Annotated in this window: 59 protein-coding genes and 1 pseudogene (1 of these 60 only partly in view); 37 read left to right on the top strand and 23 right to left on the bottom strand. The window is 68.3% G+C overall.

The genetic code is table 11. The features are described from left to right. The 3 genes in view from LHP98_RS17440 to LHP98_RS17430 are tightly spaced (at most 18 nt apart) and all read left to right on the top strand, a layout consistent with a single transcriptional unit that may run on beyond the window. Positions 1-320: the 3' portion of an efflux RND transporter periplasmic adaptor subunit gene (locus LHP98_RS17440; protein ID WP_413687724.1), read on the top strand. Its footprint begins 703 nt before the window's first position; only the last 320 of its 1,023 coding nucleotides appear in the window; the start codon falls outside the window, past its left edge; its stop codon occupies positions 318-320. Next, positions 313-3,537: an efflux RND transporter permease subunit gene (locus LHP98_RS17435; RefSeq protein ID WP_227253837.1), complete on the top strand. Its 3,225-nt coding sequence runs from the start codon at positions 313-315 to the stop codon at positions 3,535-3,537. Before LHP98_RS17440 ends, LHP98_RS17435 begins: the two co-directional genes overlap by 8 nt. Before the next feature lie 18 nt (positions 3,538-3,555). Continuing rightward, the gene (locus tag LHP98_RS17430; RefSeq protein WP_227253836.1) at positions 3,556-3,759 is read left to right on the top strand and encodes a DUF2892 domain-containing protein; all 204 of its coding nucleotides are present in this window, start codon (positions 3,556-3,558) and stop codon (positions 3,757-3,759) included. Positions 3,760-3,819: 60 nt separating this feature from the next. Here LHP98_RS17430 and LHP98_RS17425 read toward each other — a convergent pair. Together LHP98_RS17425 and LHP98_RS17420 are read right to left on the bottom strand one after the other, a co-directional pair. Then, a pseudogene (locus LHP98_RS17425) lies at positions 3,820-4,665 on the bottom strand (DMT family transporter). 26 nt (positions 4,666-4,691) lie between these two features. After that, the gene (locus tag LHP98_RS17420; protein WP_227253835.1) at positions 4,692-5,573 is read right to left on the bottom strand and encodes a LysR family transcriptional regulator; all 882 of its coding nucleotides are present in this window, start codon (positions 5,571-5,573) and stop codon (positions 4,692-4,694) included. Between the two features lie 262 nt (positions 5,574-5,835). Here LHP98_RS17420 and ffh point away from each other — a divergent pair, with 262 nt between their 5' ends. From ffh to LHP98_RS17350, 14 genes are all read left to right on the top strand, one after another. After that, on the top strand, positions 5,836-7,347 hold the full coding sequence (ffh, locus tag LHP98_RS17415) for a signal recognition particle protein (RefSeq protein WP_227253834.1): 1,512 nt from the start codon (positions 5,836-5,838) through the stop codon (positions 7,345-7,347). Beyond that, positions 7,344-7,859 (top strand): GNAT family N-acetyltransferase, encoded by a 516-nt coding sequence (locus LHP98_RS17410; protein WP_227253833.1) that lies wholly within the window; start codon positions 7,344-7,346, stop codon positions 7,857-7,859. Before ffh ends, LHP98_RS17410 begins: the two co-directional genes overlap by 4 nt. Next, the gene (locus LHP98_RS17405) at positions 7,856-8,389 is read left to right on the top strand and encodes a GNAT family N-acetyltransferase (protein WP_227253832.1); all 534 of its coding nucleotides are present in this window, start codon (positions 7,856-7,858) and stop codon (positions 8,387-8,389) included. Before LHP98_RS17410 ends, LHP98_RS17405 begins: the two co-directional genes overlap by 4 nt. After that, positions 8,386-8,979, top strand: coding sequence for a GNAT family N-acetyltransferase (locus tag LHP98_RS17400; protein ID WP_227253831.1), 594 nt, complete (start codon positions 8,386-8,388; stop codon positions 8,977-8,979). Before LHP98_RS17405 ends, LHP98_RS17400 begins: the two co-directional genes overlap by 4 nt. Further along, complete coding sequence (locus LHP98_RS17395; protein ID WP_227253830.1) at positions 8,976-9,272, top strand: chorismate mutase; 297 nt, start codon at positions 8,976-8,978, stop codon at positions 9,270-9,272. Before LHP98_RS17400 ends, LHP98_RS17395 begins: the two co-directional genes overlap by 4 nt. Before the next feature lie 46 nt (positions 9,273-9,318). Next, complete coding sequence (rpsP, locus tag LHP98_RS17390) at positions 9,319-9,672, top strand: 30S ribosomal protein S16 (protein WP_227253829.1); 354 nt, start codon at positions 9,319-9,321, stop codon at positions 9,670-9,672. Positions 9,673-9,688: 16 nt separating this feature from the next. Beyond that, the gene (locus LHP98_RS17385; RefSeq protein ID WP_227253828.1) at positions 9,689-9,895 is read left to right on the top strand and encodes a hypothetical protein; all 207 of its coding nucleotides are present in this window, start codon (positions 9,689-9,691) and stop codon (positions 9,893-9,895) included. Further along, positions 9,892-10,401 carry a ribosome maturation factor RimM gene (rimM, locus tag LHP98_RS17380; protein ID WP_227253827.1) on the top strand — a complete coding sequence of 170 codons (510 nt, stop codon included), beginning with the start codon at positions 9,892-9,894 and terminating at the stop codon, positions 10,399-10,401. The genes LHP98_RS17385 and rimM overlap by 4 nt, the downstream gene beginning before the upstream one ends. Positions 10,402-10,635: 234 nt before the next feature. Further along, complete coding sequence (locus LHP98_RS17375; protein WP_227253826.1) at positions 10,636-11,502, top strand: hypothetical protein; 867 nt, start codon at positions 10,636-10,638, stop codon at positions 11,500-11,502. A gap of 164 nt (positions 11,503-11,666) precedes the next feature. Continuing rightward, the gene (gene trmD / locus LHP98_RS17370) at positions 11,667-12,473 is read left to right on the top strand and encodes a tRNA (guanosine(37)-N1)-methyltransferase TrmD (RefSeq protein ID WP_227253825.1); all 807 of its coding nucleotides are present in this window, start codon (positions 11,667-11,669) and stop codon (positions 12,471-12,473) included. Between the two features lie 323 nt (positions 12,474-12,796). Beyond that, positions 12,797-13,171: a 50S ribosomal protein L19 gene (gene rplS / locus LHP98_RS17365; RefSeq protein ID WP_227253824.1), complete on the top strand. Its 375-nt coding sequence runs from the start codon at positions 12,797-12,799 to the stop codon at positions 13,169-13,171. A 12-nt stretch (positions 13,172-13,183) separates the two neighbouring features. After that, entirely contained in the window at positions 13,184-13,405 is a 222-nt protein-coding gene (gene rpmE / locus LHP98_RS17360) for a 50S ribosomal protein L31 (protein WP_227253823.1), read from the top strand. An 88-nt stretch (positions 13,406-13,493) separates the two neighbouring features. After that, positions 13,494-13,865: a hypothetical protein gene (locus LHP98_RS17355; RefSeq protein WP_227253822.1), complete on the top strand. Its 372-nt coding sequence runs from the start codon at positions 13,494-13,496 to the stop codon at positions 13,863-13,865. 140 nt (positions 13,866-14,005) lie between these two features. After that, the gene (locus LHP98_RS17350) at positions 14,006-14,815 is read left to right on the top strand and encodes a division plane positioning ATPase MipZ (RefSeq protein ID WP_227253821.1); all 810 of its coding nucleotides are present in this window, start codon (positions 14,006-14,008) and stop codon (positions 14,813-14,815) included. On the opposite strand, the gene LHP98_RS17345 is transcribed toward LHP98_RS17350, so the two are convergent. After that, complete coding sequence (locus tag LHP98_RS17345) at positions 14,784-15,137, bottom strand: hypothetical protein (protein ID WP_227253820.1); 354 nt, start codon at positions 15,135-15,137, stop codon at positions 14,784-14,786. The genes LHP98_RS17350 and LHP98_RS17345 overlap by 32 nt on opposite strands. Here LHP98_RS17345 and LHP98_RS17340 point away from each other — a divergent pair. After that, positions 15,136-16,650 (top strand): malonate--CoA ligase, encoded by a 1,515-nt coding sequence (locus LHP98_RS17340; protein ID WP_227253819.1) that lies wholly within the window; start codon positions 15,136-15,138, stop codon positions 16,648-16,650. The genes LHP98_RS17345 and LHP98_RS17340 overlap by 2 nt on opposite strands. Here LHP98_RS17340 and LHP98_RS17335 read toward each other — a convergent pair. Beyond that, a complete protein-coding gene (locus tag LHP98_RS17335; protein ID WP_227253818.1) occupies positions 16,620-16,991 on the bottom strand; it encodes an ArsR/SmtB family transcription factor in 372 nt (123 codons plus the stop codon). The genes LHP98_RS17340 and LHP98_RS17335 overlap by 31 nt on opposite strands. A 266-nt stretch (positions 16,992-17,257) precedes the next feature. On the opposite strand from LHP98_RS17335, the gene LHP98_RS17330 reads away from it, so the two are divergent. From LHP98_RS17330 to LHP98_RS17310, 5 genes are all read left to right on the top strand, one after another. After that, the gene (locus LHP98_RS17330; RefSeq protein WP_227253817.1) at positions 17,258-17,596 is read left to right on the top strand and encodes an AtpZ/AtpI family protein; all 339 of its coding nucleotides are present in this window, start codon (positions 17,258-17,260) and stop codon (positions 17,594-17,596) included. Between the two features lie 3 nt (positions 17,597-17,599). Then, on the top strand, positions 17,600-18,370 hold the full coding sequence (locus LHP98_RS17325) for a F0F1 ATP synthase subunit A (RefSeq protein WP_319638960.1): 771 nt from the start codon (positions 17,600-17,602) through the stop codon (positions 18,368-18,370). A 46-nt stretch (positions 18,371-18,416) separates the two neighbouring features. Next, positions 18,417-18,653: a F0F1 ATP synthase subunit C gene (locus tag LHP98_RS17320; RefSeq protein WP_074220027.1), complete on the top strand. Its 237-nt coding sequence runs from the start codon at positions 18,417-18,419 to the stop codon at positions 18,651-18,653. An 83-nt stretch (positions 18,654-18,736) separates the two neighbouring features. Next, positions 18,737-19,303, top strand: coding sequence for a F0F1 ATP synthase subunit B' (locus LHP98_RS17315; protein ID WP_227253816.1), 567 nt, complete (start codon positions 18,737-18,739; stop codon positions 19,301-19,303). A 4-nt stretch (positions 19,304-19,307) separates the two neighbouring features. Beyond that, positions 19,308-19,862: a F0F1 ATP synthase subunit B gene (locus LHP98_RS17310; RefSeq protein WP_227253815.1), complete on the top strand. Its 555-nt coding sequence runs from the start codon at positions 19,308-19,310 to the stop codon at positions 19,860-19,862. Between the two features lie 91 nt (positions 19,863-19,953). On the opposite strand, the gene LHP98_RS17305 is transcribed toward LHP98_RS17310, so the two are convergent. The 3 genes from LHP98_RS17305 to LHP98_RS17295 form a co-directional block, all read right to left on the bottom strand. Further along, a complete protein-coding gene (locus LHP98_RS17305; protein ID WP_227253814.1) occupies positions 19,954-20,721 on the bottom strand; it encodes an FCD domain-containing protein in 768 nt (255 codons plus the stop codon). Between the two features lie 111 nt (positions 20,722-20,832). Further along, complete coding sequence (locus tag LHP98_RS17300; RefSeq protein ID WP_227253813.1) at positions 20,833-21,480, bottom strand: OmpA family protein; 648 nt, start codon at positions 21,478-21,480, stop codon at positions 20,833-20,835. A 131-nt stretch (positions 21,481-21,611) separates the two neighbouring features. Continuing rightward, a complete protein-coding gene (locus LHP98_RS17295) occupies positions 21,612-22,451 on the bottom strand; it encodes a methylated-DNA--[protein]-cysteine S-methyltransferase (protein WP_227253812.1) in 840 nt (279 codons plus the stop codon). A gap of 109 nt (positions 22,452-22,560) precedes the next feature. On the opposite strand from LHP98_RS17295, the gene nth reads away from it, so the two are divergent. Together nth and LHP98_RS17285 are read left to right on the top strand one after the other, a co-directional pair. Continuing rightward, on the top strand, positions 22,561-23,202 hold the full coding sequence (gene nth / locus LHP98_RS17290; RefSeq protein ID WP_227253811.1) for an endonuclease III: 642 nt from the start codon (positions 22,561-22,563) through the stop codon (positions 23,200-23,202). After that, a complete protein-coding gene (locus LHP98_RS17285) occupies positions 23,199-24,182 on the top strand; it encodes an adenosine kinase (RefSeq protein ID WP_227253810.1) in 984 nt (327 codons plus the stop codon). The genes nth and LHP98_RS17285 overlap by 4 nt, the downstream gene beginning before the upstream one ends. A gap of 90 nt (positions 24,183-24,272) precedes the next feature. Here LHP98_RS17285 and LHP98_RS17280 read toward each other — a convergent pair whose 3' ends face one another. Both LHP98_RS17280 and LHP98_RS17275 read right to left on the bottom strand, forming a co-directional pair. Then, positions 24,273-25,250 carry an aldose epimerase family protein gene (locus LHP98_RS17280; protein ID WP_227253809.1) on the bottom strand — a complete coding sequence of 326 codons (978 nt, stop codon included), beginning with the start codon at positions 25,248-25,250 and terminating at the stop codon, positions 24,273-24,275. Positions 25,251-25,295: 45 nt separating this feature from the next. After that, positions 25,296-26,243, bottom strand: coding sequence for a zinc ABC transporter substrate-binding protein (locus tag LHP98_RS17275; protein ID WP_227253808.1), 948 nt, complete (start codon positions 26,241-26,243; stop codon positions 25,296-25,298). A 71-nt stretch (positions 26,244-26,314) separates the two neighbouring features. Between LHP98_RS17275 and LHP98_RS17270 the strand changes: the two genes are divergently transcribed. From LHP98_RS17270 to LHP98_RS17245, 6 genes are all read left to right on the top strand, one after another. Then, positions 26,315-26,830 (top strand): Fur family transcriptional regulator, encoded by a 516-nt coding sequence (locus LHP98_RS17270; protein ID WP_227253807.1) that lies wholly within the window; start codon positions 26,315-26,317, stop codon positions 26,828-26,830. Then, entirely contained in the window at positions 26,827-27,591 is a 765-nt protein-coding gene (locus LHP98_RS17265; RefSeq protein ID WP_227253806.1) for a metal ABC transporter ATP-binding protein, read from the top strand. The genes LHP98_RS17270 and LHP98_RS17265 overlap by 4 nt, the downstream gene beginning before the upstream one ends. Beyond that, complete coding sequence (locus tag LHP98_RS17260; protein WP_227253863.1) at positions 27,584-28,375, top strand: iron chelate uptake ABC transporter family permease subunit; 792 nt, start codon at positions 27,584-27,586, stop codon at positions 28,373-28,375. Before LHP98_RS17265 ends, LHP98_RS17260 begins: the two co-directional genes overlap by 8 nt. Positions 28,376-28,483: 108 nt before the next feature. Next, positions 28,484-29,533 (top strand): hypothetical protein, encoded by a 1,050-nt coding sequence (locus LHP98_RS17255; RefSeq protein ID WP_227253805.1) that lies wholly within the window; start codon positions 28,484-28,486, stop codon positions 29,531-29,533. Positions 29,534-29,648: 115 nt separating this feature from the next. Further along, on the top strand, positions 29,649-30,017 hold the full coding sequence (locus LHP98_RS17250) for a hypothetical protein (RefSeq protein WP_227253804.1): 369 nt from the start codon (positions 29,649-29,651) through the stop codon (positions 30,015-30,017). A 395-nt stretch (positions 30,018-30,412) separates the two neighbouring features. Beyond that, positions 30,413-32,911, top strand: coding sequence for a GcvT family protein (locus tag LHP98_RS17245; protein ID WP_227253862.1), 2,499 nt, complete (start codon positions 30,413-30,415; stop codon positions 32,909-32,911). Positions 32,912-32,969: 58 nt separating this feature from the next. Here the strand turns inward: LHP98_RS17245 and LHP98_RS17240 are convergent, their stop codons facing one another. From LHP98_RS17240 to xdhA, 12 genes are all read right to left on the bottom strand, one after another. Beyond that, positions 32,970-33,779 carry a GH25 family lysozyme gene (locus LHP98_RS17240; RefSeq protein WP_227253861.1) on the bottom strand — a complete coding sequence of 270 codons (810 nt, stop codon included), beginning with the start codon at positions 33,777-33,779 and terminating at the stop codon, positions 32,970-32,972. A 61-nt stretch (positions 33,780-33,840) separates the two neighbouring features. After that, entirely contained in the window at positions 33,841-34,362 is a 522-nt protein-coding gene (locus LHP98_RS19535) for an EF-hand domain-containing protein (RefSeq protein WP_264473842.1), read from the bottom strand. Positions 34,363-34,427: 65 nt separating this feature from the next. After that, positions 34,428-34,769, bottom strand: a complete 342-nt coding sequence (locus LHP98_RS17230; RefSeq protein WP_227253802.1) for a carboxymuconolactone decarboxylase family protein — start codon at positions 34,767-34,769, stop codon at positions 34,428-34,430. A gap of 91 nt (positions 34,770-34,860) precedes the next feature. Then, a complete protein-coding gene (locus tag LHP98_RS17225; RefSeq protein ID WP_227253801.1) occupies positions 34,861-35,937 on the bottom strand; it encodes an NAD(P)/FAD-dependent oxidoreductase in 1,077 nt (358 codons plus the stop codon). Positions 35,938-36,110: 173 nt separating this feature from the next. Continuing rightward, complete coding sequence (locus tag LHP98_RS17220; protein WP_227253800.1) at positions 36,111-37,397, bottom strand: NAD(P)/FAD-dependent oxidoreductase; 1,287 nt, start codon at positions 37,395-37,397, stop codon at positions 36,111-36,113. Between the two features lie 157 nt (positions 37,398-37,554). Next, on the bottom strand, positions 37,555-38,646 hold the full coding sequence (locus LHP98_RS17215; protein ID WP_227253799.1) for a BMP family ABC transporter substrate-binding protein: 1,092 nt from the start codon (positions 38,644-38,646) through the stop codon (positions 37,555-37,557). A gap of 62 nt (positions 38,647-38,708) precedes the next feature. After that, a complete protein-coding gene (locus tag LHP98_RS17210; protein ID WP_227253798.1) occupies positions 38,709-39,641 on the bottom strand; it encodes an ABC transporter permease in 933 nt (310 codons plus the stop codon). A gap of 16 nt (positions 39,642-39,657) precedes the next feature. Continuing rightward, a complete protein-coding gene (locus LHP98_RS17205) occupies positions 39,658-40,746 on the bottom strand; it encodes an ABC transporter permease (RefSeq protein ID WP_227253797.1) in 1,089 nt (362 codons plus the stop codon). Between the two features lie 80 nt (positions 40,747-40,826). Beyond that, on the bottom strand, positions 40,827-42,371 hold the full coding sequence (locus tag LHP98_RS17200; protein WP_227253796.1) for an ABC transporter ATP-binding protein: 1,545 nt from the start codon (positions 42,369-42,371) through the stop codon (positions 40,827-40,829). Then, the gene (gene xdhC / locus LHP98_RS17195; RefSeq protein ID WP_227253795.1) at positions 42,349-43,287 is read right to left on the bottom strand and encodes a xanthine dehydrogenase accessory protein XdhC; all 939 of its coding nucleotides are present in this window, start codon (positions 43,285-43,287) and stop codon (positions 42,349-42,351) included. Before xdhC ends, LHP98_RS17200 begins: the two co-directional genes overlap by 23 nt. Further along, a complete protein-coding gene (gene xdhB, locus LHP98_RS17190; RefSeq protein WP_227253794.1) occupies positions 43,280-45,625 on the bottom strand; it encodes a xanthine dehydrogenase molybdopterin binding subunit in 2,346 nt (781 codons plus the stop codon). Before xdhB ends, xdhC begins: the two co-directional genes overlap by 8 nt. Continuing rightward, positions 45,622-47,028: a xanthine dehydrogenase small subunit gene (gene xdhA, locus LHP98_RS17185; protein ID WP_227253793.1), complete on the bottom strand. Its 1,407-nt coding sequence runs from the start codon at positions 47,026-47,028 to the stop codon at positions 45,622-45,624. The genes xdhB and xdhA overlap by 4 nt, the downstream gene beginning before the upstream one ends. Before the next feature lie 359 nt (positions 47,029-47,387). Here xdhA and LHP98_RS17180 point away from each other — a divergent pair, with 359 nt between their 5' ends. From LHP98_RS17180 to LHP98_RS17170, 3 genes are all read left to right on the top strand, one after another. Further along, entirely contained in the window at positions 47,388-47,882 is a 495-nt protein-coding gene (locus LHP98_RS17180) for a hypothetical protein (RefSeq protein WP_227253792.1), read from the top strand. A gap of 49 nt (positions 47,883-47,931) precedes the next feature. Continuing rightward, positions 47,932-51,423: a DNA polymerase III subunit alpha gene (dnaE, locus tag LHP98_RS17175; protein ID WP_227253791.1), complete on the top strand. Its 3,492-nt coding sequence runs from the start codon at positions 47,932-47,934 to the stop codon at positions 51,421-51,423. Between the two features lie 233 nt (positions 51,424-51,656). Beyond that, complete coding sequence (locus LHP98_RS17170; protein ID WP_227253790.1) at positions 51,657-52,247, top strand: outer membrane beta-barrel protein; 591 nt, start codon at positions 51,657-51,659, stop codon at positions 52,245-52,247. 166 nt (positions 52,248-52,413) lie between these two features. Here LHP98_RS17170 and LHP98_RS17165 read toward each other — a convergent pair whose 3' ends face one another. Next, the gene (locus LHP98_RS17165) at positions 52,414-52,872 is read right to left on the bottom strand and encodes a hypothetical protein (protein ID WP_227253789.1); all 459 of its coding nucleotides are present in this window, start codon (positions 52,870-52,872) and stop codon (positions 52,414-52,416) included. Between the two features lie 70 nt (positions 52,873-52,942). On the opposite strand from LHP98_RS17165, the gene LHP98_RS17160 reads away from it, so the two are divergent. The 3 genes from LHP98_RS17160 to LHP98_RS17150 all read left to right on the top strand — a co-directional run bounded on the left by LHP98_RS17160 (position 52,943) and on the right by LHP98_RS17150 (position 54,283). Continuing rightward, on the top strand, positions 52,943-53,368 hold the full coding sequence (locus LHP98_RS17160; protein WP_227253788.1) for a MarR family winged helix-turn-helix transcriptional regulator: 426 nt from the start codon (positions 52,943-52,945) through the stop codon (positions 53,366-53,368). Positions 53,369-53,633: 265 nt separating this feature from the next. Beyond that, the gene (locus tag LHP98_RS17155; RefSeq protein ID WP_227253787.1) at positions 53,634-53,987 is read left to right on the top strand and encodes a hypothetical protein; all 354 of its coding nucleotides are present in this window, start codon (positions 53,634-53,636) and stop codon (positions 53,985-53,987) included. Next, positions 53,984-54,283 (top strand): hypothetical protein, encoded by a 300-nt coding sequence (locus LHP98_RS17150; RefSeq protein ID WP_227253786.1) that lies wholly within the window; start codon positions 53,984-53,986, stop codon positions 54,281-54,283. The genes LHP98_RS17155 and LHP98_RS17150 overlap by 4 nt, the downstream gene beginning before the upstream one ends. Positions 54,284-54,381: 98 nt before the next feature. On the opposite strand, the gene LHP98_RS17145 is transcribed toward LHP98_RS17150, so the two are convergent. Next, positions 54,382-54,840 (bottom strand): hypothetical protein (locus LHP98_RS17145; protein ID WP_227253785.1); only part of this gene is annotated, 459 nt, incomplete at its 5' end.

The following is a 54,840-nucleotide window of genomic DNA, read 5'->3' as shown; positions in this document are numbered from 1 at the left end:
CCGACGTGGCGGTTGAGGGGCTGTCGGACCGTTACGTCGATGCCCGCGTGCTGGTGCGGTTGCCGATGGGCACCCGGGCCGGCCTTGCGGTGCCGCAAAGCGCGCTGATCACCCGGGCGGGGGTGGATTTCGTCGCGGTGGAAACCGACGCCGGGCTGATGCTGCGCACGGTGATCCCGGGCGATGCGCACCAGATCGACGATGTGGCCATGGTCGAGGCCCTGAGCGGGCTGCAGGCCGGCGACAGGGTGCGCACGGATGGCGCGGTGGCCGCAGCCGAGGTTGCGGCGCGCGCCGCGGAAGGGGCGGCCCATGAGTGACCGGCCCTTTGTCGAACAGGCCCTCGGCATCGCCGGCGGCCTGACGCGCGCCTTCATCGCATCCGCGCTGACGCCCCTGTTCATCCTGGCCGCGCTGGCGGCGGGTCTGGTCGCGCTGACCTCGCTGCCGCGCGAGGAAGAGCCGCAGATTTCCGTGCCGCTGGTCGATATCCACGTTCGGGCCGCGGGCCTGCGGGCCGAGGATGCCGTCAAGCTGGTGACCGAACCGCTTGAGGTGATCGTCAAGGGCATCAATGACGTCGAGCACGTCTATTCGCAGACCCATGACGACGCGGCCATGGTAACCGCCCGGTTCAATGTCGGCACCAAGTCGGAAGATGCCATCCTGCGGGTGCATGAAAAGCTGCGTGCCAACATCGGCCGTCTGCCGGTGGGCATTCCCGAGCCGCTGGTGATCGGGCGCGGCATCGACGACGTTGCGATCCTGGCGCTGACGCTGTCGGCCGCGCCGGGGGCCGAGGTTTCGGCCGCTGACCTGACCCGCATCGCCCGCGCCCTGCAGGCCGAGGTGGCAAAGACCGATGACGTGGGCCTGACCTATCTGGTCGGCGACGCCTCCGAGGCCATCCGCATCGCGCCCGACCCGGATCGCCTCGCGCTCTATGGCGTGACCTTGCAGCAGCTGGCGGGCAAGGTGGCGCAGGCCAACCGCACGCTGACCACCGGCAAGGTGCGCGATGGCGGCGAGGAGATTGACCTTGTCGCCGGCGAAACCCTGCGCGCGCCCTCGGAAGTGGCGGGCCTGCTGCTGACCACCCGCGACGGCCGCCCGGTCTATGTGTCCGACGTGGCCGAGGTGTCCTTCGTGCCCGACACCTCCGACCATATCGTCGCCATGGTGAGCAAGGACGCCGCCGGCCAGCCGGTCCGCACCCCGGCCGTCACCCTTGCGGTTGCCAAGCGGGCCGGCGCCAATGCCGTGGTGGTGGCCGAGGCGGTGCTGCACCGGCTTGAGGCCGCCGAGGGCCAGCTGATCCCGAACAGCGTGCAGGTGACGATCACCCGCGATTACGGCGAGACGGCCAACGAAAAGGCCAACGAACTGCTGTTCCACCTCGGGCTGGCGACGATCTCGATCATCGGCCTGGTGTGGATTGCCATCGGCTGGCGCGAGGCCATCGTGGTGGCCATCGTCATTCCGGTGACCATCCTGCTGACGCTGTTTGCGTCCTGGATCATGGGCTACACGCTGAACCGGGTCAGCCTCTTCGCGCTGATCTTCTCGATCGGCATCCTGGTCGACGACGCCATCGTGGTCATCGAGAACATCGCCCGCCACTGGGGCATGAAGGACGGCCGCCCGCGCGCGAAAGCGGCCATCGACGCCGTCGCCGAGGTGGGCAACCCCACCATCGTCGCCACCCTGACGGTGGTCGCCGCGTTGCTGCCGATGCTGGCCGTGTCGGGGCTGATGGGCCCCTACATGTCGCCCATCCCGGCCAACGCCAGTGCCGCAATGATCTTTTCCTTCTTCGTCGCCGTCATCATCACGCCCTGGCTGATGGTCAAGATCGCCGGCCGTGCCGACATGACTGCGCATGGCCATGATGATGCCTATGGCGGCCACCCTGGCGGCCGCCTGGGCCGCTACTATGCCGCCGTGGCGCGGCCGATCCTGGCCTCGAAGGCCCGTTCGCTGGGCTTTCTGCTGGTGACGGTGGTGCTGTCCTTCGGCTCGCTTGCCGCGCTTTACACCAAGGACGTGACGGTCAAGCTGCTGCCCTTCGACAACAAGTCGGAACTGGCGGTGATGATCGACCTGCCCGAGGGCGCCTCGGTCCAGGCCACCGACCGGGTGGCGCAGGATGTGGCAGCGGTGGTCCTGTCGTTGCCCGAGGTGCTGTCGGTGCGCACCCATGCCGGCACCGCGGCGCCGTTCAACTTCAACGGTCTGGTGCGGCACTACTTCCTGCGGGCCGAGCCGCAACTTGGCGAGGTCGAAATCCTGCTCACCGGCAAGGCCGAGCGTGACCGCCCCAGCCACGACATCGCGCTGGACATCCGCGAGCGGCTGAAGGCCCTGGACGTGCCCCCCGGCACGGTGCTCAAGACCGTCGAGCCGCCGCCGGGCCCGCCGGTCATGGCCACCCTGCTGGCCGAAGTCTATGGCCCCACGCCCGAGGCCCGCCGCGAGGCCGCGACGAAGATTCGCGCTGCCTTCGAAAGCGTGCCCTTCGTGGTGGACGTGGATGACAGCTTCGGCACCCAGCCGCGGCGGATGCGGGCAACGATCTCGACCGACCAGCTGGAATTCTTCGGCGTGCAGGAACAGGACGTGTTCGACACGCTTGCCATCCTGAACGGCGGCCAGACCGTGGGCTATTCCCACCGCGGCGAGGGGCGCTATCCCATCCCCCTGCGGCTGGAACTGCCGAAAGGTGACCGGGTGATCGACGAGCGGTTCCTGACCACCCCCATTCCCGCCAACACCATCCCCGGCGCGCGTGGCGTTGTCGAACTGGGCGATGTGGTGACGGTGGCCGAGGAAAAGGCCAGCTTCCCGATCTTCCGTCGCAACGGCCGCTCGATCGAGATGGTCACCGCCGAGCTGGCGGGCGCCTTCGAGGCGCCGCTTTACGGCATGCTGGCGGTGGCCGACAAGGTGGCAGCCATGGACTGGCCCGAAGGCGGCAAGCCCGAGGTCAGCCTGCACGGCCAACCCGCGGACGAATCGAAGATCACCCTGTTGTGGGACGGCGAATGGGAGGTGACCTTTGTCACCTTCCGCGACATGGGTGCTGCCTTCGGCATCGCGCTGGTGGGCATCTACATTCTGGTGGTGGCGCAGTTCGGCAGCTTCAAGCTGCCGCTGGTGATCCTCACGCCCATCCCGCTGACGTTCCTGGGCATCATGGTCGGCCACTGGCTGTTTTCGGCGCCGTTCTCGGCGACCTCGATGATCGGCTTCATCGCCCTTGCCGGCATCATCGTGCGCAACTCGATCCTGCTGGTCGACTTCATCCGCAACGCCACGCCTGCGGGCAACCGCCCCGACGTGGCCACGCTGATCGAGGCCGGCGCGATCCGCTTCAAGCCGATCCTGCTGACCGCCGTCGCCGCGATGATCGGCGCGGTGGTGATTCTTGCGGACCCGATCTTCCAGGGCCTCGCGATCTCGCTGCTGTTCGGCCTGCTGACTTCAACTCTGCTGACCGTGTTGGTCATCCCGGCGATCTACCGGGTGTTCCGCACCTGACCTTGAAAGGAAATCCACATGACCCTTGACCGTTCCGTGATGCTGTTCGCCGGCTGCATGGTGCTGCTCAGCGTGTTGCTGACGGCCTTCGTGTCGCCCCTATTCGTCTGGTTCACCGTGTTCATCGGCCTGAACCTGATCCAGTCCAGCTTTACCGGCTTCTGCCCGGCGGCCAGCGTGTTCCGCAAGCTGGGCATCAAGGCGGGCTGCGCGTTCAACTGAGGGGGAGGACGATTTTCGACGAAAATCGTGGACGAAAATCGTGCGATTTCCGGTTCCGTGTCAGTCCTTGAGCAACAGCGCCAGGGCGAGGCATGTCAGTGCCACGCCCGGCAGCACCAGCGCCGGCGGGGCCGCGCCGTGCACGGCCAGTTCCCACAGGATCACCCAGGCGGGCACCAGGTAGGTGTAGGCCATGACCTTGGCCGCCGGCAGCCGCAGGGCGGCGTATTGCAGCAGGAAGAAGGTCATCGCCGTGGCCGCGACCGTGACATAGGCCAGTGTCACCCAGACAATGGCCGGCAGCGCCGCCCAGTCGGTTGCGGCCAGCGCCTGCCAGCCCCAGACCAACATCACCGCTGTGCCGGCCACCATGGTCCAGAAGGTGAAGACGATCGCCGCCTCGCCTCGGTTCAGTTTGCGCACCAGTGGCGCATAGAGCGCATGCGCCGCACAGCCCCAGAATTAGATCGCCTCGCCGCGCCCCACCTCCAGTCGCAACAGGGCCGCCACCTCGCCGCGGAAGATCACCCACAGCGCGCCGCCGGCGCCCAGCGCCAGCGCCAGCGCCATCCGCCCGCCCATGCGCTGGCGCAGCAAGAGCCAGCCGAAACCCGCCGCCATCACCGGGGTCAGGGTGAAGACCGCGGCCGAGGAGACCGCGCCCGCCGTCTTCAGCCCCTCGAACATCAGCACGAAATAGGCCGCCATCAGCGCGCCCAGCAGCGGATAGCGCCAGGGCGCCGCCAGCGCCTGCCGCGGCAGCCCACGGGTCATCAGCGCGGCCGCTCCGACCAGAACCGAAGCCAGCGCGAACCGCGCCGCGGTGATCGCCACGGGGTCCACCAGCGGCGCCGCCATCCGGCCCAGCGAAAACGACCCCGCCACCAGCGCCGAGAACCCCAGCATCGCGGCGTGGCCGCGCGCGGCCTCGCTCAGGTGCACAGCCGCCAGGCCTTCGCCGCCTCTTTCAGGTGCGCAACGAAAGCGCTGACCTTGCGGGTGCGGTGCAGATCGACATGGGTCACGATCCACAGGGCCGAGTCCCACTCGGGCCGCGGCGGCAGCACTTCGACCAGGCCATCGTCCGCCTCGGCCCGATAGGCCGACAGGAACCCGATCCCGGCCCCCTGCCGCAGCGCCGCCTCCAGCGCCGCCGGCTCGGTGGTGCGAAAGAGCAATTGGTCGGCCCCCACCCGCTCGCGCAGCCAGCGGTAGAACGGCGCGCGGCTGGCCTCGTTGTCGGGCGCGATGAAGCGGTGGCCGGTGAAATCCTCGGTCACGGGCAGGCCATGCGTCGCCACATAGCTGCGCGCGGCGTAAAGCCCGGTCTTCAGCCGCACCAGTGGCTGCACCACGTTGTCGGGTTCCTCGGGCGCTGCGCCGGCGCGGATCGCCACATGCGCCTCGCCGTAGTCCAGCCGGAACAACCGCATGTCGGTCAGGAACCGCACGATCAGCGCCGGCCAGCGCGCCTGGAATTCCGTCAGCACCGGCACCAGCAGGTCGGCCACCCCGGCGATCGAGGTCACCACCAGCTCGCCCTGCACCGTCTCGCCCTGGCCCTTGATGCGGTTCTGCAACTGGGCGAACTGCTCTTCGGTGGTCTGCGCCACCGTCAGCAGGTCCCGTCCCGCCTCGGTCGGGGTGTAGCCACGGGCGTGGCGCTGGAACAGCCGCGTGCCCAGCCGACGCTCCAGCGCGTCGATGTGGCGGATCACCGTGGCGTGGTGCACCCCCAGCACCTCGGCCGCGCCCGAGACCGTGCCCAGCCGGGCGACCTGGAACGCCGTGCGGATTTCGTCCCAATTGTCCATGGCGACCTCCACGGTGTCTGTGCGTCTGCGCACATGAACCCCGAACGCCGGCCGCTTCGCAAGCGGAATCCCCAAGCCACGCCTGTCAGGCCGCGCTTGACTCGCGCCTCGCGCGGGCGTATCGCCCAACGCAATTCCCCGGAGGCCAAGGCTTCCGGTCCCTTGGGCAATGGCCCGGGATCGCCATCCGTCAGCGCGGTTGCGCCCACGGGTGCTTTCCGGCATTCCCCCGGGCCATCGCCGCGCGACAAAGGAGAGCGCCATGTTCGAAAGCCTGTCAGAACGCCTTGGCGGCGTCTTCGACCGCCTGACGAAACAAGGCGCGCTGAGCGAGGCCGACGTCGTCACCGCGCTGCGCGAGGTGCGGGTGGCGCTCTTGGAGGCCGACGTTTCCCTGCCGGTCGCGCGCGACTTCATCAAGCGGGTGCAGGAAAAGGCCACCGGCAGCGCGGTGACCAAGTCGATCACCCCCGGCCAGATGGTCGTCAAGATCGTCCATGACGAGTTGATCCGCGTGCTGGCCGGCGACGGCCCGGCCGATGCGCTCAAGATCGACAACCCGCCCGCCACCATCCTGATGGTCGGCCTGCAGGGCAGCGGCAAGACCACCACCACGGCCAAGCTGGCCAAGCGCATGAAGGACAAGGCCGGCAAGCGCGTGCTGATGGCCAGCCTCGACACCAACCGCCCCGCCGCGATGGAGCAGTTGCAGATCCTGGGCAGCCAGATCGGCGTCGACACCCTGCCCATCGTCAAGGGCGAAAGCGCCGTCCAGATCGCCAGACGCGCCAGGACGCAAGGCAGCCTTGGCGGCTATGACGTGATCTTCCTGGATACCGCCGGCCGTCTGCACATCGACGAAGTGCTGATGGACGAGGTCCAGTCGGTCCGCGACATCGCGCAGCCGCGCGAAACCCTGCTGGTGGTTGACGGCCTGACGGGCCAGGACGCCGTCAACGTCGCCACCGAGTTCGACGGCAAGGTCGGCATCTCGGGCGTCGTCCTGACCCGGATGGACGGCGACGGCCGCGGCGGTGCGGCGCTGTCGATGCGCGCCGTCACCGGCAAGCCGATCCGCTTTGTCGGCCTGGGCGAGAAGATGGATGCCATCGAGGTGTTCGAAGCCGAGCGCGTGGCGGGGCGCATCCTGGGCATGGGTGACATCGTCGCCCTGGTGGAAAAGGCCCAGGAAACCTTCGAGGTCGAGCAGGCCGAGCGCATGGCGAGGCGCTTTTCCAAGGGTCTGTTCAACATGAACGACCTCAAGGCCCAGATGGAGCAGATGATCAAGATGGGCGGCATGAAGGGCCTGATGGGCCTGATGCCCGGCATGGCCAAGCATCAGGCTGCCGCCGCCGAGGCGGGCATCGACGACCGGATGCTGAAACGCCAGATCGCGCTGATCAACTCGATGACCAAGAAGGAACGCGCCAACCCCGACCTTCTGGCCGCCAGCCGCAAGAAGCGCATCGCTGCCGGTGCGGGGCTGGACGTGGCCGACCTGAACCGGCTGCTCAAGCAGCACAAGCAGATGGCCGAGGTGATGAAGAAGATGGGCAAGGGCGGCGGTCTGAAGCAGATGATCAAGCAGATGATGGGCAAGGGCGGCGGCCTGCCGGACCCGTCCAAGATGTCGCCGGCGGAACTGGCCGACATGGCCAAGGGCATGCGCGAAGGCATGGGCGGCCGGGGTGGCCCCGGCGCCGCGATCCCCGGCATGCCCCGCGGCATCACCCTTCCGGCGGGCCTGTCGGGACTGATGAAGAAGAAATGACGGTCGCGCCCACCCTTCTGACCCCGCGTCTGCGGCTGCGGATGCCCGTGCTGGCCGATTTCGGGCCGCACGCGGATTTCCACGCCTCAAGCCGTTCGGTGCATGAGGGCGGGCCGCGCTCGCGCGCCGCCGCCTGGCGCGTCTGGGCTTCGGACGTGGCGCTTTGGCTGCTGCGCGGCTACGGGCCGTTCGGCGTCGAAAACCGCGACACTGGGGGCTATCTGGGCGAAGTCGGGGTCTATCAGGGCGCCGACTATCCGGGGCCGGAACTTGGCTGGTTCGTGGTTCCGGCGGCGGAAGGCACCGGCGTGGCCCATGAAGCGACGCGCGCTGTCCTGGACTGGCTGCGCGCCAGCTTCGACTGGCCCTGGATCACCAGCATCATCGACCCGGCCAACAGCCGCTCGATCACGCTGGGCCTGCGGCTGGGCGGGGTGATCGACCCGTCGCTGCCGGGCGTCGATCCGGGCGATGTGGTGATCCGCCACGATCTGCGGGGCAGGGCTGCATGATCCGGCTGTTCGGCATCCCCGAGATCGAGACCGAGCGGCTGCGCCTGCGCGCGCCGATGCCGTCGGACTATGAGGTCTTTGCCGAATTCATGCTGTCGGACCGGTCGCGCTTTGTCGGCGGGCCGGTCGGGCGCAGCCTGTCGTGGCGCGGCTTTTGCCACATGACCGGGCATTGGGTGCATCGCGGCTATTCGATGTTCGTGGTGGCCGACAAGGCGACCGACGCCGCGCTGGGCATGGCCGGGCCCTGGTATCCCGAGGGCTGGCCCGAACCCGAGATCGGCTGGTCGATCTGGGACGCGCGGGCGGAAGGCAAGGGCTTCGCCTATGAGGCCGCCCGTGCCGCCCGGCGCTTCGCCTATCAGGTGCTGGGCTGGAGCACCGCGATCTCGCTGATCGTCGAGGGCAACGACAGGTCCGAGGCGCTGGCCCGGCGGCTGGGTTGCCGGCGCGATGGCGACTTCGAGCATGACCTGTTCGGCAGCAGCCGGATCTTCCGCCACCCCGGCCCGGCCGAGGCTTTGGCATGATGCACTGCCCGCCGCCGCCGCACCTGGCCACGATCCCGGGTCCCGCCGCCGATTTCGCGGCCGCGCTGGCGGCCCACCTGCCGCGGATCGAAACGTCGCGCACGGTGCTGCGCGCGCCGCGGCTGTCCGACGCCGCCGCCTGGATCGCGATCATGGTGCCGGATACCGAGGGGCACCTTGGCGGCCCGCATGACGAAGATGGCGCCTTCACCGAATTCGCCGCGACCGTGGGCCTGTGGCTGCTGCGCGGCCATGGTCTCTGGACCGTGACCGACCATGCAGACCGCGTGCTGGGCTTCGTGCTGATCGGCTTTGAACCCGGCGACCAGGCGCCCGAACTGGGCTGGCTGTTCCTGCCCGAGGCCCGCGGCCGCGGCCTTGCGACCGAGGCCGCCGCCGCCGCCCGCGCCCATGCGCTGAGCGCGAGCGGCCTTCCCGAACTGGTCAGCTACATCGACCCGACGAATGTGCGCTCCCGCCGCGTCGCGGAACGGCTGGGCGCACGGCCGGCCGGCACGATCTCCGACCCCGGCTCGGACGCCTGGGCCGAAATCTGGCGCCACGCCCCCCTGCCCGCGGAGACCACATGACCGACGCCGCAACGATGGCCGCAACGCTGCTGAAGGACCACCGCGAATCGATCGACCGGCTGGACGCGATCCTGGTCTTCACCTTGGCCGAACGCTTCAAGCACACCCAGTCGGTCGGCCGGCTGAAGGCCGAACACGGCCTGCCGCCCAGCGATCCTGCCCGCGAGGCGCGGCAGATCGACCGGCTTGAGACGCTGGCCCGCGAGGCCAACCTCGACCCGGAATTCGCAAGGAAATTCCTGAACTTCATCATCAGCGAAGTGATCAGGCACCACGAGAAACTGCAGAAATAGGTCAGGGGCCTCCCCGTCCTTCCAAGCCATCCAAAGGAGACACCACATGGCTATGAAAATCCGTCTGGCGCGCGGCGGTTCCAAGAAGCGCCCGTTCTATTCCATCGTCGCCACCGACAGCCGCATGCCGCGCGACGGCCGCTTCCTGGAAAAGCTGGGCACCTACAACCCGCTCTTGGCCAAGGACGATGAAAAGCGCATCGTCATGGACATGGACCGGGTGAACCACTGGCTGAGCCAAGGCGCCCAGCCGACCGACCGCGTCGCCCGCTTCCTGGAAGCCGCCGGCGCCCGGCCCAAGACCGCCCGGTCGAACCCCAAGGCCGCCGTTCCCGGCAAGCAGATGGCCGAGCGCGCCGCCAAGAAGGCAGCTCGCGCCGCCGAACCGGCCGCCGAATGACCCTGCGCGCCGTCCCATGATCCCCGGCCTCGGCCTTGTGCGCAGGACCATCACGCTGGCCCTTCTGGTGGCGGCGTTCTGGGCCGGCGTTCGGCTGGGCACCTCGGGCCAGCCCGATGCCTGCATCGACGAGGGTGGATCGTGGGACGCGCGCGGCTTCTGCCTGGGGCCGCGCCCGGACCCGGACGCGGCTCCGGCACCTTTGCCGGGGGTGAACCCATGACGACCGACCGCATCTGTGTCGGCGCGATTGCCGGCGCCTTCGGCGTGCAGGGCGAGGTGCGGCTGAAAAGCTTCTGCGCCGAGCCTTCGGATATTGCTGCCTACGGTCCGCTGACCACCGCCGACGGGGGCCGCAGATTCACCCTGCAGCTGACCCGGCCGGTGGCGGGGGGCCTGGGCGCGCGCCTCTCGGGGGTCTCGACCAAGGAAGAGGCCGACGCCCTGAAGGGCACCGAGCTTTACGCCGAGCGCAGTCGCCTGCCGACCTTGCCCGACGACGAATTCTACCACGCCGACCTGATCGGCCTGGAAGCCCGCGATCCGGGCGGCGCGGTGATCGGCTCGGTCGTCGCCGTGCTGAACCATGGTGCCGGCGACATCCTGGAAATCCGCCGCCCCGGCGCCGCCCAGACCCTGCTTCTGCCCTTCACCAGGGCCAATGTGCCGACCGTGGACCTGGCATCCGGCCGCGTGGTCGCCGACCTGCCCGAGGGTCTGGACGGCTAGCCCGCCGCCGCCGTTCTGCCGGCCTGCACGCGAAGGGCCGCAAAACCGCCCATCTTTCGCCACGTCGCTCGTCCAGATTGCACCCGTCAACGGTGCCGAAGCCGTATCCGACCGGCGATCTGCGCAGTCTTTCGCGCCGATCCGCCCCGCCGGAGGCCTCGGCCGTTATCGGAGGGCAGGGCCATTCTTCGTTTCCGCGTTCGCTTCCTTCGGGCCGTCACGGTGGTGCTCTACATGGGGCCGCTTCTCGCCGGCCTCTCCGGCTTTGGCTGGGCCATGCTGCCGCCCTTCGTCTCGATCTTCGTGCTCTGGCTGATCCTGCTGCGGCCGCACCAATGGCCGCAATCGGCGTCGGAGTGGCTGTCGGCAAGTGCGGTCGCGGCCGTCCTTGCCCAGGTGCTCAGCCAGCTGGTGCTGGTCGCGGCGCTGTTCGCCATCGGCCGCGGCATCGGCGGTGTGATGGGCACCCTGCCCTTGCTGGATCCGCTGTTGACGGTGGCGCTGTCGTTCCTGGCCTTGCCGCTGATGCGCCTTGGCTGGAACCCCGACCAGGCGATTGCCGAAGGCGTGACCATCGACGACATGATCCACGCCGCCAATCTGCCCACGCCGCCGCAGGCCAAGGCGGCGGACCCGGCCGCGACCGTGGCCGGGTTGCTGTCGCTGGCCGATGCGGCGCCGCCCGAAGCCGCGCTGCTGCAGGTGCATCAGGCGTTCGAGACCGGCGTCGGCCCGGCCATCGCGCAATCGCTGGCCGCCGCGCTGACCGAAGCCCCGCCCGAGCGCCATGCCGCGCTGCGCGAGGCGGTGGTGGTGCTGGCGACCGATCCGGCGATCATGGCCGCCGCAAGCGCACCCGGCGCCCTGCGTGCCGCCTTTGCCGCAACCGGGCAGGACCTGCGTCTGCTGCGCCTGCTTGTGCCGCGGGCGGTGGCACTGGCAAGGGCGATGCCGGATCGCTGCGACCAGTTCCCGGACGCCGCGACCCTGACGGCACTGGCCAACAGCGGGCTGGAACCGGCCATGGCGCAGGAACTGACAGTCCTTGCCAATCTGCTGCGGACCGGCGGTGCAGCCTCCAAGCCAGCACAAGCGGCCTGACTACCGGCCGATCCGGTCCGCGAAAGACCGGAGTCTGCGCGAATTCCGGTCACGATCTCCGCGCGGAGACCGTCTGCCCTCAGGCTACCCCGAGTGCCCAGCCGTCCGACGGGACGCCCGCAGGACAATTGTGTCCCTTCGCCTTTGCGGCTAATCCGGGCAACATGTCGAACCCGCCCGAGACCCCGAAAAGCCACGGCCGCCTGTCGATCAAGGCCAGCCTGACCCCGCGCGACCTGATGGAGGAGCCGCGGCGGGTGGTGGGCGCCTTCCAGGCCCGCGTGGTGACCCTGTTCCCAGAGGCCTTTCCCGGCACACTCGGACTGTCGCTCACCGGGCGGGCGCTGGACCTTGGCCTTTGGCGGCTGGACACCACCGCGTTGCGCCAGTTCGGCGAGGGTCGCCACCGCACGGTGGATGACACCCCCGCCGGCGGCGGCGCCGGCATGGTCCTGCGCGCCGACGTGGTGGATGCGGCGCTGAGGGCCGCGATGCAGGACGCCGCGCCCGACCGTGCCCGATGGCCGCTGGTCTATGTCTCGCCCCGCGGACCGCGCTTCGACCAGGCCACCGCGCGGCGCTGGGCCGCCGGCACCGGCATCACCCTGCTTTGCGGCCGGTTCGAAGGGGTTGACCAGCGCGTGCTGGACCATTGGCAGATCGAAGAGGTCTCCTTGGGCGATTTCGTCCTGACCGGCGGCGAGATCGCCGCGCAGGCCATGCTGGATGCCACCGTGCGGCTGCTGCCCGGCGTGCTGGGCAACGCCGCCTCGACCGAGGAGGAGAGCTTCTCGCACGGCTTGCTGGAGCACCCGCACTACACCCGCCCGCAGGTCTGGGAAGGCCGCGAGATCCCGCCCGTGCTGACCGGCGGCAACCACGCCGAAGTGGCGAAATGGCGCCGCGCTCAGGCCGAAGCGCTGACCGCCGCGCGCCGGCCCGACCTGTGGGAACGTTTGCGCAAGGGCTGACGCCGTGAACCGGAATTCGAAGTCGAATTCCGTGCACGATTTCCGACTTCGGAAATCGGCGCCTGGCGCCGCCGTCGCGCTTGACCGCCCCGCGCCTTGCGCCTATACGCCCACGGTCCGGGGCAGCAATGCCCCTGGGACGCGATTCCCTGTTGCAGGCCGGGCCGCTTCGCCCGGCAGACCGCAAGGGGGGCCGACAGACACGCAGGCGCCATCTCTGGCGGGCTTTGCCGCAACCGCGGCGGGGGACCCGGACGAAGACCAAGAGCTCTGGCGCGGCATCACCTCTGCGGGTCCACCGCAGGCAAATGGAGAGACAGCGCATGAATCTCATCGCGCAGATCGAGGCGGAGCAGATCGCCGCCCTCGGCAAGGCCATCCCCGACTTCAAGGCCGGCGACACCGTCCGCGTCGGCTACAAGGTCAAGGAAGGCAACCGCAGCCGTGTGCAGGCCTATGAAGGCGTCTGCATCGGCCGCAAGGGCGGCGCCACGCTGGCCGCCAGCTTCACCGTCCGCAAGATTTCCTTCGGCGAAGGCGTCGAGCGCGTCTTCCCGCTCTACTCGACCAACATCGACACCATCGAGGTCGTCCGCCGCGGCAAGGTCCGCCGGGCGAAGCTGTACTACCTGCGCGCCCGCCGTGGCAAATCGGCCCGGATCGCAGAGAACAGCACCTACAAAGCGAAATCCGAGTAAGGAGCGGTCGCCATGAAACAAGGCATCCACCCCGAATACCACTTCATCGAAGTCAAGATGACCGACGGCACCACCTACCGGACCCGGTCCACCTGGGGCAAGGAAGGCGATACCATGTCGCTGGACATCGACCCGCTGGCGCACCCGGCCTGGACCGGCCAGTCGGCCAAGCTGATGGACACCGGCGGCCGCGTGTCGAAGTTCAAGAACAAGTATGCGGGCCTGGGCTTCTGAGCACCGCCCGTCGCGGAATGGCGGCGCCTCTTTCCGAGGCGCCGTTTCCGTTTGCGCCGCACCTGCAGCAGCACTCTGCGTTCTGGCCTTGCTGGCCCCGGCCAGTCCCGCTGCGCCCCCGGACGCGCTGACCGGGCTTGAGGGGGTCTGGGGCATCGAGATGTTCGATGACATGTCCTGCGCGGCCAATCCGATGCACATTGCCCTTGCCGCCGACCGGACCAGCCTGATCCTGACCTGGGTGGACGCGGTGTCCTACAGCGACGGGGGCGTCCGCGAACGCGAGACCTTCAGCGTCCTGTCGGTGGCAGGGCGCCGCGTGGATGTCAGGCGCAGCCGTGATGGCGTTCTGGCCTATTTCGTTCTGGCTGACGACGGCATGAGCTATGAATTCGATCTGACGCAGCACGACGGCTCGGCCGGCAGCACGGCGGTGCGCTGTGCCGCCAGCTCAAGCTGACAGCCGTTTCCGACGCTCGACCACGATGTCAGTGGCACGTTTGTCGGCCATTCCGGGCGGAATGGTGGATCAGGGCTTCCCTCGCGCCGCTTCCCTTGCCAATAAACAGCGCAGGACTTCGCAGACGGGACACAACTCAGATGGCGCATATCATCGTGGTGGGGAACGAGAAGGGCGGCTCGGGCAAGTCCACCACCTGCATGCATGTCGCCACCGCGCTGGCGCGGATGGGCCGCAAGGTCGGTGCACTGGACCTGGACCTGCGGCAGAAGAGCTTTGGCCGCTATATCGAGAACCGCCGCGCCTATCTGGCCCGTGCCGGGCTGGACCTGCCCACCCCCGACTACCACGACTTGCCCGAGGCCGACCCGGCGACCCTGGCCCCGGGCGAGAATGCCTATGACCAGCGGCTGACCATGGCCGTCTCGGCGCTGGACCCGGTCAAGGACTTCATCGTCATCGACTGCCCCGGCAGCCACACCCGCCTGTCCCAGGTGGCACATTCGCTGGCCGACACGCTGATCACGCCGATGAACGACAGCTTCATCGACTTTGACCTGCTGGCCCGCACCGACCCCGAGACCGGCAAGGTCAAGGGCCCCTCGATCTATTCGGAAATGGTCTGGGGCGCGCGCCAGATGCGGGCGCAGGCCGGGTTGCCGCCGATCGACTGGATCGTGCTGCGCAACCGGCTGGGCGCGCAACAGATGCACAACAAGAAGAAGGTGGGCTCGGCGCTGGAAGACCTGTCGCGCCGGATCGGCTTTCGCGTTGCGCCCGGCTTCTCCGAGCGGGTGATCTTCCGCGAACTGTTTCCCCGCGGCCTGACCCTTCTGGACCTAAAGGACACCGGGGTCGATCAACTGAACCTGTCGAATCTGGCCGCGCGGCAGGAACTGCGCGACCTGATCGCCGCGCTCAGGCTTCCATCGGTCCAGGTTGGGTTCTGAACAGAACCGCCCGTGATACCGAGACATGCCGCACGCCGCCCAGCTTTTTCAGCCGCCGGTCGAAGGCGGTTTCGGTTTCGGGCTTCTCCGCCCGGTTGATGCGCAGTTTGCGCAGGAATTCCATCGCTTTTGCCATGGTGTATTCTCCTATCGGCCCCTTGAGCACGGTTTTCGCCGCCAAGCGGGGCAGGTTTGTGGCAGCGAGCGGCAGAAACCGGGGCCTTGCAGGGCTTTGCCGCGACAGATTGTTTCCCGGGTTGAGATGCGGGGCAGGGCCGTGGCAGAAGCCGGTCGGAACGGTGGCGAGGGCGGGGAAAACCATGGCGAACACGCTGTTTGACGCGCTCTTCGCGCCGCTTCGGGGCCGCGACACGGCGCTGCTGATCCTGCCCGACGGCCGCCAGATCAGCGGCGCGGCCTTCCTGGCGATGGTGGCGCAGGCGGCCCATGCGTTGCGGGCGCAGGGCGTGCAGCCGGGCGACCGGGTGGCCGCACAGGTGGCGAAATCGCCTCAGGCGCTGGCGGTCTATGGTGCGGCGGTGGCGCTGGGGGCGGTCTTCCTGCCGCTGAACACCGCCTATACGCCCGCCGAGGTGGACTATTTCCTGGGCAATGCCACGCCGCGCCTGTTCCTGTGCGACCCGGCGAAGGCGGTCGCTCTGGCCCCGGTCGCCGCCGCACATGGCACCGCCGTGCAGACGCTGGACGGCGCCGGCGGCGGCAGCTTTGCGGTGGCGATGTCCGGGCAGCCGGAAACCGTTCAGCCCGCCGACCGCGGCCCCGACGATCTGGCGGCGATCCTGTACACCAGCGGCACCACGGGGCGATCAAAGGGTGCGATGCTCAGCCACCGCAACCTTCTGTCCAATGCCGAGACGCTGGCCGCCCTCTGGCGCTTTACCGCCGCCGACGTGCTGCTGCACGCCTTGCCGGTGTTCCACACCCACGGCCTGTTCGTGGCAACGAACATCAGCCTGCTGACCGGCGGCGCGATGATCTTCCTTCCCGGCTTCGACTTGGACACCGTCCTGCGCCTGCTGCCGCAGGCCACCGCGATGATGGGCGTGCCCACCTTCTACACCCGCCTGCTGGACGATCCGCGCATCTCCCGCGACCTGACGGCCGGGATGCGCCTTTTCGTCTCCGGTTCGGCCCCTCTGCTGGCCGAGACGCACCGCGCCTTTCGGGAATGCACCGGCCACCGCATCCTGGAACGCTACGGCATGACCGAGACCAACATGAACACCTCGAATCCCTATGACGGGGAACGGCGGGCGGGCACGGTTGGCTTTCCGCTGCCGGGGGTTGATCTGCGGATCATGGCCGACGGCGCAGAGGTGGCGCCCGGCGAGGTGGGCGTGATCGAGGTGCGCGGGCCGAACGTCTTTCTCGGCTATTGGCAGATGCCGGAAAAGACCGCCGAGGAACTGCGGCCCGACGGCTGGTTCATCACCGGCGACGTGGGGTGCAAAGATGCCGATGGCTATGTCCAGATCGTCGGCCGCGCCAAGGATCTGGTCATCACCGGCGGCTTCAACGTCTATCCGGTCGAGGTCGAGGCCGAACTGGACGCGCAGCCCGGTGTGCTGGAAAGCGCGGTGATCGGCCTGCCGCACCCCGATTTCGGCGAGGCGGTCTTTGCCGTGCTGGTGCCTCGGCCGGGTGCCACCCTGAACCCCGACCGGGTGCTTCAGGGCCTGCACGACCGGCTGGCCCGGTTCAAGCAGCCCAAGGCCGCCGTGGTGGTGCCCGCCCTGCCGCGCAATGCCATGGGCAAGGTGCAGAAGGCCGACTTGCGCAAGACCTATGCCGGCTGGTTTTCGCCCGGCTCCTGATCTTCGGCCAGTTCGGCGGCAAGGAAGCGCTCGAAATCGTCCAGGTCCACCGGCTCGAACTGGCCGAAGCCCTGCATCCAGACCGAAGCCGCGCGCAGCGCGTCGGGCTCCAGCTTGCACCAGATCACCCGGCCGCGGCGTTCCCGGCTGACCAGCCCGGCATCGGACAGCACCTGCAGATGCTTGGAAATCGCCGCCAGCGAAATGGCGAAGGGATGCGCGACATCGGTAACCGCCATGTCGTCTTCCAGCAGCATCGACAGGATCGCCCGCCGGGTCGGATCGGCCAGCGCGGCAAACACGGCGTCAAGGCGGCGGTCGGAAGGGAGGGTGTCGGACATGGCCCGACTATCCGGGGCCGGGCAGGGGGCGTCAACCGAAACGCGCATCGGCACGGGGCATGATCACGGGGCATGATTTCCTCAACCGGGCGGTTGAATATCAGGCCGCTGCCCAAACGCCCGCGCGGCCGTCGGGCGGCAAGTCGGCTCAGGATTGATTCTATTGTTTTTCAAGGTGTTGTGCATTCTTGTCCGGCGCCCGCGGCGGGTTGACTCAGGCGCCCCGCCCCCGTAGAACCCCGCGGAACGCCGGAGAGGGCCTTTTCATGGCTTCGGAACCCGATCCCGACCGTCTGCGCGCGCTGCATGAGCGGCTTGAGCAGATGCGGGAAAAGCCGAAGCCGGCAAGATCCGAAACGGCGAAAGGGTTCTCGCAGGGCGAGGTCGCCTACCGGATGGTGATCGAGCTGATCGTCGGCATCTTGCTGGGGTTCGGCATCGGTTACGGGCTGGATGTGCTGTTCGGCACGCTTCCGGTCTTCCTGGCGAGCTTCACCCTTCTGGGCTTTGCGGCCGGGGTGCGGATCATGCTTCGCACGGCGCGCGAAGTCGCTGAGAAACAGGCGAACGACGCGGCCGCGGCCGCAAAGCGTGAGGGGATGTAGGACGTGGCGACGGGAACCGAAGAGCACGCGGCAGAGGGTGGCGGCCTGGCCATCCACCCGATGGACCAGTTCATCGTCAAGCCGCTGTTCGGCGACGGGCCGGTGCACTGGTACACTGTGACCAACGTCACGCTCTGGATGGCCATCGCCGTGGTGGCACTTCTGGGCATGTTCGTGCTGGCCACCCGCCACCGCGGCATCATCCCGTCGCGCCTGCAGTCGGTGGCCGAGATGCTGTACGGCTTCATCCACAAGATGGTGGAAGACGTGACCGGCCATGAGGGGTTGAAATACTTCCCCTACATCATGACGCTGTTCATGTTCATCTTCCTGTCGAACTTCCTGGGCCTTCTGCCGATGGCCTTCACCACCACCTCGCACATCGCGGTGACCGCGGTGATGGCGATGGCGGTGTTCCTGACCGTCACCCTGGTCGGCCTGTACCGCAACGGCATCGGCTTTCTGGGCATCTTCTGGGTCACCGCAGCCCCCCTGGTGCTGCGCCCGATCCTGGCCTTGATCGAGGTAATCTCGTACTTCGTCCGCCCGGTCAGCCATTCCATCCGTCTTGCCGGCAACATGATGGCCGGCCACGCGGTGATGAAGGTGTTCGCCGGATTTGCCGGCGTGCTGGGCGCCGGCGCCGTGCTGCCGATCGTCGCGATCACCGCCGTCTACGCGCTTGAGATGCTGGTCTCGTTCATCCAGGCCTACGTCTTCGCGATCCTCACCTGCGTCTATCTGCGCGATGCGCTGCATTCGCCGCACCACTGACGCAAGCAAACCAACATCAGTCATTCCAATCCAAGGAGCAAAGATCATGGAAGGCGATATCGTTCAAATGGGTGCCTACATCGGTGCCGGTCTTGCCTGCACCGGCATGGGCGGGGCCGCCGTCGGGGTGGGCCACGTCGTCGGCAACTACATCTCGGGCGCGCTGCGCAACCCCTCGGCGGCCGCGTCGCAGACCGCCACCATGTTCATCGGTATCGCCTTCGCCGAAGCGCTGGGGATCTTCTCGTTCCTCGTCGCGCTTCTGCTGATGTTCGCCGTCTGATCCGGCATCCGACGCGAGAGGACGGGTGGGCGCCGGGTTTTCCGGCGTCTCCCGGTCCGTGAAGGGTCCGATGGAGGGCGAAGATGGCAACTGAATCGACGGCGGCCGAAACGGCGGGCCACGCGGCCTCCAGCGTCTGCGTCAATGAGCATGGCGGCGCCATCGGCATGCCGCAGCTCTGCGGCGAGTGGTTCCCGAACCAGATGTTCTGGCTCGTGGTCACGCTGGTGGTCATGTACCTGATCCTGTCGCGCATCGCCTTGCCGCGCATCGCCGCGGTGCTGGCCGAGCGCAAGGGCACGATCATGAACGATCTGGCCGCAGCCGAAGAGCTGAAGCAGAAGGCGGCGGCGGCCGAGCGGGCCTACAACGAGGCGCTGGTGAACGCACGGACCGAGGCGGCCAAGATCGTCGCGGCGGCCAAGGCGGACATCCAGAAGGACCTGGGCGTGGCCATGGCGCAGGCCGACGTCGAGATTTCCGCGATGGCAGCGCGGTCCGAGAAGTCGATCGCCGAGATCCGCGCCGGGGCGCTGGAGGCGGTGGAAACCGTCGCCCGCGACACCGCGGCCGAGGTGGTGGCGGCGCTGGGCGGTGCGGCGGACGCCAAGTCGGTGATGGCGGCGGTCGCTGCCCGGATGAAGGGGTAAGGCGATGCGCAGACTTGCAGTTCTCTTCGCGCTTCTGGCCTCGCCGGCGATGGCCGCTTCGGGGCCGTTCTTCAGCCTCTACAACACCAACTTCGTGGTGCTGATCGCCTTCCTTCTGTTCGTCGGCATCCTGATCTACCTGAAGGTGCCCGGCAAGGCGACCAAGGTGCTGGACGCCCGGGCGGTCCAGATCAAGGCCGAGCTGGACGAAGCCCGCGCCCTGCGCGAAGAGGCGAAGACGATCCTTGCCTCGTATGAGCGCAAGCAGAAGGACGTGGCCGAGCAGGCCGACCGCATCGTCGCGGCCGCAAAGGAAGAGGCAATGGCGGCGGCGGCTCAGGCCAAGGTTGACCTGAAACTGTCGATGGAGCGCCGGATCAAGGCGGCCGCCGAGCAGATCACCAGTGCCGAGACCGCGGCCGTGCGCCAGGTGCGCGAGCGCGCCATTCAGGTCGCCGTTGCGGCGGCCGGCGACGTGCTGGCGCGGCAGATGACGGCGGATGCCGCGAAGGCCTCGATCGACGCGGCCATCGAACAGGTTGGCGTCAAGCTGCACTGACCTGCGACCCGAAGGCCAAAGGATCACCCCGCGCCGCGTTCGGCGCGGGGTTTTTCGTTGCGGTCCTGATGTGGGCAGTGTGCGGCCCCGATCAGCGCTGGCGCTCGTGCTCGAACCGCTGGCGGGCGATTTCCTCATGCTTTTCGGCCCGCAGGTGGCTGTGAAAGGCCGCCTCCACATAGGCCAGATGGGCCTGAACCGCGGCCCGCGCCGCCACCGGATCGCGCGCCTGAAGGGCCGCGTTGATGGCCCGGTGCTGGTCCAGCAACTGGGCGCGCGTGGTGCGGTTCTTGAACATGATCTGGCGGTTGTAGAACACGCCCTGCTTCAACAGGTCGAACATCGCCCGCATCATGTGCAGCAGAATCACGTTGTGCCCGGCCTCGACGATGGCCAAGTGGAACTGCGCGTCCAGGTCGGCCTCTTCGGCCGGATCGCGCTTGTCCTGCGCCGCCTCCATCCGGGCGAAGACCGCCGCCACCACCTGCAGGTCGGTGTCAGAACCCGCCCGAGCGGCGCGTTCGGCCGCCAGCCCCTCAAGATCGCGGCGCAAGGCGATATAGTCGAACACCGCCTCTTCATGGCTGCCGAAAAGCTGGATCAGCGCCGGCGAGAAGGCCGATCCCAGCACCTCGGCCACGAAGACGCCGGCGCCGGGGCGGGCGACCAGCAGGCCGCGCCCGGACAGATCGGCGATTGCCTCGCGCAGCGAGGGGCGCGAAACGCCCAGCCGCTCGGCCAGGCCGCGCTCGGCCGGCAGGCGTTCGCCGGGGCGCAGGATGCCGCGCAGGATCAACTGCTCGACCTGCCGCACAACGGCCTGCGCCAGCTTTTCGGATTCGACCTTGCGGAACGGCATCTCGGTTGCACCCTTCGCGGGGATTGGTCCGGATTTATGACCGGTTCCGGGATGGCCGCAATGAAAAAGGGCCGGGTTTCCCCGGCCCCGCCTTTCAGGATGTCCGCCGCTTCACCGCGTCGGGCGAATGATGATCTCGACCCGGCGGTTCTGCGCCCGGCCTTCCGGCGACAGGTTCGAGGCAACGGGCTGGTCCTCGCCGCGGCCATAGGCCGTCAGACGGCCCGAGGGCACGCCGCTGTCGCGCAGGATGGCGCCGACCGAGGAGGCGCGGCGCTGCGACAGGTCCATGTTGTAGGCCGCCGTGCCGGTGTTGTCGGTGTGGCCGATGACCTCGATCCGGCTGTTGGGGTATTTCAGCAGGCTGGACGCCACGGTCTTGATGTCGCGCGTCAGGTCGGGCCGGACGGCCGCACTGTCGGTGGCGAACAGCAGGTCCTGCGGCATGTTCACGACCAGATAGTCGCCGTTGTTCGTCACCGTGATGCCCGGCGACAGCTGGCCGCGCAGTTCCTGTGCCTGCTGGTCCAGCGAATTGCCGATGGCGCCGCCGATCACGCCGCCCACCACCGCGCCGATGGCGGCCTTGGCCAGCTTGTCGTCCTCGGACGAGGCGCCAAGGGCGGCCCCGGTCAGCGCGCCCAGCGCGACGCCCTGCTTCTGGCGGGCGTTGGGATCGTCGGGATAGGCATAGGGGTCCACGCAGGCGGACAGGGTCAGGGCGCCAGCGAAGGCCAGCATATAGGGGGTTTTGCTCATGTGCGTGCTCGTTGCCAATGGTTTTTCTGGCCCGCCGGTCGGGCAAGGCTTGACCAACCTATATCATGGCCCCCCGTCAAGGGGCCAGAGGCTGGCCCCGATGCGCGGCCTTCCGCGCAGGCGCGACGGGGTCACATCCCCGTGCGCGCGGCCTCCCAGGCCAGCATCGCCCGCTTGCGCGGCAGGCCCCAGTGATAGCCGCCCAGTCCCCCGTCGCGGCGCAGCGCGCGGTGGCAGGGGATCAGGAAGCTGATCGGGTTGCGCCCCACCGCACTGCCCACCGCCCGCTGCGCCGTGGGGTGGCCCACGCGCAGGGCGATCTCGGAATAGGTGGTGACGTGGCCGGTCGGGATGGCCAGAAGCGCCTCCCAGACCTTGATCTGGAACGGCGCCCCGATCAGGTATAGCGGCGTCTCGGCCGTGGCCGAGGGCGCAAAGGCCGACAGCACCCAGGGTCGCAGGGCGCCCGGGTCTTCGACGTAGGTCGCCTTCGGCCAGCGCGACACCAGATCTTGAAAGGCCGCCTCGGCCCCCACTTCGTCGGCAAAGCCGATGCCGCAGATGCCGCGCTCGGTGCCCATCACCAGCGCCGGGCCGAAGGGGCTGTCGAACCAGCCCCAGAGGATGGTCAGCCCCTCGCCGCCGCGGGCATAGTCGCCGGGCGACATCGCCTCCCAGGTCAGGAACAGGTCGTGCAGCCGGCCGCTGCCGGACAGGCCCACCTCCTGCGCAGTGGCCAGCGTGGTGAGCCGTTCGGCCAGCAGTCGGCGGGCGTGGTCCAGCGTCAGGTATTGCTGATACCGCTTGGGGCTGACCCCCACCCACTGGCTGAACACCCGCTGGAAATGCGCCGGCGACATCGCCATCTGTGCCGCCAGCCCTTCAAGCGTCAATTGCGGCCCGGCCTCGTCGATGATGCGCAGCGCGCGGCCGATCACGGCATAGTGGTAGGCGGGGGACTGGTCGGTCATGGCAATGGCTCCTTGCCGGCCCAGAATAGGCGCCTTGCCGCAGCCCCGCGACCCGTTTCCTGCGGCTTTCCACCTTGCCCGCGCCCGCGCGGCCGTGGCACAGGGGGGCATGGCACGCCAGCTTGACTATCCCACCCTGAAGGCCGTCTTCGCCCGCTTCCGTGCGGCCGAGCCCGAGCCGAAGGGAGAGCTTGAGCACCTGAACGCCTATACCCTTCTGGTCGCCGTTGCGCTGTCGGCGCAGGCGACGGACAAGGGCGTGAACAAGGCCACCCGGGCGCTGTTCACCGTTGCCGACACGCCGGAAAAGATGCTCGCCCTCGGTGAGGACGCCCTGGTCGAGCACATCAAGACCATCGGCCTGTTCCGCAACAAGGCGAGGAATGTCATCAAGCTGAGCCAGCGCCTGATCGACGTCTACGGCGGCGAGGTGCCCTCGTCCCGCGCCGCGCTGATGACCTTGCCCGGGGTCGGCCGCAAGACCGCCAACGTGGTGCTGAATATGTGGTTCGGCATGCCGGCGCAGGCGGTCGACACCCATATCTTCCGCGTCGGCAACCGCAGCGGCATCGCGCCCGGCCGGGACGAGACGGCGGTCGAGCGCGCCATTGAGGACAACGTCCCCGCCGAGTTCCAGAAACACGCGCACCACTGGCTCATCCTGCACGGGCGGTATATCTGCCTGGCGCGAAAGCCCCGATGCGGCGACTGCCCCATCGCGGAGTGGTGCCTTTACCAGGAGAAGACATGAAGACCTATCAGGTTGTGGGCATCGGGAATGCCATCGTCGATGTGTTCTCGACCGCGGATGACAGCTTTCTCGCCCTGATGGGAATCGAGAAGGGCATCATGCAGCTGGTCGAACGCGACCGCGGCGAGATGCTGTATGCCGCGATGAAGGATCGCCGGCAGGCACCGGGCGGCTCGGTCGCGAACACCCTTGCGGGCCTTGGCGCGCTGGGGCTGTCCACCGCCTTCATCGGCCGGGTGCATGACGATGCGCTGGGCCGGTTCTACGCCCAGAACATGGCCGCCGAGGGCACCGATTTCGTCAACCCGCCGGTGGCGGCGGGCGAGTTGCCGACCTCGCGCTCAATGATCTTCGTCTCGCCCGATGGCGAGCGGTCGATGAACACCTACCTCGGGATTTCCTCGGAACTCGGCCCCGAGGACGTCTCCGACAGCGTCGCGGGCAAGGCCGAGATCCTGTTCCTGGAAGGCTATCTCTACGACAAGCCCAAGGGCAAGGAAGCCTTTGAGCGGGCCGCCCGGCTGACCCGGGCCGGCGGCGGCAAGGCCGGCATCGCGCTGTCTGACCCGTTCTGCGTCGACCGCCACCGCGACGATTTCCTGCGCCTGGTGAGGGAGCTGGATTTCGTCATCGGCAACGAACATGAGTGGGAATCGCTGTACAAGAAGGACCTGTCCACCGCGCTGGAACGCGCCGCGCAGGTTGCGGGCCTGGTGGTCTGCACCCGCTCGGGGCATGACGTGGTGCTGGTGCGTGGTGACGAGCAGGTGGTGGTGCCGGTGCGCCGGGTGACCCCGATCGACGCCACCGGCGCGGGTGACCAGTTCGCGGCCGGTTTCATCTATGGCCTTGCCACCGGCGCCAGCCTTGAGGCCGCCGGCCGCATGGGCTGTGTCGCCGCGGCCGAGGTGATCGGCCATTTCGGCGCCCGGCCCGAGGCTGACGTGAAGGCGATGTTCCGCGAGGAAGGCCTGATCTGAAGGCGCTGCCCGGCTGGACCCGGCGGACCGGGGGTGCTCCGCCCCCCGGACCCCCAGGGGGTATTTGGCGAAAAGCAAGCGGCGGTTGCGTCAGACGTCCGGGGCCGCGCACCGCCATTCCGTGGTCTGGCGGTAGGCGGCTTCGGGACTGATCTCGATGCCGGGAAAGCCGGGGTGATTCGGCGCGTCGGGCCAGCCCTGCGCTTCCAGCGCCAGGCCCTCATGGGCCCCGCCGCCGTCGCGGATCGCGCTTCGGCCGTCATAGACCTGCAGTCCCGGCTCGGTGGTGGCCAGGGTCATCGTCACCCCCGAGGTGCCGGTCAGCCAGGCCACCTCGGTCAGGGCGCGGCGGGCAGGGGCCAGGCAAAAGCAGTGGTCCAGGGCCGGGGCGCCGGGCGTCAGTTCGCGGGCGGTGCGGAAATCCATCATGCCCGCCGCCGGGGCGATCTCGCCCGTGGGCAGGCCGTCGGGGCCGGTCGGCAGCCAGGCGTCAGCCGCGATGCGCAGGCGGTGGCCGGTCCAGTCGATGCTGCCGTCCAGGTTCCAGTAGCTGTGGTTGGCCAGGTTCATCAGCGTTGGCGCGTCGGTGGTGCCGGTCAGCTCCAGCCGCAGGGTGGCCGGAGCTTCGACCGTCCAAAGTGCCGTCACCCGACGGTTGCCGGGAAAGCCGCCGTCGCCATCGGGCAGGTCCAGCGTCAACTTGGCCTGGGTCGCCGAGGCATCCGCCAGCGTCCAGACCCGGGCCTGCGTGCCGAGCGGCCCCGAGTGCAGCAGGTTCGGCCCTTCGTTTGCGGCAAAGCGGTGCAGCCGCCCGGCAATCGGCGCTTGGGCAGCGGACAGGCGGTTCGCCACCGGGCCGACCAGCACGCCGAAGTAGCCGCCCGCCGTGGCCTCGTACTCGGCCACCGAGGACAGGCCCAGCGTCAGTTCCCACGGCAGGCCGGAAAGCCGCAGGTCCTGCACCGCGCTGCCCAGCGTCAAGAGCCGCACCGACAGCGTGCCGGCGGCCAGGTCGATGGCGTGGACCGGGCGTCCGTCGGAGGTCTGGCCGAAGATCGTGACGCGCATGCCGTGCCCCCTTGCCGGACTTGGTGGCCCGGCAGGGGCCCGCGGTCAAGAGCCGGATAGACAGTCCGCCATGGCGCGGGCAAGGTTCGTCAGCAGGGCCGGATAGGCGGCGGGGCCAGTTTCGCCCGCCGAGCCCGAGGGGTCCAGCACCGCGCCGACGCGGATGCCGGTGCCTTCGGCCATCTGCGCCACCAGCGCCGGGTCGTGCTGGGCCTCGGGGAAGATGCAGACCACGCCACCCGCCTGGATCTTCGCGCGCAACTCGGTCAGCCGCTGCGCCCCGGGCATGGCCGCGTCGCCCAGGGCCACGGTTCCGGCTGACGTCAGGCCATAGTGCCCGGAGAAATAGCCATAGGCATCGTGGAAGGCGACGTAGGGCTTGTCCTTCACCGGTGCCAGCAGCGCCGCGGCTTCGGCATCGGCGGCGTCGATGGCGGCCACGGCCTTTTCGGCATTGGCGGCGTAGGCGGCGGCATTCTCCGGGTCCAGCCGCGACAGTTCGGCCGCAATGGCCCGCGCCCAGACCTTGCCATTGGCCGGGTCCAGCCAGGCATGCGGATCAAGGCCGGTGTGGGAATGGTCGTGCCCTTCGTCGTGCCCCGCTTCGGCCTCGGCGCCGTCGTGATCATGGTCCTCGGCCTCGTGGTCATGCTCGCCGCTGGCTCCGAAGTCCTGCCGGTAGGTGGCTTCGACATCGATCAGCGTCAGCAAGGTCGCCGTTTCCAGGCGGATATCCAGCGCCTTGTCCAGCCAGGGCGTCAGTTGCGGCCCGACCCAGACCAGCAGGTCAGCCTCCGAGATCGCCAGGGCCTGGCTGGGCTTCAACTCGTAGCTGTGCGGCGAGGCGCCCTTGCCCAGAAGCATCTGCGGCTCGCCCACGCCTTCCATCACGGCGGCGGCCAGCGACTGAACCGGCGGAATGTCGGTCACCACGCTGGGCACCTCGGCCAGGGCGGCGGTGCTGGTCAGCAGGAACGATATGATATAACGCATTGTGCAAGGCCTTTCGAACGCGAGGTCCAGAGTCTATGTATGTAATATCATAACACGTCAAGAGGCCGTAGATGGCTCATGATCCTGCCCGATGCCCCGGCTGTGCCGATCCTGCGGCCGCCTTCGGCCCGCACGACCACGCCCATTGCGCGACCGACGTGCTGGCCCGGGCCGAGATGCTGGCAGGCGCCGCGGGTGCCCGGCTGACCCCGGTGCGGCGGCGGGTGCTGGAAATCCTGCTCGAAAGCCACCGCGCGCTGGGCGCCTATGACGTGCTGAACCGGCTGGCGGCCGAGGGTTATGGCAACCAGCCCCCGGTCGCTTATCGCGCGCTGGAATTCCTTGAGGAACATGGCTTCGTCCACCGCATCCGCCGGCTGAACGCCTTTGCCGCCTGCATGCACCCCGGCGAGGCGCATGCCCCGGTGTTCCTGATCTGCCGCGCCTGCCAGTCGGTCGCCGAGGCCCCCGGCGCCCCGGTCCGCGCCGCGCTGGACGCGGCCGCCGGCGCCATGGGCTTTGCCATCGAACGCCTGACGGTCGAGGCGCTGGGCCTCTGCCCGGCCTGCGCGGAGGGGGCGGCATGAGCCTGATCACCGCCACCCACATCTGCGTCCGCCTGGGCGGCGAAGAGGTGCTGCACGACGTGTCCTTGCGGCTGGACCCGGGCGAGATCGTCACCGTTGTTGGGCCCAACGGCTCGGGCAAGTCCACACTGATCCGGGCGCTTCTGGGCATCGTGCCGGTGGCCGAGGGGCAGATCGCGCGGACCCCTGGCCTGCGGCTGGGCTATGTGCCGCAAAAGCTGGCCATCGACCGCACGATGCCGATGTCGGTGCGGCGGTTCCTGTCGCTGCCCACCCGCGTCAGCGCAGCCGAGGCGGCGGCGGTGCTGGCGAGGGTGGGCATGGCGGGCGAAGAGGCGACCCAGCTGACCGCGCTTTCGGGCGGGCAGTTGCAGCGGGTGCTGCTGGCGCGGGCGCTGTTGAACCGGCCGCAGGTGCTGTTGCTGGACGAACCCACGCAAAGCCTGGACCAGCCCGGCGAGGCCGGCTTCTACCGGCTGATCGAGGAGGTCCGGGCCGACACCGGCTGCGCGGTGCTGATGGTCAGCCATGATTTGCATGTGGTGATGGCGGCCTCTGACCGGGTGATCTGCCTGAACGGCCACGTCTGCTGCGAGGGCACGCCGCGGGTGGTCTCATCTGCCCCGGAATACCGCGCGCTGTTCGGGCTGGGCACCCAAGGCGCGCTGGCGCTGTATCGTCACGAGCATGACCACGATCATTCGGCGGGGCCAGAGCATGGCCACGACCACCATCATCATCACGCGCACGATCATGCTTGACGATTTCCTGATCCGTGCCGCCCTTGCCGGAGTGGGGCTGGCCCTGGCCACCGGCCCGCTCGGCGCCTTCGTCGTCTGGCGCAGGATGGCCTATTTCGGCGATGCCACGGCACATGCCGCGGTGCTGGGCGTGGCGCTGGCGCTGGCGACCGACCTGCCCATCGCTGCCGGCACCCTGGTCGTGGCCACCGCGATGGCGGTCACCGTGGCGGGCCTGGCCGCACGCGGCTGGGCAATGGACACCACGCTTGGCGTGCTGGCGCATTCCGCGCTGGCCTTCGGGCTGGTCGGGGTCAGCTATTTTCCCGCTGTCCGCACCGATCTCTCGGCCTATCTCTTCGGCGATATCCTGGCGGTGTCGAAAACCGACCTCGCGCTGATCTGGGCCGGTGCGGCGGCGGTGGTCGGGTTGCTGCTCTGGCGCTGGCAGGCGTTGCTGACCAGCACGCTGAGCGAAGACCTTGCCCACGCCAGCGGCGTCAACCCCAACCGCGAACGGCTGGTGCTGGTGCTGGCCATGGCGCTGACCGTGGCGGTCGCGCTCAAGGTCGTCGGCGCGCTGTTGATCGCGGCGATGCTCATCATCCCCGCCGCCGCCGCCCGCGGGCTGGCGCGCAGCCCGGAAGGCATGGCTCTGGGCGCCGCGCTGATCGGCGCCATCGCCACGCTGGCCGGGCTGCAACTGTCGCTGTGGCAGGACACCCCCGCCGGCCCCTCGATCATCGTCGCCGCCTCGGCCGTCTTCGCGCTTTCGGCGGCCCTGGGTCGAATGCGCCTCGCCTGAGCGGCGCACGAAAACTGCCCCGGCCTTGCCCGAAGCCTGCCGCAATCGCGGGCTAATCCCGAACCTGGACGTCCGTGCCACACTGGCGCGGTCTTGGGGGTTACGCGCATGCGCGCATTGTCTTTCGTCGTCTCGCTGGTGTTCAGCCTGCTGGGTCTGGGCGCCTATCTTGCCGTCGATTACACGATCATCTCCCGTGCCGCCCGAGAGCGTGGCGAAGAGCCGATCTCGTTCTACACCTATGCCTCGGGCCTGGTGCAGATCGCCGGCCTGCTCAGTGGCGGCGACGGCAAGGCAAACGCCGTCGATACCGTGGAAGCGCTGGCCAGCATGCTGCCGAAGCCGCCCGAAGGCTGGATCATGCGGCCCGCCGAGGCGAACGACGCCGAACCCTTCCTGCCGCCCGGCGCCAAGGGCGAAAAGGCCAAGCTGCTCCGTGCCGTGGTCGAACCGCGCCCCGGCAAGGGCGTCACCACGGCCAAGTTCACCTACGAGAAGGGCGCCCGCAAGGTCGTCATCGAACTGGTCCGCTACCCGGATTTCGTGTTCACCAGCTTCATGGCCATGGCCCAGAAGTTCGAGTTGCAGATGATGGGCATGGAGCTTTACGGCAGCGACTTCGCAACGGTCCGCGGCCTTGACATCGGCGAGTCGAGACTGCCCGACAACTATGGCGCGCGCCTGCTGACCGCCCAGGTCGGAAACCAGATCCACCTGCGCATCCTGGCCGCGAAGTCGATGAAGGACGAAGACCTGCTGCCCTTCCTGACCACGCTGAACGTGCCGGCGATGAACGCGAGCGTGGTGGAAAAGACCTCCGGCCTGGGCGAGGTTCCGGTGATCGTGCTGGCCGCGGTGCTGGATGCGGAATCGCGCAAGGCCTTCGAAGCCGAGCGCGAGGTCGAACGGCAACGGCGGGCGGAAGAGCAAGCCATCCGCGAGGCAGAACGCGAAGCCGAGCGGAAGAGGGAGGCAGACGCCGAAAAGGGCATCACCACCGACGAGGATACTGGCATCAAGGTGCGCAAGGGCACCGGAGAAGGCAAGGACAGCACCTTCGAGACCGGTGGTAAGCTGCTGGACGAGGGCTGCCGCAAGGAAGACAGCCGCAAGGCCTGCGGCATTGTCGAAGAGGCGGAACAGCCTGCCGAAGAATAGCACTGGCCCGGCGCCGCCAATCCGGTCAGGAGACCTGCGAATGACCATCCGGGCCGTCGCCCGGGCTCCGCTGATCGGCGGTGTCGCCCTGCTGGTCTTCATTCTGCTGTAGATCGTGCGGCTGGTTCCGTCGGGGGACTCCGGCCTGACCGGAGACGGCCACCTTGTCATCGCGATCGACGACATCCCGGTCCGGGCGCTGCGGCGCATGGCCGGAACCTGCACCGGCGTCTGTCAGGCGTCGGCGAACGGCATCCTGCGGTTTTCTCCGGCCGATGTGCCCGGACTTCTGCCCGCCGCGCCCCAGGGCTGGAAGCGGCGCGACTGGACCATGGCCGAGGCAGAGGTGCAGACCGGCGCGACCTTCCGCGAAATGCTGGTGGCCGTCAGCACCACCAACGACATTCGGGACGATTTTGCCGAAACTGCCGCCATATGCGTCGGTTCGGGGCCGCGGCGATCCATGACACTGGGCAGGGTCTGATCGCGCTGCGCATCAACGGCGACATGGCGGCGCTGCGTTTCGTCGAGAGCGGAGAGACGCCGGTCCAGCGTCCGCCAAAGGTCTCAGGCGTGGTTCGGACCGGACAGGACGAGCCTGTCGGCCATGACCGCTTCCTGGTCGAGATCGGCGGTGTGATCGCCGTCGAGGTCATTTTCACCGCGCCCGAGACCGAGACGTTGCAGCTGCTTGCCCTGCTGGGCATGGCGGCGCTGCAGGTCGTCCTGCCACAGCCAGTGGCTGGCCATCGGCTGGGCGCGGGCCTCGTCATGTCCTGGGCGACGCGCTGTCGCATTCTGGCCCCGATGGGTCGGCTGGTGCTTACGCGCGCGGCTGGTTTGCGCCAGATTGCGGCCAAACCCAACGGGAGTCGCGCCATGAAGACGCATGTCAAAGCCCTTGTCGTCGGTGGCGGCGCCGTCGGCACCGGCATCGCCTATCACCTGGCCAAGGCCGGCTGGGACACCATGCTGGTGGAACGCGACGAACTGACCAGCGGCTCGACCTGGCACGCCGCGGGCCTGCTGCCGCTGTTCAACATGAGCTATGCGACGACCCACATCCACAAGTATTCGGTCGATTTCTACAAGGGCCTGGAGGCCGAGACGGGCCTTGATGCCGGCTTCTACGTGGTGGGAAACCTGCGCATGGCGCAGCGGCAGGAGCGGATGGATGAATACATGCTGTATTCGTCGGTCGCGGAAACCGCCGGGGTCTACCACGAATTCCTTAGCCCCTCGCAGATCAAGGACCGCTGGCCGCTGGTGCGGACCGACGATCTGGTCGGCGCGCTGTATCACCCGCAGGACGGCTACATCAATCCGGCCGACGTGACCCAGGCCATGGCCAAGGGCGCCCGCCAGCACGGCGCCACGCTGGAACGCAAGGTGCAGGTCGACGCCTATCGCTGGACCGGGTCGGAATGGATCGTCTCCTGCACCCGCATGGCGGAAACCGGCGGGCGCCTTGTACCCTCGGACGACAAGTTCGAAATCCACGCCGAACATGTCGTCACCGCCACCGGCAACCACGCCCAACGCACCGCGCGGCTGTTGGGGATCAAGATCCCGGCGATCCCGGTCGAGCACCAGTATATCGTCACCGAACCCGACCTCGCGCTGGTGGAATGGCGCAAGACCAACCCGCAGCACCCGGTGCTGCGCGATGCCGATGCGAAATGGTATGTCCGCGAAGAACGCGGCGGCTGGATTCTGGGCCCCTACGAATACGGCGCCCCCGCCCGGTTCCTCTATGACGTCCCCGAGGCGTTCCGCGCCGACCTGTTCCCGCTGGATCTGGAACGGATCGAGGCGGAATACCTCTCGATGATCCACCGGCTGCCGTCCTCGGAAACCGTCGGCCTCAAGGACGATTTCAACGGCCCGATCTGCTACACCCCCGACGGCAACCCGCTGGTCGGCCCCGCGCCGGGCCTGCGCAACATGTGGCTGGCCGAGGGCTTCAGCTTCGGCATCACCGCCGCCGGTGGCACCGGGCATTACCTGGCGCAACTGATGACCGAAGGCGAGGCCGAGATCGACATGGCCTCGCTGGACCCCAAGCGCTACGGCTCCTGGATGACCACGGAATACGCGGCCCGCAAGAACGAGGAATGCTACAACCACGTCTTCATCCTGCACCACCCGGATGAGGAACGCGAAGCCTGCCGCCCGCTGCGCACGGCCCCCGCCTATGACCGGCAACTGGCTCTGGGCGCCCAGATGGGCCAGGTGAACGGTTGGGAGCGGCCGAACTACTACGGCCCGGTCGGCGCCCCCGCCGGCTACGACCACGATTCCCGCAGCTTCCGCCGCGGCGCCTGGTGGCCCTATGCGGTGGCCGAGGCCAAGGCCGTGCGCGAAACCTGCGGCATCATCGACGCCTCGGCCTTCACCAAGCATCTGGTGCGCGGCCCCGGCGCCACCGCGTTCCTCGACCATTTCACCTGCAACAAGCTGCCCTCGGTCGGCCGCATCAACCTGACCTATGCGCTGACCGAGGCCGGCACCACCCGCACCGAATACACCATCGTCCGGCTGGCGCAGGACGAATACTACCTGATCTCGGCCGGCGCCTGGACGGCCTATGACTATGATTTCATGCAGAAGGCCGCGGACGACTGGATGGCCGGCGGCGGCGGGCACATCGACATCCACGACGTCACCACCCAATGGGGCGTCTTCGCGCTTGCCGGCCCCACCGCCCGCGACATCCTGAAAGAGATCGTCAAGGACCGCGAACCCGAGACGGTGCTTTCAAACAAGCGCTTCCCCTGGCTGTCGATGCGCAACATCGAACTCGGGATGTGCCCGGTGCGCGCGATCCGCGTGGCCTATACCGGCGAGCTGGGCTGGGAACTCCACTATCCCATCGAATTCGGCCGCTACCTCTGGGACCTCCTGCTGAAGGCGGGCGAAAGGCACGGCCTGAAACCGGTCGGCGCGCGGGCGCAGAACTGGCTGCGGCAGGAGAAATCCTATCGCGCCTTCGGCAACGAACTGGGCCGCGACGCAACGCCGCTCGAGGCCGCGCTGGATCGTTTCGTCGATCTGACCAAGGACTTCCGCGGCAAAGAGGCCATGCTGAAGACCGGCATCCGGTCGAAATGCGTGACCCTGCTGATCGACGGCCCCACCGATACCGATCCCTGGGGCAAGGAGGCGCTGCTCCTGAACGGCGAAAAGATCGGCCGCCTGACCTCGGGCGGCTGGTCGGTCGCCTTCGACAAGCAGATCGGCATGGGCTATGTCCGCCCCGACCTGGCCGAGGTGGGCACGAAGCTGAAGGTCAAGATCCAGCTCAAGGAATGGGACGCGGTGGTGGTCGAGGACAGCCCCCACGACCCGGCCAACGCGCGCATCCGGCTGGACGGGTAACGATTTCCGAAGTCGGAAATCGTGGACGGAATTCGACTTCGAATTCCGCCTCCCCGGCTCATGGCGCCCGCGCCGCCAGCCAGCCGGCCCAGCCCTCGGCCGAGCCGGCGAAGACGTTCACGTCGACCTTGCCGCCCACCCCCGGCACCAGCCCGGTCGAGGTATATTGCCAGAACGTCCAGGGGTGGCCGTCGTACAGGTCCTTCGGGTGCTTCGCCACCGCCCGAAGCCAGAACTCGGCGCCCTGCACCTTCCACATCTGGTTGTCCTCGAAAAAGTCGATCGAGGTGTAAAGGATCGGCCGCTGCCCGTAATGCTGCGTCACCGCCCGGATGAAGATCTCCGCGTCGCGGCGAATCTCTTCCGGCGTCCGGCGGATCGTGCAGGTGGGCGAGAACGGCGTCCACTCCATGTCCAGCACCGGCGGCAGCATGCCCGGCGTGCGTGGCACATGGCGGAAGAACCAGCGCGCCTGCTCGATCGCGGGGCGGCAATGGTAGAAGAAGTGATAGGCCCCCCGCGCCACCCCGGCACGGCCCGCACCGCGCCAGTGGTCCTTGAACATCTCGTCCACCCGGTCGCCGCCCTCGGTCGCCTTGATGAAGACGAAGTTCACCCCGTTCGCCCGCGCCAGCTCCCAGTCGATCGAGCGCTGGAACTTCGAGACGTCCAGCCCGTGCACCGGATAGGCCTGCGGCGGCCGCCCGTTCCAGCCGTCCACCGGATCGGCATCGGCAAAGTTGGGCGCGGTGACTTGCCCGGCCGGAATCGCGGCGGCAGGGCGGGCATCGGGGGCATGGGCGGCGGGGCCGCGGGGGCCGCCACAGGCGGCAAGCACAAGGCAAAGCGACAGGATCAGGGGGCGCATCATGGCCGGCATGCTGGCCGAAGCCGCGGCGCTTGTCACGCCCCGGTTGCGGCCGGCCGGGTCAGTTGCGGCCGAAATCCTCCGACGAAATCCGCCCGTCGCCGTTGCGGTCCCGCCGGGCGAAGAAGGTGGGCGTGAAGTCGACGAATTCCGCCCGCGTCACCTGCCCGTCGCCATCGGTGTCGGTCATCGCCCGCTGGAATCCCTCGGGTCCGGCCATGGCCATGCCCAGGCCCCGCCCGTTGCCCTTGCCCCGACCCTTGCCCATCCCCTGGCCCATCCCCTGGCCCATCCCCTGACCCATGCCCGTGCCGGCCATGGTGTCCTGCATCTGGGTGCGCATCGCCACGCGGGTTTCATCCAGCGCGGCGAATTCGGCGGCCGAAAGACTGCCGTCCTCGTCCGCATCGAAGGTGGTGAAGATCTCGCCGCGGCGTTCGGTGGCCTCGGCCAGAGTGACCGCGCCGTCGCCGTCGCGGTCCCAGTTGTCCAGGAAGGGCGCCCCGCGCACAAAGGTCTGCGCCTGCGGGGCGGTCGCCACCAGCGAAAGCACAAAAGCGATGGAAAGCGCGCGCGTGATCATCTCGATCTCCCATATTCCGTTTCCGAAATATGATACGCGCGGCGCCCCCGTTTCCGTCGCGCCCCTCAGGCCGGCGCCGAAAATTCGTCCCAGGCCGCCAGCGCATGGGCGGCATACATCACCGACGGGCCGCCGCCCATCTGCACGCACATCGCCAGCACGTCGCCCAGTTCTTCCCGGGTCGCACCGGCCTTCATCAGGGCCTCGACATGGAAGTTCACGCAAGGCTCGCAGCGCTGGCTGATGGCGATGGCCAGGGCGACGTATTCCTTCTCCTTCACCGAGATCGCCGGGCTGTCCTTGGCCGCCTTGGACAGCACCGAAAAGCCCGCCATCGTGTCGGGGATCAGCTTGTTCATCACCCGCAACTCGGCGCGCATGTCGTTGATCTTGGCCTTGTAGCTCATGGTCGTGCTCCATTCCTGATGCACCCCACATCACATTCAAATTTGTGAATGTCAAGGGCGCCCCGAGGCGGAAATTGCCGCAGGTGCAGCCTCAGCCGAAGCGGGCAGGCGACAGCGCGGCCACCAGGTCGGCCCGCAGGGCAGGGGGGCGGCCGCCGATCAGGTCGGCCACCAGCGCCGAAGCCCCGGCGCAGGACTGGAAGCCCTGGCCGCCCTGTCCGCCCAGCCAGAAGAACGCCGGATCGCGCGCGTCAGGCCCGATCACCAGCACCCGGTCGGGGGCAAAGGTGCGCAGGCCGGCCCAGTTGGCCAGGATGCGGGTGACCGGTTCGGTGACGAAGGCCTCATAGCGCGCCAGGCCCTCGGCCAGCACCATGTCGTCGGCCCAGGCGTCGTGCGGGTGCATCGGGTCTTCGTCGGCGGGCGAGACGATCAGCGCGCCCGCATCGGGCTTGGCATACCAATCCTCGCCGGGGCCGAAGATCATCGGCCAGCGGCTGACGTCATGGCCCGCCGGCGCCGGAATCCGCGCCATCGACCGGCGCAAGGGGGTAAAGCCCAAGGCCTGCACGCCCGCCATGACGGCCACCTCGTCGACCCAGGCCCCGGCGGCATTGATCAGCATTCGCGCCTCGGCCTCGCCGCCCGTCCATTGCACGTGCCAGCCGGTCGCGGTTCGGGTAATCGCCGTCACCTTTGCGCGGGTCAGGATGGTGCCGCCCTGGGCGCGGGCCTCGCGGGCAAAGCCCTGCAGCAGCAGGTCGGTGTCGATGTCGTCGGCATGGTCGGCAAAGCCTGCCAGCTTCACCACGTCAAGGTTCAGGATCGGCACGATCGCCTGTGCCTCGGCCGGCGAGATCGGCTCGAAGGCCATCGTCTGCAGGTCTTTCTCATACTCCGCCCGCTGGTCCTCGCGCGCCACCAGCAGCAGGCCCCGGTGCGTCAGCAGCCCCGGAACCGAACGGAAATAGTCGCCCGAGGCCATCGACAGTTCGACCACCGCCGGCGTGCCATAACGCGGCTCATACAGCGCGGCCGACCGGCTTGAGGCATGGTGCGCCAGGCTGTCCTCGGCCTCCAGCACCAGCACCCGGCCCATGGGGGCCAGACGCGCCGCTGCCGAAAGGCCGGCGATGCCGCCGCCGATGATCAGGAAATCACAGTCCATGCACCCCTCCGCCTGCCGGGGCGACAGAACCATTCCCCGGCAGGGATTTCAACCCGGCCGACGTGGAACACATCGACGACCTCCTGCAACTTCATCTTGGCGAAAATACCCCGCGGGGGTCCGGGGGCGCGAAGCCCCCGGCCTGCCATGCCGCTGGAGACCCCTTCTCCGGGTCAGCCCTTGTGGGTTTCCTTCAGCTTGTCGATGCCAAGCACCTTCAGCGCCAGGCTTTCGTAGAACGGCTCGGACGTGCCCTTGCGCAGTTTGCGCAGGAAGTATTTCTCGAAGCCGATCTTCGCCATGTGCACCCATTTGCCGCTGGACGACCAGTTGACGTTGCGCGGCGGGATCTGCGGCTGCGCCACGAAGGCCACGCCCCCGTCGCCGAAATCGGCCAGGCAGACGGCATTCCAGGTGCCGACCTGATCGGGCTCCTTGCCGCGCAGGATGTTGCCGATGTTGTTCGCGGTGGCCGAGACCATGCTCTCGATCATGAAGCCGGTCTTCGGCACGCCGCAGGGCACCGGGGTCGGACCCATCGGCGGGATCGCCACGCAGACGCCGACGGCAAAGATGTTCTTGTGCTTGGGGTTCTGCTGGTGCTGGTCGACGATGGTGAACCCGCGCGGGTTCGACACGCCGTCCAGCCCGCGCATCGCCGCAATGCCACGGAACGCCGGCAGCATCATCGAGAAAGCGAAGGGCAGTTCCCTCTCGGCCCTGACCGAGCCGTCGTCGGCGATCTCCTCGATGGTCATCTTGCCGTCTTCGACCTTCTTCACCCGGGCCGAGGTGATCCACTTGATGTGATGCTCGCGCATCTCGGATTCCAGCAGACCCTTGGTGTCGCCCACCCCGTCCAGCCCCAGATGCCCGATGTAGGGTTCGGCGGTGACAAAGGTCATCGGCACCTTGTCGCGGATCTTGGCACGCCGCAGCGCGGTTTCCAGGATGAACAGGAACTCGTAGGCCGGCCCGTAGCAGCTGGCGCCCTGCGCCGCGCCGATGATGACCGGGCCAGGGTTCTTGAGCAGTTGCTGGAACACCGCATAGGCCTGTTCGGCATGGTCGATGTGGCAGATCGACTGGGTGAACCCGCCATGCGGGCCAAAGCCGGGGATCTCGTCAAATGCCAGCTCCGGGCCGGTGGCGTTGATCAGGTAGTCGTATCGGACGTCGCTGCCGTCGACCAGACGGATGCGGTTCTCTTCGGGGAACACCTTTTCGGCCGCCACCGGCTTGAAGCCGATCCCCTTCTTGGCCATCGTCGGGCCCAGGTTCACGGTGATCTCTTCGCGCTTGCGCCAGCCCACGGCGATCCAGGGGTTCGAGGGCACGAAGTGATAGACCGGGTCCTTGGTGACCACGGTGATCGTATCCTCTGCCCGAAGCTGGTCCTTCATCTCATAGGCCATGATGGCCCCGCCCAAGCCCGCCCCAAGCACCACGATGTGCGCCATTCCCGATCCTCCCTCTGATCCGCCGACTCCGACGGCCAGAGGAATATACATTCGCATACTTGAATTTCAAAACGCTAATTTCCGGCCCGCCAACCTGCTCAGCCCAAAAGAGAAAGGCCCGCCAAGGCGGGCCTTTCGACAGCAGGACCGGCGGGCGTTACTGAGGAATGTCGCCCACCACGCCTTCGACATAGAACATCATGCCCAACAGGTCGCCGTCCGGCGCGGTCGCGCCCTCGGCCAGCCAGTCGCTGCCGTCCTGCTTCTTGATCGGGCCGGTGAACGGGTGGTAGGTGCCCGCCGCAATGGCGTCGCGCAGCGCCTCGGCTTCCGCCTTGACCTCGGCCGGAACCGCCGCCGTGATCTCGCCGATCAGCACTTCGCCGCCGGCGATGCCGGCCCAGGTGTCCTTCTGGGCATAGCTGCCGTCCAGCAGGGCGCCGACCCGCTCAACGTAATACGGCCCCCAGTTGTCGATGATCGACGACACCCGCGGCCCGTCCTTGTATTCCGCCATGTCGCTGGCCTGGCCGAAGCCGATCACCTTGCCCTCGGTCTTGGCGGCCTCGGCCAGCGGCGCGGTCGAATCGGTGTGGCTGGCGATCACGTCCACGCCCTGGTCGATCAGCGCCTTGGCGGCGTCGGCTTCCTTGGCGGGATCGAACCAGGTAAAGGCCCAGACCACGGAAAGCTGCACGTCCGGGTTCACCTTCTTGGCGTGCAGATAGTAGCTGTTGATCCCCATGATCACTTCGGGAATCGGGAACGACCCGATGTAGCCGATCTTGTTCGACTTGGTCATCCGGCCCGCGATGGTGCCCTGCACCGCGCGGCCTTCATAGAAACGCGCGTTGTAGGTGCTGACGTTGGCATGGTCGCGCTTGAAGCCGGTGGCATGCTCGAACTTCACGTCGGGGAACTTGGCGGCGACCGCGTTGGTCGCGTCCATGTAGCCGAATGAGGTGGTGAAGATGATGTTGCAGCCGCCCAGCGCCATCTGGGTCAGCACCCGCTCGGCATCGGCCCCTTCCGGCACGTTCTCCTGCCACTGCAGCTCGACCTTGTCGCCAAAGGCCTTCTGCACATCCAGCGCACCTTGATGGTGCTGGAAGGTCCAGCCGCCATCGCCGATCGGGCCGACGTAAACGAAGCAGGCCTTCACCTTCTCCATGCCCTGCGCAAAGGCCGAACCGCCCATTGCCAGCCCCAGGCCCAGCGCGGCCGTCGCCAGCAGCGTTCTGCGTTTCATGTGTCGTCTCCCCGTTGTGGCAGGGCCTTTCCCGGCCTCTGCGAAGTGATGCCCCGGCCGCGTCAGCGCGAGGCGTGAAAGTTCTGCCCCAGAGCGGCCGGCGCCCCCACGGCGGCGCGGCCCCGCCCCGAGGACATGAGGACCAGCACAAGGATCGTTATCAGATAGGGCGCCATGGACAAGTACTCGACCGGAATGCCGCTGCCGGCCACCTGCAGGTTCAACTGCAGGACGCTGATGCCGCCGAACAAATAGGCGCCCAGCAGCACCCGCCAGGGCCGCCAGCTGGCAAAGACCACGATCGCCAGCGCGATCCAGCCCGCGCCGGCGGTGATGCCGTCCACCCATTGCGGCACCCGCGCCAGGCTGATGTAGGCCCCGCCCATGCCTGCCATGGCGCCGCCAAAGGCGATGCACAGCAGCCTTATGCGGTTGACCTTGTAGCCCAGCGCATGCGCCGCCTCATGGCTTTCGCCCACCGCACGGATGATCAGGCCCGCACGGGTGGCCTTCAGCACCCACCAGGTTACCGCCGTCGCCAGGATCGAGAAATACACCACCCAGTCATGCCCGAAGAGGATCGGCCCCACCACCGGCAGATCGCCCAGCGCCTCCGGCAACAGCGGCCCGGTCGCCGGCGGCTTGATGCCGTTGTAGCCCTGCCCCCCCAGGCTGCTGACCCCCAGGCCAAACAACGTCAGCGCCAGCCCCGTCGCCACCTGGTTGGCCAGGAACACCTGCGTCAGCGCCGCGAAGATCAGGCTCAAGAGCGCCCCCGAAACCGCCCCGCCGACAAACCCCAGCACCGGGCTGCCGGTGTGGACGGCGGTGACGAACCCGCCCAGCGCGCCGATCACCATCAGCCCCTCGACGCCCAGGTTCAGCACCCCCGCGCGCTCGACCACCGTCTCACCCAGCGCCGCCAGCAGGATGGGGACGGCACTGGCCATCAGCGTGGCCACCAGGATCACCGGATCAATGCCGCCCCAATCCATCACCGACCACCGTCCATCACTTTGCCCCCAAGGCCCCCGCCGACCGGCGGAAGCGGTAATTGGTCAGTACATCCACCGCCAGCAGGAAGAACAGCAGCATCCCCTGGAACACCTGGATCGCCGCATCCGGCAGGCCAAGGTTGGTGGCTGCCATCTCGCCGCCGACATAGGTCAGCGCCATCAGGAACCCGGCCAGCACGATGCCCAAGGGGTTCAGCCGGCCCAGGAAGGCGACGATGATCGCCGTGAACCCGTAGCCGGTATTGAAGTCGATGCTGATCTGCCCCGCCGGCCCGGTCACCTCGAACAGCCCCGCCAGCCCCGCCAGCGCACCGGACAGCCCCATGCACAGGACCACCAGCCGCCCCGGGCTGACGCCATGGAACCGCGCCGCCCGCGGCGCCTGGCCCGCCAGCCGGATCTGGTACCCCGCGATGTGCCGCGTCAGCAGCACCCAGGCCAGCCCCGCCGTCACCAGCGCCGCCACCCCGCCCCAGTGCAGCCCGCTGCCCGCGATCAACTCGGGGTTGGCCGCCGCCGGATAGCTGGAAAAGTTGCGGCTGCCCGGAAACCCCATGCCTTCCGGGTTCTTCAGGAACCCGGTCGCCGCCTTGGCCAGGATGGTCTCGGCCACATAGACCAGCATCAGGCTGACGAGGATTTCATTGGTATTGAACCGCGTCTTCAGCAGCGCCGGGATCATCGCCCAGGCCCAGCCGCCAAAGGCCCCTGCAATGACCATCACCGGATAGATCATTCGGTTCTCGGTCGGGAACACCGCCAGTCCCACCGCCGCGCCACAGATGGCGCCCATGATGTACTGCCCTTCCGCCCCGATGTTCCAGATCCCCGCCCGGAACCCCAGCGCCAGCCCGATCGCGATCAGGATCAGCGGCCCCGCCTTCACCAGCAACTGCCCGCGCAGGTAGAAGGCGAACTCGCCGAACAGCGGGTCCCAGAAAATGGTGCGGATCACCTCGACCGGGTTCTTCCCCATCAACGCGAACAGCACGCCGCCCACGACCATGGTCAACAGCACCGCCACCACCGGCGTTGCATAAAGCCAGAACCGCGACGGAGAGGCCCGCTTCTCAAGCCTGATCACAAGCCCGCCCCTTCATCTTGGCACAAATACCCCGGGGGGCTCGGGGGGCTGGCCCCCCGTCGCGGCCAGACCGGGGCGACTCAGCCCGCATGATGCGCCACCTCCATGCCATGCGCGCCGCCCATCATCAGGCCGATCTCTTCCATCGTCAGCCCCTCCACCGGCCGCGGCTTGGTCAGGCGCCCTTCGTTCAGCACCGCGAAACTGTCGGCGATCTCCAAGAGTTCATCCAGGTCCTGGCTGATCACCAGCACCGCCGCGCCCTCCGCCGCCCGGTCCAGGATGCTTTGCCGGATCGCCGCCGCCGCCGCCGCATCCACCCCCCAGGTCGGCTGGTTGATGACGATCACCGCCGCCCCCTGCATCAGCTCGCGCCCCATCAGGAACTTCTGCAGGTTGCCCCCCGACAGCGCCCGCGCCGCCACTTCCGGCCCCGGCGTGCGCACGTCATAGGCCGCGATGATCTCTTGCGCAAAGGCCCGTGTCGCCCCCCAGTCGATGAACCCCGCCGCGACCAGCCCCTTGCGCACCGCCCCGCTCAGCAGCGCATTCTCGACCAGAGACATGTCCGGCGCCGCCGCGTGTCCGTAGCGATCCTCCGGCGCCGCCACCAGCCCGGCCCGCCGCCGCTCGGCCGGCCCCAGGTGCCCCGCCGCATGGCCCTCGATCCGCACCCGGTCCGCCTCGGCCCGCACCTCGCCCGACAGCGCCAGCAGCAATTCGTCCTGCCCGTTGCCCGCCACCCCGGCAATCCCCAGCACCTCGCCCCGATGCACCACCAGCGACACATCCTTCAGCGAGGTCCCGAACGGGATCGGAGACTCCACCGACAATCCGCTCACCCCCAGAGCCACCGGCCCCAGGGCCGCCTTCCGCCGTTCGGGCGTCTTCAGCGCCGCCCCCACCATCAGCTCCGCCATCTCCCGCGCCGTGCGGTCCCGCGGCACGCAGGTGGCCACCACCCGCCCCCGCCGCAGGATCGTGGCCGCGTCGCACAGGGACCGGATCTCCTCCAGCTTGTGAGAGATATAAAGGATCGAAGTCCCCTCCCGCGCCAGCTGCCGCAGGGTCTTGAACAGGATCTCCACCTCCAGCGGCGTCAGCACCGATGTCGGCTCGTCCATGATCAGAAGCTTCGGCTCCTGCAGCAGGCAGCGGATGATCTCGACCCGCTGCCGCTCGCCGGCGGACAAATCGCCCACCATCCGCCCCGGCTCCAGCGGCAGGCCGTATTCCTCGGATACCGCCCGGATACGCGCCGCCAGTTCCTTCATCGGCGGCGGGTTCTCCATCCCCAGCGCCACGTTCTCGGCCACGTTCAGCGCCTCGAACAGGCTGAAGTGCTGGAACACCATCGCCACGCCCAGCCGCCGCGCCTCGGCGGGCTTCGCCGGCGCATAGGCTTCGCCGCGCAGCTCCATCCGCCCGGCATCCGGCCGCACCAGCCCGTAGATCATCTTGACCAGCGTCGACTTCCCCGCGCCGTTCTCTCCCAGCAGCGCATGCACCTCGCCCGCGCCGACCGAAAACGACACGTCGGAATTCGCCACCACGCCCGGATAGGCCTTGGTGATCCCCTCCACCTGCAGCAGCACGGGCCTCTCAGCCGGTTCCGTTCCTGTCATCCGCTTGCCCCGAAGCCACAGCTTCCCTGATCATCCCCACCGCCACGCCAATCGCAATGGCTTGCGGGTGTTTGCCCAAGCCCGGATCGCCGATCGGGCAGCGAATGCGCGCAATCTGCGCAGCCGAGTGCCCCAGCGCCGCCAGCCGCGCCCGGAACCGCGCCGCCTTGGTGGCCGAGCCGATCAGCCCCAGGCCGCGGAAGCCATGGCCCAGCAGCCGATGGCACAGCTCCAGGTCCAGCGCATGGGAATAGGTCACCAGCAGATGCTCGGCCGCCACCGGCGCACGCGCCACCAAAGCCTCGGGCGCCACCGCCGGCAGCACCGTCACCGCTTCGGGCACCTCGGCCGGAAACCGCTCCGAGGCCACATCCACCCAGGTCAGCCGCAGCCCCGGCAAAGGCGCCAGCACCGAGACCAGCGCGCGGCCGACATGACCCGCGCCCCAGACCCAGACCTCGCGCTCTGGCCGCGCCACCGGCTCGACCATCCAGCCCTGCACCAGCCCAGGCGCGGGCGCCACTCCGGCCCCCCGTGCCGCCGCCAGCCGCCGCCGCACCGCCAGCGGCATCTCTCCAGTCCCGGTGGCGATCACCTCGCCCTGCAACCCGGCCGCGCGGTCAGCATCATAGACCGAGACCACCAGCGTCACCGCCCCACCGCAGCACTGGTCCAGCGAAGGCCCCAGCGCCACCCGCTCGACCCGCGTCTCCAGGCTCTCCAGCATCGCCCGCGCCCGCTGCTCCGCCTGCCACTCCAGCGCGCCGCCACCGATGGTCCCCGACTGCCCGCCTTCCCAGACCAGCATCGCCGCTCCCACCTCGCGCGGCGAACTGCCGTCATGGCCGGCAACCACCACCCGGGCCACCCGGCCGTGCCTCGCCACCGCCGCCCGCAAACCTTCAAGGTCAAACATCGCGCTCGACCCTCCGCACCGCTTCCAGCACCGCTTCGGGCGTCGCCGGCGCCCGCAAGGCCGGATAGACGCTGCCATCGCCACAGGCCGCCACCGCATCCGACAGCGCGAAAAACGCCGAGATCCCCAGCATCAAAGGCGGCTCGCCCACCGCCTTGGACTTGCCCACCGTGTCCTCGCGGTTGTGCCGCCCCCACAGCGCCACGTTGAACACCCCCGGCCGGTCCGAGCAGGCCGGGATCTTGTAGGTGCTGGGCGCATGGGTCGTCAGCCGCCCCTTGTCGTCCCAGACCAGCTCCTCGGTCGTCAGCCAGCCCGCACCCTGCACATAGCCGCCCTCGATCTGGCCGATGTCGATCGCGGGGTTCAGCGGGTTGCCGGTGTCATGCAGGACATCCGCCCGCAGGATGCGATTCTCGCCGGTCAGCCGGTCGATCACCACCTCGGTCACCGCCGCGCCATAGGCGAAGTACAGGAACGGCCGCCCCACCCCCCGAATCCGATCCCAGGTGATCTTCGGCGTCGCGTAATAGCCGGTCGAGGACAGCGACACCCGCGCCTGATAGGCCCACATCGCCACCCGCGCGAAAGGATATTCCTCGCCCGCCACCCGCACCATGCTGCCCGCGAAGCGCACCGCCCCCGGCTTGACCTGATGCTTCTCCGCCAGGAATTCCGCCAGCCGCCCCCGGATCACCTCGGCCGCGGCCTTCGCCGCCATCCCGTTCAGGTCGCTGCCGGAACTGGCCGCCGTGGCGCTGGTGTTCGGCACCTTGCCGGTGTCCGTCGCGGTGATCTTCACCACCCCCACGTCCACCCCGAACACCCCCGCCACCACCTGAGCCACCTTCTGGTTCAGCCCCTGGCCCATCTCGGTGCCGCCATGGTTCAGGTGGATCGAGCCATCCTGATAGACATGCACCAGCGCACCCGCCTGGTTCAACCAGGTCAGCGTGAACGAGATCCCGAACTTCACCGGCGTCAGTGCGATCCCCCGCTTCAGGATCGGATTTGTGGCATTCCACGCCGCCACCGCCGCCTTCCGCGCCCGGTAATCGCTCGATTTCTCCAACTCCGCCACCAGCGCATGCCCGACGAAATCCTCCACCGGCATCAGATAGGGCGTCGTCTGTGCCGCTTTCATCTGTCCGGAAATATCCTCTGGGGGTCCGGGGGGCGAAGCGCCCCCGGGGCCGGCCACTTCGCGATAGAAGTTGGACCGGCGCACCTCCAGAGGCTCAAGCCCCAGGGCAAAGGCCACATGGTCCATCACCCGCTCGATCCCGATCATCCCCTGCGGCCCGCCAAAGCCGCGAAAGGCAGTGGCCGAGGCCGTGTTGGTTCGCAGCCGGTGGCTCTCGATCCGCACCGCCGGCAGCCAATAGCAGTTGTCGGCATGCAGCATCGCCCGGTCGGCCACCGGCAGGCTCAGGTCCTGGCTCCAGCCGCAGCGGATGAGGTGGGTGAACTCCACCCCCAGCACCCGGCCCGCCGCATCGAACCCCGCGCGATAACGGATCACCAGGTCGTGCCGCTTGCCGGTGATCATCATGTCGTCGTCGCGGTCATAGCGCATCCTGCACGGCCGCCCGGTGCGCGCCGCCGCCACCGCGCAGGCCACCGCAAGGGCGTTGCCCTGGCTCTCCTTGCCGCCGAACCCGCCGCCCATCCGCCGCACCTCGACCCGCACCGCGGCCATCGGCAGGTGCAGGGCATGGGCGACCTTGTGCTGCACCTCGGTCGGGTGCTGGGTCGAGGACAGCACATGCATTCCGTCCTCCTGCGGGATCGCCGCCGCGACCTGGCCCTCCAGGTAGAAATGCTCCTGCCCGCCGACCGGGAATTCCCCCTCCACCCGGTGGGTCGCCTTGAGGATTTCCCCGCCCGCATCGCCCCGCGCCCAGACCACCGGCCCCTGCTCGAACCGGCTGTCGGCGGCCAGAGCCTGCCCGACCGTCAGGATCGCCGGCAGCTCGGCATACCCGACCTTGCCCAGCCGCGCCGCTTTGCGCGCCGCCAGGTGGCTCTCGGCCACCACCAGGAAAACGGGCTGGCCCGCGTAGTGGACCTTGCCCAAGGCCAGCAGGGGCTCGTCCCGGACCGAGGGGCTGCAGTCCGGCATCTCGGCGAAGTCCTCGGCCGACAGCACCAGCACCACGCCGGGGGCCGCGCGCACCTCCGACAGGTCCATCGCGGTGATCGTGCCATGGGCCACCGCCGAGAGGCCGAAGGCCAGGTGCAAGGCGCCGGCGGGCAGGGGGATGTCATCGACATAGCGCGCCGCGCCGGTGACGTGCAGGGGCGCACTGTCATGCGGCAGGGGAAGACCGGTGCTCATGGCCGCACCTCCAGCACCGAGACGGGCTGGCCGGCAAGATCGTGGAAATAGCGCCGCAGCAGTCCCTGCGCCGCCCGCATCCGGTAGCCGGCGCTGGCGCGCATGTCGTTCAGCGGGGCAAAGTCCCCGGTCAGCGCCCCGGCGGCGTCGCGCAGGGTCGCTTCGCTCCACTCGCGGCCCAAGAGGGCCGCTTCGGCGCTGGCCGCGCGTTTCGGGATGCCGGCCATGCCGCCGAAGGCAAGGCGGGCGGCCGTGACCTGGCCAGCCTCGACCGTGACGTTGAAGCCGGCGCAGACGGCGCTGATGTCCTGATCGAAGCGTTTGCTGACCTTGTAGCAGCGCAGGGCAGGGGCGCTGGCCGGGATCGTCACCGCTTCGACGAATTCGCCGGGGCGGCGGTCCTGGCGGCGGTAGTCAAGGAAGAAGTCCTCCAGCGGCATCTCGCGGCGGTCGGGGCCGCGGCGCAGGTGCAGCCTCGCGCCCAGCGCGATCAGCGCCGGCGGCGTGTCGCCAATCGGGCTGCCGTTGGCGATGTTGCCGCCAAGGGTGGCGGCATTGCGGACCTGGGCGCTGGCGAAGCGGCGGAGAAGCTCGGCAAAGGCCGGGTGGGGGGTCTGCATCGCGGCCCGCAACGCGGCGATGGTGACGCCCGCGCCGATGCGGAGGCTGTCGCCCTGCGGCACGAACCGCGCGAGATCGGTGATGCCGCCCAGAAAGGCGACGGGGGCAAGATCGCGCAGGCCCTTGGTGACCCAGAGGCCGACATCGGTGGCCCCGGCGACCAGCACCGCCTCGGGGTGGGCGGCGTACCAGTCCGCCAGTTGATCCGCTGTCGCGGGGTGGAAGGCGCCGGGGGCGCTGCCCCCGGACCCCCGGGGTACTTGGGCCAAGATGAAGCTGGCATCTTCGCGCATCCAGGCCGGCACCGGGGCGCTTTCGGCGGCCCGGGCGGCGCGCACGACGGGGGCATAGCCGGTGCAGCGGCAGAGGTTGCCGGCCAGCGCGTCGTCATGCGCGGTGTCGCCGTTGAGGTGGGCCACCGCCATCGAGACCACAAAGCCGGGGGTGCAAAAGCCGCATTGGCTGCCGTGGTGGGTGACCATGGCGCTTTGCACCGGGTGTGGCTCTGCGGCCGGGCCGGACAGGCCTTCGACCGTGCGCACCGCCTTGCCCTGCAGTTGCGGCAGGAACATCAGGCAGGCATTCATGGCGCGGCTGCCGTCGGCATCGGTCAGCATCACCGTGCAGGCGCCGCAGTCGCCTTCGCGGCACGCCTCCTTGGTGCCGCACAGCCCGCGCCGTTCGCGCAGCCAGTCGAGCAGCGTTCGCGTCGGGGGCTCATCCGTCACCCGGACCGGCGTTCCGTTCAGCAGGAACGCGATCCCAGACTCATGTCCGGCCATCAGGTCCGTCCGCCGCCTTCTCTGCGTTCGGGGCCTTTCGCACGACCGCCCGATGCGGCGTAAAGCGGGTCGCGCGCCCCTTCTTTGTTGTCATCCCATCAAGAAGCCCAGACCGATTCAAGGCAAGAACAAACTCGTCTCGAAAAGATGAAGCTGCTTGCAGGATCTGCCGAAAATTCCGGCGCCCCCTGAACCCCGTGCCGCGCGTGAAGAGCCAAGATGGCTTCCCCCATCGCGCCGGGCCGGGTAATCCTGTGCCCATGCCCGGCGCATCTTCACAATCGGACGCACCGCAGAGAGGCCCGGCCTGGCTTTCCAGACTGCCCGCTTGGGCTCTCTTGATAGGCCTGCTTTTCTTCTTGCTCTGGCTGCCCGCCGCAATCCTCGCCTCGATCATCCCGGGGCACTATCTTCCGTCGGAAGACTGGCTCCGCTTTTCCAGGCCAGCCGCATATACCCTGGTAAGCGTGTCGTTCGTTGTGATCTTTCTGGTCGGCGCCCGTGTCTCCAAGCACACCGATGCAAGTGCCTACGTCGACGGCATCTTCGTCGCGGGCCTTCTTGTAGGTCTGTTCTACGCCCCGATGGCCGATCTTGTTCACAAGAACATCCCTGCACTGCTTGCGGCAGCCTCTGGGTCAGAGGTCAAACATTCCTACAAAGTCATCACTGCCGACCGCCCCAGCGACAAATGGTGCCGCTCTCCGATCGAGCTGGAAGGCATGCCGTTCATGACCAGGCTCTGCGGCACGGGAGAGGATTTCCGCGCCCACCTTTCGCCCGGTCAGACCGTGGTGTTCGGCGGCAAGGGCACCTGGATGGGTCTTTACGTCGAGTACATGCTTCCACCCTGACCCCGCCAAGGTCCCTTCCCCACCCTCGCGCCCGACGCTAGACTCCCCCATGCCCGGCGCAAATCCCCGATTCATCCATCTTCGCACCCATACCGAGCACAGCCTTCTGGAAGGTGCGGTGCCGGTGAAGAAGCTGGTCAAGCTGGCGGCGGCGGCGCAGATGCCCGCCATCGCCGTCACCGACAGCAACAACATGTTCTGCGCGCTGGAGTTTTCGGTGCTGGCGCAAGAGGCCGGGGTGCAGCCCATTGTCGGCTGCCAGCTGTCGCTGGCGCATGATCCGGCCGGTCCGGGCGAACGCCCCCGCGCGCCGGCGCCGATCGTGCTGCTGGTGCAGTCCGAGGCGGGCTGGCTGAACCTGATGAAGCTGAACTCCTGCCTTTACCTGCGTGGCGACGGGCAGTTGCCGCATGTGACGCTGGACGATCTGGCCGCCCATGCCAAGGGGCTGATCTGTCTGTCGGGCGGCCCCGACGGGCCGGTGGGGCGGTTCCTGCGGGCCGGGCAGGGGCCCAAGGCGCGCGGGCTGTTGCAGCGGCTGGCGGCGATCTATCCGGGGCGGTTCTATGTCGAGTTGCAGCGCCACCCCGGCGAGGGCGGCCGTCTGCCCGAGGCCGAGCTGGCCAGCGAGCGCGGCCATGTCGAATTCGCCTATGAGATGGGCTTGCCGCTGGTGGCCACCAACGACGTCTACTTCCCCGAAGCCAAGATGTATGAGGCGCATGATGCGCTGATCTGCATCGCCGAGGGCGCCTATGTCGACCAGATGGAGCCTCGGCGGCGGCTGACCCCGCAGCACTACTTCAAGTCGGAATCCGAGATGGTCGCGTTGTTTGCCGACCTGCCCGAGGCGGTGGCGAACACCGTCGAGATCGCCCGCCGCTGCGCCTATGCGGCCGAGAAGCGCAAGCCGATCCTGCCGCGGTTCGCCGATGACGAGGTCGAGGAGTTGCGCCGCCAGGCCTGGGCAGGCCTGCGCGCCCGGCTGGCGGTGATTCCGCTTGCGGCCCCGGTCGAGGAGTACGAGGCCCGGCTGACGTTCGAAATCGGCATCATCGAGAAGATGGGCTTTCCCGGTTACTTCCTGATCGTGTCGGATTTCATCAAATGGGCCAAGGCGCAGGGCATCCCCGTCGGCCCCGGCCGCGGTTCGGGCGCCGGCTCGCTGGTGGCCTACGCGCTGACCATCACCGACCTCGACCCCCTGCGCTATGCGCTGCTGTTCGAACGCTTCCTGAACCCCGAGCGGGTCTCGATGCCCGACTTCGACATCGACTTCTGCATGGACCGACGCGAGGAAGTCATCCGCTACGTGCAAGAGAGGTATGGCCGCGAGAGGGTGGCCCAGATCATCACCTTCGGCGCGCTGCTGTCCAAGGCCGCCGTGCGAGACGTCGGCCGCGTGCTGCAACTGCCCTATGGCCAGGTCGACCGGCTGTCAAAGATGATCCCGTCAGAAGGCGTCAAGCCGGTCAGCATCACCAAGGCCCTGGCGGATGAGCCGCGCCTGCGCGAGGCCGCGAAGGAAGAGGTCGTCGGCCGCCTGCTGGGGTTTGCCGAGCAGATCGAGGGCCTCTACCGCAACGCCAGCACCCATGCCGCCGGCGTGGTGATCGGCGACCGCCCGCTGGACGAGTTGGTGCCGCTTTACCAGGACCCCCGCTCCGACATGCCCGCCACCCAGTTCAACATGAAATGGGTCGAGGCGGCGGGCCTGGTCAAGTTCGACTTCCTCGGCCTCAAGACCCTGACCGTCATCCAGAACGCCATCGCCCTGATCCTGGCGTCGGGCCGGCCGCTGCACGTCGCCCAGGACGGCCGTACGCTCTACACGCCGAAACCCGGCGCCGAGAACGACATCGGCCACATCCCGCTGGACGACCCCGCCAGCTACGACCTGTACGCCGCCGCCCGCACCGTTGCCGTCTTCCAGGTGGAATCCTCGGGCATGATGGACGCGCTGCGCCGCATGCGCCCCACCTGCATCGAGGACATCGTGGCCCTGGTCGCCCTCTACCGCCCCGGCCCGATGGAGAACATCCCGACCTATTGCGAGGTCAAGAACGGCCAGCGGCAGATCGAATCGATCCACCCCACCATCGATCACATCCTGGCCGAGACCCAGGGCATCATCGTCTACCAGGAACAGGTGATGCAGATCGCCCAGGTCATGGCCGGCTATTCGCTGGGCGGCGCCGACCTTCTCCGCCGCGCCATGGGCAAGAAGAACCCCGCGGAAATGGCCCGCGAACGGCCGAAGTTCATCGACGGCTGCAAGGCCACCCATGGCGTCGACGCCGCCAAGGCCGGCGAAGTCTTCGACCTTCTCGAAAAATTCGCCAACTACGGCTTCAACAAGTCGCACGCCGCCGCCTATGCCGTGGTCAGCTACCAGACCGCCTGGCTGAAAGCCAACCACCCGGTCGAATTCATGGCCGGGGTGATGAACTGCGACCTCCACCTCACCGACAAGCTGGCCACCTACAAGCGCGAGCTTGACAAGCTGGGCATCGAGACCGTGCCCCCTTGCGTCAACCGCAGCCTCGCCACCTTCACCACGGCGCCGGGGCAGGTCATCTATGCCCTCGGCGCGCTGAAGAACGTCGGGGTCGAGGCGATGCACCTGATCACTCAGGGGCGGGGCGAGAAACCCTTCGCCACGCTGTTCGACTTCGCCCGCCGCTGCGATCTGAAACGCATCGGCAAGCGCCCGCTGGAAATGCTGGCCCGCGCCGGCGCCTTCGACCAGCTTGATCCCAACCGCGCCCGCGTCTTCGACAGCCTCGACGCGCTGGTCGCCTACTCGGCCGCCGTCCACGACGCCAGGGCCTCGACCCAGGTCTCGCTGTTCGGAGAGTCCGGCACCGACATCCCCGAACCCCGCCTGCCCTGGCGCGACGACTGGCTGCCGGTCGAACGGCTGTCCAACGAACACCAGGCCATCGGCTTCTACCTCTCCGGCCACCCGCTGGACGACTACATGTCCGCCCTGCGCCGCAAGGATGTGAAGACCCTGACCGAGGTCACCGCCATGGCCCACAGCCGCGGCCCCTGCGTCGCCCGCATCGCCGGCTCCGTCGCCGCCCGCCAGGAACGCAAATCCGCCAAGGGCAACCGCTTCGCCTTCGTCTCGCTGTCCGACCCGACCGGCCTCTACGAAGTCACCGTCTTCTCCGACGTCCTCGAAGCTGCCCGTGACCACCTTGAGCCGGGAAAGAAGGTCGTCCTCACCGTCCGCGCCGACCCCGACGGAGACGGCGTCAAGCTCCTCGCCAACGTCGTCGACCCCATCGACACCGTGGCCGAACAGGCCGGCGCCCGCGACATCCGCATCCACCTGAACCGCCCCGAGGCCGTCACCTCCCTCGCTGCGCTCCTCGCCAAGGTCGAAGGCCGCACCCGCGCCCAGATCACCCTCTGCGTGCCTGACGACCAGGGCCGCGAAATCGATCTGACGCTGCCCCAGACCTACCCCGTCACCCCGCAGATTCGCGGCGCCATCAAGGCGATGCAGGGCGTGGTGCTGGTGGAAGAGATCTGACGCGCCTCCCGCCAGTTCAACCGCGGAACCCAAGCGGCACTGTGGCGGAACGGGCACGTCGGTCCCACGTCCCGCGCGGAACTTCGAACGATGCCTTTACGCACCTGAGTTCAAAGAGTTAATCAGGCGACGGAACGATCTGGTCTTGGTTTCAGGTTCGATATGGGCAAGTGGCCCGACCGGGGCTTCGGCCTGCGATCGCAGCGCACGCCCTCGCCATTCGGAGAAACGAAATGCGTCTCACACTCACCGCAGCGACCATGCTGTTGGCCTTCACTCAGTTGGCGACGGCGCAAGACGGGCTGTACTACGGCGTCGGTGTCGGAGTTCTCAACAGCACCTCCGAAGCGCCGATCGTGCCCGATTTCGAGGCCGAGGCGACCGACCTCTCGCTCGCCCTGACCGCCGGGTACCGTTTGTCGCAAACCGGTACCATGTTCTACGGAGTCGAAGGAAACCTCGACTTGCACACCGGCAAGCTGATGAGCGACGGTGCCGACGCCTGCACCTCGACCTCTCCGACCTGGTGCGAGGTCAACGCGACTGCGCGGCTGCGCGCGACCTTCGGCACCACCTTGAGCGGCGGCAGCACAGTGATGGCTTCGCTCGGTTTCGCCGCGGTCAGCGGCAGGCTTGAAGCGAACCCGGGCGACTACCGCGATTCGGTCGGGCGCGGCACCTCTGTCGGCGTCTCCTGGGAGCGGCTTTATGGCGCGCACACGGTGCGTATGGATCTCAACTACGACCGCATCAACACCGACGACGACCCGACCTATGATCGCTCGCTCGATATGGTCGGGCTGCGGGTCTCCTACATGTTCTGACGGAAGGCTGACTGTTCGCGCGGTCTCGCCCCTGGCAGGTCGCGCGACAGTCGCCATTGCGGCCAACAGGCTTGACGCCGTGACTGGCCTGATCGAGTTTCCTTCACCCGTGCCCGAAAGTCAGATCGAATTCCGGTCACGACGTCCGACTTCGGAAATCGTCTCGTCACTCCTGCAGGGCGCCTGCCCTGCCTCGCTGCCCCGCCGTCATCCGCCGTCCGTCGCGCAGGTTCAGGCCCAGAAGCGCCAGGTTCACCGCGCCCGCCGCCAATTCCAGGGCCTGCACCGCATAGAACGCCGCGTCGAGCGCTCCTGCCTGTGCCTTCGAGGCCAGGAACAGCGCTGATGGCACCAGCACCAGCACCCCGTTCGCCGCGATGAATGGCATCCGCTTGCGCTTGACCCCGACCGGACCCGCCGTCCGGCCCTTGGCCAGCCGGAACCCGGTGCCGCCCGCCGTGGCCAGCAGCGGAATCAGGATCAGGAATCCCCAGGGGATCAGCGTCTTCACCGTCACCACCGCCGCCGGCCCCAGCGCCGCCTCGGACACCGCAGTTGACAGCCAGAACAGGGCGATCGCGGCAAAAGCCAGCACCCCGGCGGTTTTGTGAATGGTCTGGATCATGGCTGCGACTCCGTTTGCATAGCTTGCTATATGTAATTGCATAGTCTGCTATGGAATGCAAGTCTGCGACATGGACTTCGACCGCGACACCTCGGCCGGCTATCTGGCCAACCTTCTGGCCCGGCAGTTCGCCCGCCATCTTGAAGCCGCGCTCAGGCCGCACGGGCTGGCGCTGGGGGCCTTCCCGGCCCTGCTGCATCTGTGGGAGCGGGACGGTCTGACGCAGAAGGATCTGGTTGACCGGCTGGGGATCGAGCAGCCGACGATGGCCGCCACCCTGTCGCGGATGGAGCGGGACGGTCTGGTGACCCGCGCCCGCGACGAAACCGACGCCCGGGTGCAGCGCATCCGTCTCACGCTGCGGGGGCGGGCGCTGCAAGCGGTGGCCACGGCCGAGGCTCAGGCTCTGAACGCCCGCGCCCTGGCGCCGCTGTCGCCGCAGGATCGGGACCGGCTCCTCGCCACGCTCAAGACCGTCATCCAGGCGCTGTCCTAGGCCGGGCTTGCCCCCGCAAGCCTGATCAACCCCCCGGTTCCGACCTCGCAACACCTTGGCATCCCTTGCGGCCCTCCCCAGTGCACCTGTCGCCGCGCCCCGGCCTTGCGGCCAAGGCGGGCCGGCCCCAGCCGGGCGGCCATGGCCCTTGCCGTGCTTCGCTTCTTCTTCGACCTCGACGCCGGCGGATGCCTCTGGGCCGCAGACGCCGCCACCCGGGCGCGGTTCGGCCCCGGTCCGCTGGACGCCGCCGAGCATAGCCTTGATGGCCAAATCCTGCGCTGCCGTCTGTCTGTCTGCCCTTGCGGCGCAGGCCCGGCGCGACCGGCGGCTGGCCGAGCGTCCCGATCACCTGAACCCGGTCTATCCGCCCGACCCCAGCCTCTGGACCCAAGCCCGCTGCGACCGCATCAACGCCGATGCCGCGCGACGGTTCGACATGCTGCGGGCCGATCTGGCCGCCGATTTCCTGCTGCCCGACGACCATGACCCGCTTGCCGAAGACCCCGGACTTGGCGCCCGGCTCGCCGCCCACCCGGGCCTCGGGCAGGTTGCCCAGACCGGGCCGCGCCTCCGCCCAAAGTCGTGTAACCTACTCTGCCGGAATGCAACCAATTGACCTGGAACGGCTGGCGAATATCGGGATTTGCCGATGACAGCCAGGATTTCGCGGTTGAGCTGGTTGCGGCTTTGCCCCTGCGATGCCACCAGCGGTGCCCGGCTGACCCCGGTGCGGCGCTCGGGCGGGAAGGCGGCGGCGACTTCGGGCGCTGTCTCTTCGAAGGTGAGGCGGTCGATCCGGGCCAGGACGAAGGCGCGGAGATCGGGGTCGGTTTCCAGCTTGGACAGCGTTCCGCGGCGGTGCTGGGCGCGCCAGATGGCGGCGTTCAAGGGGGCTTCAAACGGGGGTTTTGACGCCCTCTTGAAGGGCCGTTGAAAGGCCGGTCAGGGCGGCTCGGGCGGCGTCCAGTCCGGCCCGGGCATCCCGTGCCAATGTTCGCGGGTCGCGACGGTCAGCCATGGCTGAAGAGCTCCAGGCGAAGCTTGCCCACATCCACCTCAAGGTCGGGCCGGCAGTCCGGTGTGCGCGGCCGGACAACGCCCGCCGCCGCCGTCACGTCCAGCACAGCCAAGGGTCGGAAGAACGAAGCCAGGCGCTTTGCTGCGTCCAGCGGATCGGCCAGCAGGTCTTCGAAGGCAAGTCGCTCGACCGGGCCTTGTTCCCCCGCCAAGGCGACGGCGAGCGTGGTGTGATCCGTGATATGCGCCGCGATCTTCTGTGCCATCCTGCCAGGATCATTCCAGCGTGCGCCGCAGGCGACGGCAAGCTTGACCTGAGACCGGGCCTGTTCTTCGGGGTTGCGGTCCAGCCACAGAACGCGACCTTGCGCCTTGTCCGGGCACCATGTCGTCAGCGGGCAGACCCATTTGACGACGCGGCCGGTCTGCGCCAGCCGCCAGGCCGGATCGGT

Source organism: Rhodobacter sp. Har01, assembly GCF_020564565.1.
In the GTDB taxonomy this organism is placed as follows: domain Bacteria; phylum Pseudomonadota; class Alphaproteobacteria; order Rhodobacterales; family Rhodobacteraceae; genus Pseudogemmobacter.
The sequence above is the reverse complement of the archived record's forward strand: the minus strand, read 5'-3'. Positions and strand labels throughout refer to the sequence as shown.

Coding starts and splice junctions, on each gene's coding strand:
- LHP98_RS17435 (WP_227253837.1), top strand. CDS start 313: ATGAGTGACCGGCCCTTTGTCGAACAGGCCCTCGGCATCGCCGGCGGC.
- LHP98_RS17430 (WP_227253836.1), top strand. CDS start 3,556: ATGACCCTTGACCGTTCCGTGATGCTGTTCGCCGGCTGCATGGTGCTG.
- LHP98_RS17420 (WP_227253835.1), bottom strand. CDS start 5,573: ATGGACAATTGGGACGAAATCCGCACGGCGTTCCAGGTCGCCCGGCTG.
- ffh (WP_227253834.1), top strand. CDS start 5,836: ATGTTCGAAAGCCTGTCAGAACGCCTTGGCGGCGTCTTCGACCGCCTG.
- LHP98_RS17410 (WP_227253833.1), top strand. CDS start 7,344: ATGACGGTCGCGCCCACCCTTCTGACCCCGCGTCTGCGGCTGCGGATG.
- LHP98_RS17405 (WP_227253832.1), top strand. CDS start 7,856: ATGATCCGGCTGTTCGGCATCCCCGAGATCGAGACCGAGCGGCTGCGC.
- LHP98_RS17400 (WP_227253831.1), top strand. CDS start 8,386: ATGATGCACTGCCCGCCGCCGCCGCACCTGGCCACGATCCCGGGTCCC.
- LHP98_RS17395 (WP_227253830.1), top strand. CDS start 8,976: ATGACCGACGCCGCAACGATGGCCGCAACGCTGCTGAAGGACCACCGC.
- rpsP (WP_227253829.1), top strand. CDS start 9,319: ATGGCTATGAAAATCCGTCTGGCGCGCGGCGGTTCCAAGAAGCGCCCG.
- LHP98_RS17385 (WP_227253828.1), top strand. CDS start 9,689: ATGATCCCCGGCCTCGGCCTTGTGCGCAGGACCATCACGCTGGCCCTT.
- rimM (WP_227253827.1), top strand. CDS start 9,892: ATGACGACCGACCGCATCTGTGTCGGCGCGATTGCCGGCGCCTTCGGC.
- LHP98_RS17375 (WP_227253826.1), top strand. CDS start 10,636: ATGGGGCCGCTTCTCGCCGGCCTCTCCGGCTTTGGCTGGGCCATGCTG.
- trmD (WP_227253825.1), top strand. CDS start 11,667: ATGTCGAACCCGCCCGAGACCCCGAAAAGCCACGGCCGCCTGTCGATC.
- rplS (WP_227253824.1), top strand. CDS start 12,797: ATGAATCTCATCGCGCAGATCGAGGCGGAGCAGATCGCCGCCCTCGGC.
- rpmE (WP_227253823.1), top strand. CDS start 13,184: ATGAAACAAGGCATCCACCCCGAATACCACTTCATCGAAGTCAAGATG.
- LHP98_RS17350 (WP_227253821.1), top strand. CDS start 14,006: ATGGCGCATATCATCGTGGTGGGGAACGAGAAGGGCGGCTCGGGCAAG.
- LHP98_RS17340 (WP_227253819.1), top strand. CDS start 15,136: ATGGCGAACACGCTGTTTGACGCGCTCTTCGCGCCGCTTCGGGGCCGC.
- LHP98_RS17345 (WP_227253820.1), bottom strand. CDS start 15,137: ATGGTTTTCCCCGCCCTCGCCACCGTTCCGACCGGCTTCTGCCACGGC.
- LHP98_RS17335 (WP_227253818.1), bottom strand. CDS start 16,991: ATGTCCGACACCCTCCCTTCCGACCGCCGCCTTGACGCCGTGTTTGCC.
- LHP98_RS17330 (WP_227253817.1), top strand. CDS start 17,258: ATGGCTTCGGAACCCGATCCCGACCGTCTGCGCGCGCTGCATGAGCGG.
- LHP98_RS17320 (WP_074220027.1), top strand. CDS start 18,417: ATGGAAGGCGATATCGTTCAAATGGGTGCCTACATCGGTGCCGGTCTT.
- LHP98_RS17315 (WP_227253816.1), top strand. CDS start 18,737: ATGGCAACTGAATCGACGGCGGCCGAAACGGCGGGCCACGCGGCCTCC.
- LHP98_RS17310 (WP_227253815.1), top strand. CDS start 19,308: ATGCGCAGACTTGCAGTTCTCTTCGCGCTTCTGGCCTCGCCGGCGATG.
- LHP98_RS17305 (WP_227253814.1), bottom strand. CDS start 20,721: ATGCCGTTCCGCAAGGTCGAATCCGAAAAGCTGGCGCAGGCCGTTGTG.
- LHP98_RS17300 (WP_227253813.1), bottom strand. CDS start 21,480: ATGAGCAAAACCCCCTATATGCTGGCCTTCGCTGGCGCCCTGACCCTG.
- LHP98_RS17295 (WP_227253812.1), bottom strand. CDS start 22,451: ATGACCGACCAGTCCCCCGCCTACCACTATGCCGTGATCGGCCGCGCG.
- nth (WP_227253811.1), top strand. CDS start 22,561: ATGGCACGCCAGCTTGACTATCCCACCCTGAAGGCCGTCTTCGCCCGC.
- LHP98_RS17285 (WP_227253810.1), top strand. CDS start 23,199: ATGAAGACCTATCAGGTTGTGGGCATCGGGAATGCCATCGTCGATGTG.
- LHP98_RS17280 (WP_227253809.1), bottom strand. CDS start 25,250: ATGCGCGTCACGATCTTCGGCCAGACCTCCGACGGACGCCCGGTCCAC.
- LHP98_RS17275 (WP_227253808.1), bottom strand. CDS start 26,243: ATGCGTTATATCATATCGTTCCTGCTGACCAGCACCGCCGCCCTGGCC.
- LHP98_RS17270 (WP_227253807.1), top strand. CDS start 26,315: ATGGCTCATGATCCTGCCCGATGCCCCGGCTGTGCCGATCCTGCGGCC.
- LHP98_RS17265 (WP_227253806.1), top strand. CDS start 26,827: ATGAGCCTGATCACCGCCACCCACATCTGCGTCCGCCTGGGCGGCGAA.
- LHP98_RS17260 (WP_227253863.1), top strand. CDS start 27,584: ATGCTTGACGATTTCCTGATCCGTGCCGCCCTTGCCGGAGTGGGGCTG.
- LHP98_RS17255 (WP_227253805.1), top strand. CDS start 28,484: ATGCGCGCATTGTCTTTCGTCGTCTCGCTGGTGTTCAGCCTGCTGGGT.
- LHP98_RS17245 (WP_227253862.1), top strand. CDS start 30,413: ATGAAGACGCATGTCAAAGCCCTTGTCGTCGGTGGCGGCGCCGTCGGC.
- LHP98_RS17240 (WP_227253861.1), bottom strand. CDS start 33,779: ATGCGCCCCCTGATCCTGTCGCTTTGCCTTGTGCTTGCCGCCTGTGGC.
- LHP98_RS19535 (WP_264473842.1), bottom strand. CDS start 34,362: ATGATCACGCGCGCGCTTTCCATCGCTTTTGTGCTTTCGCTGGTGGCG.
- LHP98_RS17230 (WP_227253802.1), bottom strand. CDS start 34,769: ATGAGCTACAAGGCCAAGATCAACGACATGCGCGCCGAGTTGCGGGTG.
- LHP98_RS17225 (WP_227253801.1), bottom strand. CDS start 35,937: ATGGACTGTGATTTCCTGATCATCGGCGGCGGCATCGCCGGCCTTTCG.
- LHP98_RS17220 (WP_227253800.1), bottom strand. CDS start 37,397: ATGGCGCACATCGTGGTGCTTGGGGCGGGCTTGGGCGGGGCCATCATG.
- LHP98_RS17215 (WP_227253799.1), bottom strand. CDS start 38,646: ATGAAACGCAGAACGCTGCTGGCGACGGCCGCGCTGGGCCTGGGGCTG.
- LHP98_RS17210 (WP_227253798.1), bottom strand. CDS start 39,641: ATGGATTGGGGCGGCATTGATCCGGTGATCCTGGTGGCCACGCTGATG.
- LHP98_RS17200 (WP_227253796.1), bottom strand. CDS start 42,371: ATGACAGGAACGGAACCGGCTGAGAGGCCCGTGCTGCTGCAGGTGGAG.
- xdhC (WP_227253795.1), bottom strand. CDS start 43,287: ATGTTTGACCTTGAAGGTTTGCGGGCGGCGGTGGCGAGGCACGGCCGG.
- xdhB (WP_227253794.1), bottom strand. CDS start 45,625: ATGAGCACCGGTCTTCCCCTGCCGCATGACAGTGCGCCCCTGCACGTC.
- xdhA (WP_227253793.1), bottom strand. CDS start 47,028: ATGGCCGGACATGAGTCTGGGATCGCGTTCCTGCTGAACGGAACGCCG.
- dnaE (WP_227253791.1), top strand. CDS start 47,932: ATGCCCGGCGCAAATCCCCGATTCATCCATCTTCGCACCCATACCGAG.
- LHP98_RS17170 (WP_227253790.1), top strand. CDS start 51,657: ATGCGTCTCACACTCACCGCAGCGACCATGCTGTTGGCCTTCACTCAG.
- LHP98_RS17165 (WP_227253789.1), bottom strand. CDS start 52,872: ATGATCCAGACCATTCACAAAACCGCCGGGGTGCTGGCTTTTGCCGCG.
- LHP98_RS17160 (WP_227253788.1), top strand. CDS start 52,943: ATGGACTTCGACCGCGACACCTCGGCCGGCTATCTGGCCAACCTTCTG.
- LHP98_RS17155 (WP_227253787.1), top strand. CDS start 53,634: ATGGCCAAATCCTGCGCTGCCGTCTGTCTGTCTGCCCTTGCGGCGCAG.